Source organism: Roseiflexus sp., assembly GCF_057785375.1.
On sequence record NZ_JBYNRX010000096.1, the window covers coordinates 1 to 45,858 of the forward strand.

General features: G+C 62.4%; 41 protein-coding genes, 2 pseudogenes and 1 riboswitch. Of the genes and pseudogenes, 16 read left to right on the plus strand and 27 right to left on the minus strand.

What is annotated here, in order from left to right; translation table 11 throughout:
* Window positions 1-657: 657 nt before the first annotated feature.
* From AC3EA7_RS18750 to AC3EA7_RS18780, 7 genes are all read left to right on the plus strand, one after another.
* Window positions 658-3,819: a S8 family serine peptidase gene (locus tag AC3EA7_RS18750; RefSeq protein ID WP_488615599.1), complete on the plus strand. Its 3,162-nt coding sequence runs from the start codon at window positions 658-660 to the stop codon at window positions 3,817-3,819.
* Window positions 3,820-4,048: 229 nt separating this feature from the next.
* A complete protein-coding gene (locus tag AC3EA7_RS18755) occupies window positions 4,049-4,738 on the plus strand; it encodes a hypothetical protein (RefSeq protein ID WP_488615600.1) in 690 nt (229 codons plus the stop codon).
* A gap of 349 nt (window positions 4,739-5,087) precedes the next feature.
* Window positions 5,088-5,876 (plus strand): hypothetical protein, encoded by a 789-nt coding sequence (locus tag AC3EA7_RS18760; protein WP_488615601.1) that lies wholly within the window; start codon window positions 5,088-5,090, stop codon window positions 5,874-5,876.
* A 284-nt stretch (window positions 5,877-6,160) separates the two neighbouring features.
* Window positions 6,161-8,749: a helicase gene (locus AC3EA7_RS18765; RefSeq protein ID WP_488615602.1), complete on the plus strand. Its 2,589-nt coding sequence runs from the start codon at window positions 6,161-6,163 to the stop codon at window positions 8,747-8,749.
* Window positions 8,750-9,014: 265 nt separating this feature from the next.
* Window positions 9,015-9,278, plus strand: a complete 264-nt coding sequence (locus tag AC3EA7_RS18770; RefSeq protein ID WP_488615603.1) for a hypothetical protein — start codon at window positions 9,015-9,017, stop codon at window positions 9,276-9,278.
* A complete protein-coding gene (locus AC3EA7_RS18775) occupies window positions 9,275-9,538 on the plus strand; it encodes a hypothetical protein (protein ID WP_488615604.1) in 264 nt (87 codons plus the stop codon). Before AC3EA7_RS18770 ends, AC3EA7_RS18775 begins: the two co-directional genes overlap by 4 nt.
* A 14-nt stretch (window positions 9,539-9,552) precedes the next feature.
* On the plus strand, window positions 9,553-10,725 hold the full coding sequence (locus tag AC3EA7_RS18780; RefSeq protein WP_488615605.1) for a zinc-dependent metalloprotease: 1,173 nt from the start codon (window positions 9,553-9,555) through the stop codon (window positions 10,723-10,725).
* 8 nt (window positions 10,726-10,733) lie between these two features.
* Here the strand turns inward: AC3EA7_RS18780 and AC3EA7_RS18785 are convergent.
* The 4 genes and pseudogenes from AC3EA7_RS18785 to AC3EA7_RS18800 form a co-directional block, all read right to left on the minus strand.
* Window positions 10,734-11,899, minus strand: a pseudogene (locus AC3EA7_RS18785) (cation:proton antiporter).
* 225 nt (window positions 11,900-12,124) lie between these two features.
* Window positions 12,125-14,293, minus strand: a complete 2,169-nt coding sequence (locus tag AC3EA7_RS18790) for a sodium:solute symporter family protein (protein ID WP_488615606.1) — start codon at window positions 14,291-14,293, stop codon at window positions 12,125-12,127.
* Window positions 14,294-14,313: 20 nt separating this feature from the next.
* Complete coding sequence (locus tag AC3EA7_RS18795) at window positions 14,314-14,595, minus strand: DUF4212 domain-containing protein (RefSeq protein WP_488615607.1); 282 nt, start codon at window positions 14,593-14,595, stop codon at window positions 14,314-14,316.
* Window positions 14,596-15,002: 407 nt separating this feature from the next.
* On the minus strand, window positions 15,003-15,812 hold the full coding sequence (locus tag AC3EA7_RS18800; protein ID WP_488615608.1) for a hypothetical protein: 810 nt from the start codon (window positions 15,810-15,812) through the stop codon (window positions 15,003-15,005).
* 27 nt (window positions 15,813-15,839) lie between these two features.
* On the opposite strand from AC3EA7_RS18800, the gene AC3EA7_RS18805 reads away from it, so the two are divergent.
* Entirely contained in the window at window positions 15,840-16,001 is a 162-nt protein-coding gene (locus AC3EA7_RS18805) for a hypothetical protein (protein WP_488615609.1), read from the plus strand.
* A 28-nt stretch (window positions 16,002-16,029) separates the two neighbouring features.
* Here AC3EA7_RS18805 and AC3EA7_RS18810 read toward each other — a convergent pair whose 3' ends face one another.
* The 16 genes from AC3EA7_RS18810 to AC3EA7_RS18885 form a co-directional block, all read right to left on the minus strand.
* Entirely contained in the window at window positions 16,030-17,325 is a 1,296-nt protein-coding gene (locus AC3EA7_RS18810; protein ID WP_488615610.1) for a glycosyltransferase family 4 protein, read from the minus strand.
* Window positions 17,325-18,371 carry a hypothetical protein gene (locus AC3EA7_RS18815; RefSeq protein WP_488615611.1) on the minus strand — a complete coding sequence of 349 codons (1,047 nt, stop codon included), beginning with the start codon at window positions 18,369-18,371 and terminating at the stop codon, window positions 17,325-17,327. The genes AC3EA7_RS18810 and AC3EA7_RS18815 overlap by 1 nt, the downstream gene beginning before the upstream one ends.
* Window positions 18,372-18,373: 2 nt before the next feature.
* Window positions 18,374-19,468 carry a diacylglycerol/lipid kinase family protein gene (locus AC3EA7_RS18820; RefSeq protein WP_488615612.1) on the minus strand — a complete coding sequence of 365 codons (1,095 nt, stop codon included), beginning with the start codon at window positions 19,466-19,468 and terminating at the stop codon, window positions 18,374-18,376.
* Window positions 19,461-20,225 (minus strand): response regulator, encoded by a 765-nt coding sequence (locus tag AC3EA7_RS18825; protein ID WP_488615613.1) that lies wholly within the window; start codon window positions 20,223-20,225, stop codon window positions 19,461-19,463. Before AC3EA7_RS18825 ends, AC3EA7_RS18820 begins: the two co-directional genes overlap by 8 nt.
* Window positions 20,204-20,926 carry a Maf family protein gene (locus AC3EA7_RS18830; RefSeq protein ID WP_488615614.1) on the minus strand — a complete coding sequence of 241 codons (723 nt, stop codon included), beginning with the start codon at window positions 20,924-20,926 and terminating at the stop codon, window positions 20,204-20,206. The genes AC3EA7_RS18825 and AC3EA7_RS18830 overlap by 22 nt, the downstream gene beginning before the upstream one ends.
* Window positions 20,923-21,759 (minus strand): polyphosphate kinase 2 family protein, encoded by an 837-nt coding sequence (locus tag AC3EA7_RS18835; protein ID WP_488615615.1) that lies wholly within the window; start codon window positions 21,757-21,759, stop codon window positions 20,923-20,925. The genes AC3EA7_RS18830 and AC3EA7_RS18835 overlap by 4 nt, the downstream gene beginning before the upstream one ends.
* A gap of 111 nt (window positions 21,760-21,870) precedes the next feature.
* Window positions 21,871-23,100 carry a PSP1 domain-containing protein gene (locus AC3EA7_RS18840; protein ID WP_488615616.1) on the minus strand — a complete coding sequence of 410 codons (1,230 nt, stop codon included), beginning with the start codon at window positions 23,098-23,100 and terminating at the stop codon, window positions 21,871-21,873.
* Between the two features lie 36 nt (window positions 23,101-23,136).
* On the minus strand, window positions 23,137-24,693 hold the full coding sequence (locus AC3EA7_RS18845) for an adenylate/guanylate cyclase domain-containing protein (RefSeq protein ID WP_488615617.1): 1,557 nt from the start codon (window positions 24,691-24,693) through the stop codon (window positions 23,137-23,139).
* 227 nt (window positions 24,694-24,920) lie between these two features.
* On the minus strand, window positions 24,921-25,496 hold the full coding sequence (locus AC3EA7_RS18850) for a DUF7676 family protein (protein ID WP_488615618.1): 576 nt from the start codon (window positions 25,494-25,496) through the stop codon (window positions 24,921-24,923).
* Between the two features lie 65 nt (window positions 25,497-25,561).
* Window positions 25,562-25,924 carry an ABC transporter substrate-binding protein gene (locus AC3EA7_RS18855; RefSeq protein ID WP_488615619.1) on the minus strand — a complete coding sequence of 121 codons (363 nt, stop codon included), beginning with the start codon at window positions 25,922-25,924 and terminating at the stop codon, window positions 25,562-25,564.
* The gene (locus AC3EA7_RS18860; RefSeq protein ID WP_488615620.1) at window positions 25,921-26,121 is read right to left on the minus strand and encodes a hypothetical protein; all 201 of its coding nucleotides are present in this window, start codon (window positions 26,119-26,121) and stop codon (window positions 25,921-25,923) included. The genes AC3EA7_RS18855 and AC3EA7_RS18860 overlap by 4 nt, the downstream gene beginning before the upstream one ends.
* A gap of 23 nt (window positions 26,122-26,144) precedes the next feature.
* Entirely contained in the window at window positions 26,145-27,173 is a 1,029-nt protein-coding gene (locus AC3EA7_RS18865; RefSeq protein WP_488615621.1) for an ABC transporter ATP-binding protein, read from the minus strand.
* A complete protein-coding gene (locus AC3EA7_RS18870; protein ID WP_488615622.1) occupies window positions 27,170-28,270 on the minus strand; it encodes an iron chelate uptake ABC transporter family permease subunit in 1,101 nt (366 codons plus the stop codon). Before AC3EA7_RS18870 ends, AC3EA7_RS18865 begins: the two co-directional genes overlap by 4 nt.
* A 76-nt stretch (window positions 28,271-28,346) precedes the next feature.
* Window positions 28,347-28,682, minus strand: coding sequence for a (2Fe-2S) ferredoxin domain-containing protein (locus AC3EA7_RS18875; RefSeq protein WP_488615623.1), 336 nt, complete (start codon window positions 28,680-28,682; stop codon window positions 28,347-28,349).
* 23 nt (window positions 28,683-28,705) lie between these two features.
* Window positions 28,706-30,010 (minus strand): ABC transporter substrate-binding protein, encoded by a 1,305-nt coding sequence (locus AC3EA7_RS18880; protein ID WP_488615624.1) that lies wholly within the window; start codon window positions 30,008-30,010, stop codon window positions 28,706-28,708.
* A 430-nt stretch (window positions 30,011-30,440) separates the two neighbouring features.
* Window positions 30,441-30,647, minus strand: coding sequence for a hypothetical protein (locus AC3EA7_RS18885; RefSeq protein ID WP_488615625.1), 207 nt, complete (start codon window positions 30,645-30,647; stop codon window positions 30,441-30,443).
* Window positions 30,648-30,832: 185 nt separating this feature from the next.
* Window positions 30,833-30,976: riboswitch (cobalamin riboswitch) on the minus strand.
* A gap of 201 nt (window positions 30,977-31,177) precedes the next feature.
* On the opposite strand from AC3EA7_RS18885, the gene AC3EA7_RS18890 reads away from it, so the two are divergent.
* Window positions 31,178-31,579, plus strand: a complete 402-nt coding sequence (locus AC3EA7_RS18890) for a hypothetical protein (protein WP_488615626.1) — start codon at window positions 31,178-31,180, stop codon at window positions 31,577-31,579.
* Window positions 31,580-31,783: 204 nt separating this feature from the next.
* On the plus strand, window positions 31,784-32,008 hold the full coding sequence (locus AC3EA7_RS18895) for a PIN domain-containing protein (RefSeq protein WP_488615627.1): 225 nt from the start codon (window positions 31,784-31,786) through the stop codon (window positions 32,006-32,008).
* A 40-nt stretch (window positions 32,009-32,048) separates the two neighbouring features.
* Here the strand turns inward: AC3EA7_RS18895 and AC3EA7_RS18900 are convergent, their stop codons facing one another.
* The 7 genes from AC3EA7_RS18900 to AC3EA7_RS18930 form a co-directional block, all read right to left on the minus strand.
* Window positions 32,049-32,927 (minus strand): DUF72 domain-containing protein, encoded by an 879-nt coding sequence (locus tag AC3EA7_RS18900; protein ID WP_488615628.1) that lies wholly within the window; start codon window positions 32,925-32,927, stop codon window positions 32,049-32,051.
* Between the two features lie 3 nt (window positions 32,928-32,930).
* Window positions 32,931-34,322 carry an amidase gene (locus AC3EA7_RS18905; protein WP_488615629.1) on the minus strand — a complete coding sequence of 464 codons (1,392 nt, stop codon included), beginning with the start codon at window positions 34,320-34,322 and terminating at the stop codon, window positions 32,931-32,933.
* Between the two features lie 41 nt (window positions 34,323-34,363).
* Complete coding sequence (locus AC3EA7_RS18910) at window positions 34,364-35,143, minus strand: hypothetical protein (RefSeq protein ID WP_488615630.1); 780 nt, start codon at window positions 35,141-35,143, stop codon at window positions 34,364-34,366.
* Between the two features lie 149 nt (window positions 35,144-35,292).
* A complete protein-coding gene (locus AC3EA7_RS18915) occupies window positions 35,293-37,509 on the minus strand; it encodes a heavy metal translocating P-type ATPase (RefSeq protein WP_488615631.1) in 2,217 nt (738 codons plus the stop codon).
* A 43-nt stretch (window positions 37,510-37,552) separates the two neighbouring features.
* Window positions 37,553-38,764, minus strand: coding sequence for a chromate efflux transporter (chrA, locus tag AC3EA7_RS18920; protein WP_488615632.1), 1,212 nt, complete (start codon window positions 38,762-38,764; stop codon window positions 37,553-37,555).
* A gap of 6 nt (window positions 38,765-38,770) precedes the next feature.
* The gene (locus AC3EA7_RS18925; protein WP_488615633.1) at window positions 38,771-39,379 is read right to left on the minus strand and encodes an SH3 domain-containing protein; all 609 of its coding nucleotides are present in this window, start codon (window positions 39,377-39,379) and stop codon (window positions 38,771-38,773) included.
* A 64-nt stretch (window positions 39,380-39,443) separates the two neighbouring features.
* Window positions 39,444-41,780, minus strand: coding sequence for a xanthine dehydrogenase family protein molybdopterin-binding subunit (locus tag AC3EA7_RS18930; protein ID WP_488615634.1), 2,337 nt, complete (start codon window positions 41,778-41,780; stop codon window positions 39,444-39,446).
* A gap of 474 nt (window positions 41,781-42,254) precedes the next feature.
* Here AC3EA7_RS18930 and AC3EA7_RS18935 point away from each other — a divergent pair, with 474 nt between their 5' ends.
* The 6 genes and pseudogenes from AC3EA7_RS18935 to AC3EA7_RS18960 all read left to right on the plus strand — a co-directional run.
* On the plus strand, window positions 42,255-42,671 hold the full coding sequence (locus AC3EA7_RS18935; RefSeq protein WP_488615635.1) for a hotdog fold thioesterase: 417 nt from the start codon (window positions 42,255-42,257) through the stop codon (window positions 42,669-42,671).
* A gap of 10 nt (window positions 42,672-42,681) precedes the next feature.
* On the plus strand, window positions 42,682-43,152 hold the full coding sequence (gene dtd, locus AC3EA7_RS18940; RefSeq protein WP_488615636.1) for a D-aminoacyl-tRNA deacylase: 471 nt from the start codon (window positions 42,682-42,684) through the stop codon (window positions 43,150-43,152).
* Window positions 43,149-43,394: a hypothetical protein gene (locus AC3EA7_RS18945; protein ID WP_488615637.1), complete on the plus strand. Its 246-nt coding sequence runs from the start codon at window positions 43,149-43,151 to the stop codon at window positions 43,392-43,394. Before dtd ends, AC3EA7_RS18945 begins: the two co-directional genes overlap by 4 nt.
* A 75-nt stretch (window positions 43,395-43,469) precedes the next feature.
* Window positions 43,470-44,234, plus strand: a complete 765-nt coding sequence (locus tag AC3EA7_RS18950; protein ID WP_488615638.1) for a DUF6754 domain-containing protein — start codon at window positions 43,470-43,472, stop codon at window positions 44,232-44,234.
* 14 nt (window positions 44,235-44,248) lie between these two features.
* The gene (locus tag AC3EA7_RS18955; protein WP_488615639.1) at window positions 44,249-44,920 is read left to right on the plus strand and encodes a hypothetical protein; all 672 of its coding nucleotides are present in this window, start codon (window positions 44,249-44,251) and stop codon (window positions 44,918-44,920) included.
* Window positions 44,921-45,004: 84 nt separating this feature from the next.
* Window positions 45,005-45,858 (plus strand): annotated as a pseudogene (locus AC3EA7_RS18960) (hypothetical protein); the annotation flags it as partial.

The following is a 45,858-nucleotide window of genomic DNA, read 5'->3' on the forward strand; positions in this document are numbered from 1 at the left end:
CCCTGGTGACCGTCACATCCGCCAGCGCCGCCCCGCCCGCAAACCACCCACGGGTCGGGGCGGATGACCCGCACACTGCCCAGCGCCCCCTGGTGACGGTCACTTCCGCCCGCAAACCACCGGCGGGTCGGGGCGGATGACCCGCACGCTGCCCGGCGCCCCCTGGTAACGGTCACTTCCGCCCGCAAACCACCGGCGGGTCGGGGCGGATGACCCGTACACTGCCCGGCGCCCCCTGGTGACGGTCACTTCCGCCCGCAAACCACCGGCGGGTCGGGGCGGATGACCCGGGGTGACGGTCACTTCAGGTAACAATCTTTTCATCTCTCCGTTTTCGCACGATCCGCGACTGTCACCATCAGGACGCCATAAAGCCCGGTTTTCCATGCCGGAAGACGTTCCTGGGAGGTCTCGACAAGACAGATATAATGAATGTGCATCACTTAAGACACAAATTATCAATCCGGCACATGGTGCAACTGCTGGCGCATCAAGTTTGTGGTGTGCGCAGGTGTTGCAGTGGAGTATGAGCTGGAAAGGAGGTCGGTTCAGCTCGACACAACAATGTGAGCCTATCGGGATAGGGTCGTTCATCCTTGCAAGCATCAGGCATATCGTTCAGACAATGGTGTCGTTCTGCAACAAGGAAGAGGTGTTATGAGTCGACAAAACCCTTTCCGCGTGCTGGCAGTAGCGCTCGCGCTCTTGCTGGCGTTTGCGTCGGTCGCTCCGGCGACGGCGCAAGTCGCGCCCCCTCAGATCGATCCGGCGCGCATCGAGCAGTTGCGCCTGGATGCTCCGGTCGAAACCACAAATCCGCGTGGTGTGCTCTCTCCCACTCTACAGGACGCCACAGGGCGTCGACAAGTCGTGATTCGCCTGCGCGAAAACCCGGCGGCGATGGTCGAGGAAGGCGCTGCGCAACTGGCGCAGGTTGATCGGGTGCGCGCGCAGCAGGACCGGGTGCTTGCCCGCATTCAGGCAATCGACCCGACAGCAACTGAGTATGCACGCCTGCGCATTGGTCTCAACGCGCTGATCGTCGAGGTTGATGCAGCGGCGCTCCCGGCAATTGCGCGTGATGCCGAGGTGACGCGCATCAATGCAGTCGTCCACTACGAGCGCGACCTGGACGAAACTGTGCCGTACATCGGCGCGTCGCCTGAAGTACAGGACTTAGCGTTCAAAGGCGAAGACGTGCGCGTGGCGGTGCTCGACAGCGGCATCGATTACACCCATATTGCTTTTGATGGTCCCGGCACGCCTGAAGCCTATGCGCTGGCGTACTGCGGTGATGAAACGATCACTCCTGATCCCACGAATCCGGCCTGTCGCGCTGCGGCTGCGGCAGCGCCCGATCCGACGCTGTTTGGTCCCGGCGCGCCGCGTATCAAGGGCGGCTTCGACTTCGTTGGCGAGGTGTGGCCCAACGGTCCGCTGGCGCCTGATCCCAATCCGATCGACTTCGAGGGCCACGGCACGCACGTTGCCGATATTATCGGCGGCAGACAGGGCGTTGCGCCGAAGGTCGATCTCTACGCCGTCAAAGTCTGCTCGGCGGTGTCGTCGTCGTGCAACGGCATTGCGCTGCTGCAGGGCCTGGAGTTCGCGGCGGACCCGAACGGCGACGGGATGACCGATGACCACGTCCATATCGTCAACATGTCGCTCGGCGCGTCGTATGGGCAGAACTACGACGACGATCTCTCCGTGCTGGTTGACGCAATCACGCCAATCGGCATCCTGGTGGTCGCCTCGGCGGGCAACAGCGCCGACCGACCCTACATCTCCGGCACGCCAGCCGCAGCGCGCAGCGCGCTTTCGGTGGCGCAGACAGCCGTGCCGCGCGATAAGGCGTTCCCGATCACCGTCGCAGGTGTGACAGTCTTCGGAATTGCGCAGCCATGGGCGCCTGAGCCGACAACGGCGATCTCTGGCAATCTGGTCTACGGCGCTTCTCTTGGGAATGCGCTGGGGTGCACAGCGTTTCCTGCCGGCTCGCTCACCGGGCAGGTGCTGCTGGTGGATCGTGGCGCGTGTGCCGTGAGCATCAAAGGGAGCAATGGCGCTGCGGCAGGAGCAGTGGCGGTCATCGTAGCGAACAACGCTGCCGGTGTGGCGCCGCCATCGTTTGGGTTCGGCGGCGGTAGTCCGACCGTTCCAACGCTGTCGATTACGCAGGCGGCTGGAACGGCGCTCAAGGCGCGGGTTGGCAATGTCGCCACGGTCGATGGCGCTAATCCGCAGAGTTCGGTGGGCAGCGTAGTTGGCACGTCGTCGCGTGGTCCGGTGATGGGCCAGATGTTCTACGGCAACCAGGTGATGTATGGCCAGATCATCAAACCGGAGATCGGCGCGCCCGGCGCTTCGATCTCGGCGGTAGCCGGCAGCGGTGACGGTGTTGAACCGTTCGGCGGCACCTCCGGCGCGGCGCCGGTTGTTGCCGGCGCGGCAGCGCTGTTGATGAACGCCACCAACTGGCAACTCTCGCCATGGGAACTGAAGGCGCGCCTGATGAACACGGCAGAGACCAGTATTCTGAATGGTCCGCAAGTCTTTGTCGGATCCAGCCTCGCACCGATTACACGCATCGGCGGCGGCGAGGTGCGCATTGATCGCGCCGTGGCGTCGCAGGCGAGCGCCTGGGAGAGCGTGAGCCGCGGCGGGGCGCTGTCGTTCGGCATGGTCGATCTCACCCGCGAGACGACGCTGCGCCGCACGGTGGTGGTGCGCAACTATGGCAATACGCCGCTAACGTACTCCATCAATCCGACTTTCCGGTTTGCCAATGACGCGGCGACCGGCGCGGTCACGCCGGTTGCGCCGTCCACGATTACGGTGCCGCCGCGCAGTCAGCGCTCCTTCCCGATTGCGCTGCGGATCGACCCGACGAAACTGCCGTTCTGGACGCTGAACTCCGGTCTGAACGGCGGCAATGGCGATGTGCTGACGCTCGTCGAGTACGACGGGCACCTGACGCTCGATGCACCGGGGACGGCGAACGACTTGACGATGCCCTGGCAGGTGCTGCCGCGCGCGGCAGGCAATGTGCGCGCTCCGGTCAGCGTGCGGCTACGGGGCGGTTCGGCGACGGCGACGCTCACCAACAACGGCGTTAACCCGGTCGATGTTGAGACCTTCGCACTGATCGGCGAGAACCCCTTCGTGACGACATCGCCGGGCGCAGGGCAGCAGGCGCCGCCGATGGACCTGCGCTATGTGGGGGTGGCGACCTATGGCGTTCCTCCAACCTTCTGCTCTTCATCACTTTTGATCCGGTTCGCTATCAACACTCACCAGCGTATTACGCATTCAAACTACCCGGTTGAGTTCGATCTCCTCTTCGATACCAATCGCGATGGCACACCTGATTACATCGGCTTTACGTCGGAGGTCGGAACGTTCGCCTCGTCCGGACAGAATGCGTTCTTCGTCGGGACGCCTGCGGGTCCTTTCCGGGCTTTCTTTTTCACCGAGCACCCGACAAATAGCGCGAACACGATTGTGACGATCTGCGGCGAGCAGATTGGCGTCATATCGCCGGGCCAGCAGATCAACGTGGATGCGTATGTCTACGACAACTATTTCACAGGGCTCGAGTTGAGCTACATCGATGGCATGAGCACGGTGATCGGAGTGCCGCGGTATGTCGACTCGTTCTATCTGACTTCAGGCGGTGGTACCGTGCCGGCAAGCGGCGGTGCATCGCTGCAAATCTTCTCTACGGGATCGACGGCGACGACGACCGAGTCCGGCATCCTGCTCATGTTCTCCTACGGTCCAGCCGGTAATGAAGCGCGCGCAATCAAGGTGCGGTAGCACTTGCACGCGCTCTTCGCCCCCGATCGCGCATCATTGGCGCGGTCGGGGTTCTTTTTTGATGGAACAAATCGGGAGGGTTCGACGTTGAAGGGATAGACGCATCATCAGAATACATATTCCGCTATGCGACCGCCCGGCGACTGAAATCGCAGGCTGCGGAAAGCAAAACCTGCCTGCGCAGGATCCAGCGGCTTAGTGTCGCAATGACCATACGGGGGAGTGAACCATGCGCACGCTTCTGTTCACCGGCAGTTTAATCCTGTTACTCGCCGCGTGCAGCGCACCCGCCGCCACACGGGGCGACACTCCCGTTCCCCCGGCGGGTGAGCCGTCGCTGCCGTCGGCGACGCCGCTCCCCACCGGGGAACCCGGGCAGAGTCTGGTGACTGAACCGTCAGCCTCACCTGCCGCCGAAACGCCAGCAGCGACGCCGTCCATTGCAGACGCCACGCCGACAACCGCCGCAACGCCGGTTCCGTCTCCTGTGCCGCCATCAACGGCGACCGCTGCGCCGGCGCCATCGCCCGCGCCACAGTCTGCGGCCACCCTTGCGCCTACCATCTCGCTTCCCTCACCGCCGCCGCAGGTCACGGCGCTGGCGTTGCCAACTCCAGAAATGCAACCGCCGGTGAACATTGGAGAGCAAGCAATTCTCCCGGCAGACCTGCTCACACGACTGGTCGGCGATCTGGCGGCGCGCAGCGGGAGTGATCCGTCAGCCATCACGCTGATCGGCGCAGAAGCGGTGGTCTGGAATGACGGATCGCTCGGCTGCCCGCAACCCGGCATGATCTATCCGCAGGTGCAGATCGAGGGGTACCGCGTCGTCCTGCGGATCGGCGACCGCGACTATGATTACCGCGTCGGAAAAGGTGGTTCATTTGTGCTATGTGAGCGGGCGATACGCCAGCCCTGAGGGTCCGGTTGCGAATTGTCAGGCGGCGTCCCACCGCGCTGCCCGACGCGGCGCACTTCGGCTCTTCGGGATCAGGGCGCCGCGTCGGACTGATCGCACGAAGGGCGCTGCCGCGCCCTTGCCCCAGCGTGGACGCACGCATGCCCGGAGCCAGCCCCGCTAACGCGGGGCTTCGTGCGCTCAGCGCGGGCGTTCACGTCCGCGCGGGCGCCGTCCGCGCGGAAGGCAGTGTTTCCTGTCTATTCACGACTGCACCCCAATCCTGAAGCGTCGTTGACAACCGCATGTGACACGCAGTACAATCTCTGCCGATCGGTTCTCGTAGACGCAATTCGCTGAAAAGAGGCGCATGAACCCGCTCTCGTCACAGCGCCCGAGCCTCCAGTTGATCCTGGCGGCGCTGGCGTTTCTCACCGGAGTAATCATTCTGGTCGTGCGTTTTGGCAGCAATCCGTCCACACCGCCAGCGACGGTTGGGCGCGCAACTGAGACCTCGTTGCCCGCGCCCCCGTCCGCCACTCTGACGCCAATGCCCACGAACACGCCAGCAGCAACAATGGCGCCGGCGACTCCATCGCCCACTGCGACGCCTGCGCCGTCCGCCACGTCCACTGCATCGCTGTTCGCTGCAACTGCCACGTCTACCGTGACGCCTGCCGCCGTGGTCACACAACCTGCCATTGCAACAGAGACAGCGGTTGCACTCACTGTGGCGCCGTCTCCACTACCAACGACGCCTGCGCCGTCGCCGACGGTTGTCGTCACAACGACATCCCCGACGCCAACCGCCACCCCGACGGCAATGCCAACTGCCAGTACGACCCCAACCGCCGCCGCTTTGTCGCCAACGCCCGGATTGCGCACATTGACTCTGTTCGTCGAAGGAACACAACCCCGTGTTGAGATCGCGTATGAAATCGGCGACGCCGAGATTGTAGTCGGTAATGCAATTGCCTTGCCCTGGACTCTGACAATCCAGGTGGCGTTCGATCTCGACGTGTGCCTGACCGCCACCGGCGTCGAAGAGTTCGGCGATGTGCGCTGCCAGATCACCGGCGATGCCGTGCCAAATGCCGGTATTGTCGATTACGACCCCAATCCGTATCCCTCGGTCGAGTGTGTTGTCAGCGGACGATAATCGTGCCGTGTGCTAGAATTAGGAGTCAGGAATTAGGAATTAGGAGTTAGGAGCAATACCTTTCAAATAAGGACGACGAGCCATCACCGACGAGGCGAAAGCGCAGAGCCTTTGTGCCTTTGCGCCTTTGTGTGAGCTTATTTCGAAAGGTATTGGAGTGAGGAGTTAGAGATCAGGTTTTCGGTTCTTGGTTCTTGGTTCTTGGTTCTTGGTTCTTGGTTCTTGGTTCTTGGTTCTTGGTTCTTGGTTCTCAGTTCTCGGTTCTCAGTTCTCGGTTCTCACACGTGCAAAGCATCAGCGACATCATTCAGGCAATGGCGCGGCAGCGTGCGCGTGGCGATTCGACCCCGTTGATCATGCTGCGCGCGCTCGACGAAATGCCCGGCGAGCGCGTCAGCCATCTGCCGATCGACCCCCAACTGGCGCAGGCGTGGCTGGCGTACACCGGTGAACCGTTTCGTCCCCACCAGGCGCATGCGCTGGCGGCGCTGCGGCGCGGTGAGCCGGTAGCGCTGCGCGCATCCTCCATCGATGTTGCGGCAACGTTGCAGTTGCTGGCGCGCGCGGCGCTCGCCGAGGCGCCAGACGCAACGGTGTTGATGCTGACCTTTGATGACGACCATGCGCACACCCTGTATGCAGCGTTTGAAGCCGCCAATCAGGCGCTGCCGCGCCACCTTCAGGCGCCGGCGACGATGACCGCTGCGCTGCGCGTCGATCCCTTCGCGCGGCTGATCATCGCCACGCCAGAAGCGCTGCACGGTCGGATGTTGCGACATCACGCGCGCGCCTGGAACGCCTTCTGGAACGGAGTGCGCTTGATCCTGCTTCCAGACGTGTACTACTTTACCGGCGTTGCCGGCGCGCATCTCGCTGAACTGCTCATGCGCACCTATCGGGTTGCGGCAGCACACGGCGCATCACCCGGGTTTCTGGTATCCCTGATTCGTTTGAGTGACCCAACTCCCGCGTTGAGCGCTCTGCTCGGCAGGACCTGGCGTGTGATCGACGCCGACGACGGACCGCGCCTGGCGACAGTTGCGGCGATCTGGCAGGGTGGCGGCGCCTGGCTGCGCGAAACCGCCGAACTAGTGACACTGCTGCGGCGCCAATCGTACCGGGTGCATGTGCTGTGCGATGCGCTCGTGCGCGTGGCGCTCGCGGCTGCCATCGGCGGCTCGGCGGATGTCACGCTCGGTTCTGTCCCCCAACCGGCGCAGGTCCTGGTCTGCGCCGGTTTTCCCGGCTCGATCAGCGCCTTTCGGCGCCTGCTGGCGTCTGGCTACCAGGCGGTGATCGTCGTGCTCGGCGAGTTGCCGCAGGAACAGACGCTGGCACGCCAGGTGACGGTCACGCTCGATGGACCGCTGACTATGTGGGGTCCGCCGCCAGCAAACGTTTACGTTCTGGCGCAGCATGTCGTGTGCGCCGCCAGTGAACTGCCGCTGACCGCTGCGGATGTCGATGCCTGGGGATGCGCCGACGTCGTGGCGCGGATGGCGGCAAACCAGCAGTTGATCGAACTCCCCGACAACGAACCGCTCTGGATTCCAGCAGGCGAACACGACCCATATGCAGAGTTCAGCGTGCTGGCAGCCAGCGGCGGCGCGATCACCGCGCATTCGGAGCACCCGCGCATCCGTGAATGCCTCGACCCGACTCTCTTTGAACGGTGGGCGTTTGCGGGTGCGGCGCTACCGCCTGGCGTCGGCGGGGTACGCGTGGTGATGCGCGATGAAGAAGAGGGTAGCATCTCGGTGCGCCTGGAAACCAGTGGACGGCGCACCTATCCCTTGCGTCGCGGGCAGGTTGTGATCCGCGATGTGCACGAAGAGCGCGAGCTGAACCGCGATCAGCGCATAGCCTGGGGGCGAGTCGTCGCACAGGAGACAATCTACGGCTGGCGTGAGTTGTCACCCGGCGCATCGCCGGTCGACACGGCGCTTACCGCGCCGCTCGAAAGTCGCTGGGTCACGCCTGCCTGCTGGTTCGAATTGCCGATTGCAATCCAGGTTCAGGGACAGTTCATTGGGTGGTGCCTGACGGCTGCGGTCACACTGCGCGCCCTGGCGTCCTTCACCGATCTTGTGCCACTCTATGACCACGAACGGCGGCGGTTGTTCTTCATCGATGCGCAACCGGGAGGGAATGGTCTGGCGCAGTGGCTCTATCAGAACGCCGAAGAGATATTGCCGGCCGCCTACGACGTGGCGCTGGCCAGCCGCGCCGATCCGCTGCTCGAACCGTTGAGCCGTATCGAGCAGGACTGGTTGCTCGCCCTGCTTGGACGGACGCCGGTCGAGACGACGCGCCGCAGCGCACCATCAGCCGCACCCTCGCCGCCATCTGCGCCGGAGCGTGAACGTCATCAACCCGCTGCGTCATCGCATGATTCTCAGTCGTCACCAACACGCCCGGATCGACGTCAACCGTTTATGCCATCCGAAGCGCTGCCGGCGTCGCGCGCTGAAGCGGCGCGCCCCTCAAGTGAAGAAGGCGTATCGGCACAACATAGGGCGCCGTCCGATCCAACAATCAGACCAACAGATACGGACGACGCGCAGAGTGATGAGCGCAGCGCAACGCCTGATGCCGGGGCATTGATCGAACGCTTACGACGGCAACGTGAGCAGCGCGAGCGGGCGAAGGAGCGTGGCGTGCGCGCGGCGCCGACGCGCAGGGCTGATGCACAACCGCGGTTTGCCGCCGGTGACCGCATTTTCTGCCTGCCCTACGGCGACGGTGAGGTGCTCGATAGCCGTATCGAGGATGAGCGTGAGATGCTTGTCGTTCGCTTCCCTGACTATGGTGAACTGACGATTGACCCGGCGCTTAGCCTAGTGCGCAAACTCGAACCGCCGCGTGAGAACTGAGAACCGAGAACCAATCTCCCAACCCCTAACCCCTGACCTCAATCTCTTAACCACATCATAACGCCTTTCTCTTGCTCTCGCCGGATAGACATGCTACAATTCCAGGAAATGCGGTCATATCTCACGCGCCCTGTTTGGTTCAGCCGTACATGGTAGTTGATCGACCTGCCATGGGTGTAGCGCAGTCTACCTGCATATCGTCACCTGCCAGGGTCGGTACGGTGCATCTCGAAAGCGTGCGCACCTGCAAGGAGTGACCACCACGATGCAACACGAACGCATCGACTATCCAGAGTTGCTTCGCTCACTCGGGCAATTCATTCAGCAGCAGCATCTCAACGAAGTCGCTATTCTCGAGTTTGATCGTGGCTGGATCATTTCAGGAGTCACATATCAAAGCACAGCGCAGGGGTTTATTCGGATTGCAGCCGATTTTGTGCTCTCGCACGAGGAGCTGCGCCACATTATCCAGCAGATGCGCGACCAGCGCAAAACAGAGCCGCCGCACAAGGGGAGATGGCTGGGATGAAATTGTTTCGCGGACTGGCAAAAACCGATTACCAGGATGTTCTGCGCGCGATTGGGTTGTTTATCGATGAACACGGATACACAGATGTGCGTATCATCGAGATCGAAGATGGGTTGGTTCTACAAGGGCGCATACGAGAACAAAAGGGAATCGGAACGTCAAGTTACGAGACATTTCTGATCACCGACGAAGACTTGAAGGAAATGGTGCGCACTGCCGCCACACGGCGCGGACAGAAGCCGCCAGCCTTTACTCAGTGATAGGATAGCGAACTGTGCCTTCTGATAACATCCGTATCACGCGCCGGCTCGGCGCTGCCCTGGTTCTCGCTTTTGTCGCCGGCGCAGGCGCGCGGTACCTGGTGAACCGCGCGGCAAGCAGCATGCCGCGACCACAAATGATCGACTGGTTACAGGCGCGCAATGTCGGCGTGGCAGTATCGCAATCATACCTGGAACCGGTGCTCGATCGCGCGGCGCGCCAGGAACAGTACCGCCATATGGTGCGGCGCAGTGAGCCGTTGATCGCCGACTATATGGGAGTGCGACCGCCCCAACCGATCGATCGGGTCTATGTATTTGATCGGGCTGAGTGGATCGAAGCCAATCTCTCCGCGTTCCAATCACTCTTTGTACCATTGGAAGCGTTGTACGATGAGGTCAGCGCGCGGCAGGGCATGGCTGGCATGCTGATCGGACAACTCAACAGCCAGTTGGTCGGCATGCAGATGGGGGCGCTGATCGGCTTTCTGGCACGGCGTGTACTTGGGCAGTACGATCTCGGTCTGCTGTCGCCCGACCCAAACCTGCGCGGCGCGCTCTACTTCGTTGAACCGAACATCGCGCGCATCTGCGCGCAACTCGGTCTTGACGGCGATGACTTCCGCATGTGGATTGCGCTCCACGAAACCACGCACGTGTTTGAGTTCGAGGCGTTCCCCTGGGTGCGCGACTATTTCCAGGACTTGCTGCGCCAGTTTCTTGGCAAGGTGAACGATCAGGCAGCAATGCTCAGCGTCGGCATCGTGCGGTTGATCGAGCGCCTGGTGCAGGGGGAGCCAATTGATCGCCACTGGATCGAGTTGATGCTGACTCCTGAGCAGCAGGCGATCTTCAGCCGCATGCAGGCGCTCATGTCAGTTGTGGAAGGGTACTCCAATCACATTATGAATGTCATCGGCGCACAGTTGCTCCCCAGTTATCAGTACATTGAAGCGCGAGTGCGCCAGCGCCAACTGCGCCGTCCCTTGATCGAAGAGGCGTTCAACCGCATTACCGGGATGGACCTGAAACTGGCGCAGTATCAGCAGGGAGAGGCGTTTATCGACGCAGTCGTGGTTGCGCGCGGCGCAGCGTTCGCCAACCGTATTTGGGAACGCCCAGAAAACCTGCCGACGATGGACGAGATCCGCGCGCCGCACCGCTGGATTGCGCGCATCGGCGGGTGACAGAGGGGTTATTCCGCCGCCTCGATCACGGCGCTGCGATCCTCGGCTGGCGGCGCTTTCCGTTGTGCAAACGCCAGACGCAGCAATGGCGGCGTGATCAGAGTCGTCACCAGCGCCATCACGATCGTCGAGGTGAACAGCGTATCATTGACCAACCCGGCGGCGCGTCCGGCAGCGATCATCACCAGCGCCACTTCGCCGCGCGCCGTCATACCGATGCCGATCTGCAACGCCTCGCGCCACGAGAGGCGCATCGCCAGCGCGCCGACGCCGCAGCCGACGACTTTTCCGGCAATCGCCAGAAGCACCATAATGATGGTGAACAACGGCGCCGCGCCAAGCGTCGTGACGTTGGCTTCCAGCCCGATGTTGACGAAGAACACCGGTACAACGAACGCATACGCGAGCGCCGAACTGCCGTGATGCACCACATGCTCCTCGTCGGTGTAGCGCGCTACGACAATTCCCAACAGATAGGCGCCGGTGATATCGGCCACACTCCCCAATGCTTCGGCAGCCCAGGCGAACAGCATCACCAGCCCTAGCAGGATCGCCAGGACCGTATCCTGCCCGCCGGCCAGGTGCTCAATTTTGCGCAATTGCGGCAGCAGTTTGTCGCCGATGAGCCAGGCTGCCGGGAAGAACACCGCCATCTGACCAACTGCCACGAGGGGGTTGCCTTCGCCCGCCAATCCCAGCACGAGTGAGAGCACCAGAACGCCGAGGACATCGTCAATCACCGCCACTCCGAGAATGGTGGCGCCTACTTTACCGCGCAGATGCCCGAGTTCACGCAGCACCTCCGCCGAAATCGACACCGATGTCGCCGTCAGTACTGCGCCGACGAACAGCGCCGGCAACATCTCTAAGCCAAAGAGTCTGCCAAGCGCAAACCCGCCGCCGAACGGCAGGAGCACGCCGCCAAACGCAACAACGGTGGCAGACAGCCCCACCTGCCGCATCCGCACGAGATCGGTCTCCAGCCCGGCGCGAACATCAGCAGAATGACCCCCACCTCAGCCAGCAGCGCCAGCGGATCGTTGGGGCGGATCAGGTTGAGCAGCGATGGACCAAGCAGCAGCCCGAGCAGCAGTTCGCCAAAGACGGAGGGCAGACCGAGGCGCTGACTCATGCGCCCGGCCAATTTGGCGCCGATCAGGATCGCCGCCAGCATCGGCAATAACTCAACCGGCGAATGATGTTCTTCCGTGCTGGTCCTTTCCCGCTTCAGGAAACCCCAACGGCTTCACTGCCCGGCGGTCGTGTGTATGCCCTGCGGATGATGCTGAAACGGTGAATAGTATAGCAGAACGTTGAGCGATTATTTTCCTCAGCGACTGAATTGCTCCCCTCTCCCGCGACGCGGGAGAGGGGTCGGAGATGAGGATGAAGACGCGCCTCAGCGTGCGCCAGCCGCCTGCTTGCCGCTTGCGATGTTGGTCATCAACTCATCGTCGAGTTCCGGGCTGCGCAGATGATCGACCAGGTCCTGCACCTCCTGCGACGGCGCCGCCGTCAGTTTGCTGACGATGTAGCAGAGCAGGAAGTTGATCGGCATGCCGAAGATGCCCGCTGCCAGGTGGGTAATGCCCAGCACGTTGAACGACGGATCGAGGTAGTTGTTGTACATGTAGAAGAGGGTCACCGACAGACCGCCGATCATGCCCGCGATCGCGCCAGGACCGTTGCAGCGCTTCCAGAAGATGCCGAGCAGCACCACCGGGAAGAATGACGATGCCGCCATCGAGAATGCCCACGCCACCATCTGCGCGATCAGCGCCAGGCGCGGCAGCGCGAGCAGTGCGGCGATCACGGCTGCCACCACGAGCATCGTCTTGCCAAGCCAGATGCGCGTATTCATGCTGGCTTTCGGGTTGAGAATGCGGTAGTAGAAGTCGTGCGCAATGGCGGACGAGATCACCACCAGCAGACCGTCGGCAGTGGAGAGCGCCGCTGCCAGACCGCCAGCCGCGATCAGCGCCGCGACGGTGTACGGCAGACCAGCGATTTCCGGCGTTGCAAGGACGATGGTATCCGCGTCGATGTTCAGTTCACCGAACTGCAAAATGCCGTCGGTGCTAGTCTTGGTAATGGCTGTGCCCGACAGTTCGCCGAACGTGCCGACCTTCTTGCCATCGACTTCGGTCTCGCTGAACGTCGCGCCTGCCAGGTCGATCTTGCCGTTGCCGTTCGCGTCGGTGATCACCAGCGCGCCGCTCTTCACCTGAGGCGCAGCCCAGGATGGAAGCTTATCAACCGGCTTTCCCTCGAGCGTCGTATAGTCGCGCTGCGTGATCAAGCCCAGTTTGCTCCAGTTCTGCGTCCACTCCGGCAATGCGCTGATCTCCTTGCCAACCACATTCTGCAGGATTTCCCACCGCGCAAACGCCGCATACGCAGGCGCCGTGAAGTAGAGCAGGAAGATGAAGAACAGCGCCCAACCGACGCTCACGCGGCTCTCGCGCACACTTGGCACCGTGTAGAAGCGGATCAGAATATGCGGCAGACCGGCGGTGCCGACCATGAGACAGAAGGTGAGCGCCAGGAAGTTCCACGGCGTCCCGCGCCAGTCAGTCTGGATTTCGTCGGCTGGCTTGCTGGTGTTGGGGATCGACTTTGCTGGCGGCGGAGTGATGTTCACGCCAAAGTAGGTGTTGATCTGACCGATCGCCGTCACTGCTGCGGCATTGCTCAGTCCTTCATTGTACGCTGGAACGTACCCCTGTTGGATGATACGCCCTGTTCCATCGCGCGCTGGCGCTTCGGTCGAGATCTTCAACTCCTTTTCGATGGTGGTGATGTTCTGCAACGCCTGCCCGTAGCTCAACTGCGGCATGGGGAAGCCAGTCAGTTTGAGCGACAGGAAGATCACCGGGATCATGTAGGCGATGATCAGAATGATATACTGCGCCACCTGCGTCCAGGTCACCGCCTTCATCCCGCCCAGGAACGAGCAGACGAGCACGCCGGCGAGACCGATCACCACGCCCCACTCATACGGCACGCCGATGAAGCGCGACATGATGATGCCGACACCGACCACCTGCGCCGTCACATACGTCAGGCTGACGATAATCGCCGAGATTGCCGCCACCAGGCGGGGCCAGCGCCCGCCATAGCGTGTGCCGACGAAGTCGGGAATGGTGTACTGGCCAAACTTGCGGATATACGGCGCAAAGAGGAGCGCCAGCAGCACATAGCCGCCCGTCCACCCCATGATGTACGCCAGACCGTCGTAACCGAGCGCATAGAGCGTGCCAGCCATCGAGATGAACGACGCCGCGCTCATCCAATCGGCGCCGGTCGCCATCCCATTGAAAATTGCAGGCACATTGCGCCCGGCGACATAGTACTCATCGAGGATCTTGGTGCGGCTCATGATGCCGATGAAGGCGTACATGCCCATCGTCAATACCAGGAACGTCCAGCCGATCCAGGCTTTCTCCATGCCAGCGACAAGTTCCAGCGCGCCCATGATCAGGCTGAAAACGATCAGACCGATGGTGAACATGCCGTAGTACTGCGCCAGACGGTTGTTGCGCAGTTTGACTGCTTCGTTGACTGCCATAGTAGTCGCTCCCTCCGCTGTTACTTATCCTGGTCTTTCAGGTGGTACTTTGTATCCAGTTTGTTCATCGCGTAGGCATAATAGAAGATAAGGACGACGAACACGACCAGAGAGATCTGGCTGCCGAAATAGTAGCCAAGCGGGAAGCCAGCAATCACGATGGTGTTCAATTGATTGACGAACAGCGGCGGAATATAAGCGACGGAGAACCAGATGACCAGCAGGATTGCGATCAGCCGGTTGTTTTCTTTCCAGTACGCATTGATCCGTTCCTGACGGCTCATTTTCTCGATGTCAGACATACTGCCTCCTTGCGCTGCACTCAGGCGTCGTTGCTGCTATGCCGAACGGATTGTCGCCTTTATTGCGGATAAACCACGGGTTGTCGCCTTTATTGCGGATAAACCGTAGGCGCGGGCAGACTACGAGCGCATTCACCTCCTTTCCCGACAGATGAGGAAGCAATTGCATTGGACAGACGGGCATGCTGCACAACATCGCGGAATGGGCAGCATATGATAATCCGCAGTCGGGGCGGATGCCCGGCTGCCAATACAACAATTGCGGCAAACAGACACTGTTTGCGCTGCGGAGATCTTCCTCAGATCCGGTTATCTGGCGGTATTCAGGAATGGTGTGGCAATCATACGCAGTCTTTTTCAGCGTATGATAAATCTTGTGTAAAGTTTCTGTAAAATATGCACGTTTTCTATGGCTCCACGTCCGATACGCGCAGCAGCCGCGCGGCTTCGTGCGCCAGCACAACGTCGCTCGCCACCGCGATGGCAAGCGGGTCTGCCAGGAGATACTGAAGGACGGTGGCATCGAAGATGGGGTTGCCGGAGGCGCGGAAAAACTGAACGACCGGTCGGCGACTCCAGGCTTCGAGCCACGCCGCCAGTGCAGACGCGCCGGATTCGCGGAGCGTGCGCATCGCATCCTGTGCGTCGATGCGGGTGGCGGGCGCCGGAAGCAGGAGTGGGACCAGACGGCCCGCCACGCGCAGCGCTGTCAACGCCAGGTGCGCGCTATCGGGCGCAATGGCGGGTGGAAGCGGAATGGCATTGATAAGCGGTTCGGGCTGTGGCGCGGCTCCGGCGGGTTCCGTCGCGGCGGAAGCGGGAGGAGTGGACGCCGGAGGATCAGTGCGGTCTGGCGGGGGAAGAACCTCGATGTGGATCGATGTGCGGGTTCGTTCTTCAACAAGGCGACGGCGGCGCACCACCAGTGCAGCAAGCCGGCTGGCAGCCGCCGCGCGCTGCAGATCGGCGTCGGAAGCGCGCCGGGCAAGCGGCGCTGCATCTGCTGGCGCCTGAACCCAGGCAGCAAGCCGTTCGATGACCGACGAATCGGACGGCTCAGTGTCGGTGGCAGTCGACGGCAGCGTTGAGTCAACACTGATCGCTGGCGGTTCAGCCTGCGCGAAGAGGGCGTACAGATCGTCGGGACGCTCATAGGTGGCCGCTTCACCGGCTGAAGCGCGACGTGATCGGATGGTGCGAAGTTTGACCGGTGCCATGATTGTCATCCCGACGTGAGGTTCCGCATGGGAATCGCTGGCGCCACGCCGGAAGTTGCGCGACCGCCGGTCGTATTCTACCCTGCGCCAACTTCGGCAGAGTGCGGACATGATTTGTCAGAAACCACCGCGCTGCGCCTGCCGCTTGGCGTGGCGGCGTCCCTGGCAGGCGTGCGCGCGCGGACGTGAACATCCGCGCTGCGTGCAGCCCGACGGTTCAGCGTCGGGCGGTGCGGCAGGCTGCCGTCTGACAATTTGCGCCTGCGCCAGCTTCGGCATAAACTGCCCGCGCCCGCGCATAGACCCGATCCCACGTCAGATCGCGCAGGGTTTTGGCGCGCCCGGCTGCGCCCAGCCGCTGCGCCAGCGCACGGTCGTCAATCAGACGCCGGATCGCCTGCGCCAGCCCGGCAACATCGCCAAATCGCACCAGCAGACCGTCCTGCCCATCAGTGATGACATCGGGAATGCCGCCAGCGCGCGCGCCGATCACCGGCACGCCATAGCACCAGGCTTCCAAAAACACGATGCCGAATGAGTCGGTGCGTGATGGGAGCGCAAAAACATCCGCCGCCGCCAGTGCGTCGCGCTTGATTGCATCAGGAGCGTAGGGCAGCAGGCGGGTACGTGCCCGGTCTGCTGCTGAAAGACGCGCATAGAATGCGTCGAAGTGCGCCAGCGGCGCGCCAATGAGCGCCAGCGTCGCCGTATGCCCGTCGCGCCACAGGCGCTGCATCGCCTGGATGAGGTGAATGGCGCCTTTGTCATATGCCAGTGCGCCAATGAAGAGCACCAGCGGTCCGTCGATGCGCTGATCGCTGCGAAACCGCTCGCCGTCACCGCCCCCTATCTCTTCCGGCGACACCCCCACGCCAACCACGCGCAACCGTTCGTGCGGCACGCCGTGGCTTGCCAGAAAGTCGCGCTCCAGTCCGGTCATCACGATGACCCGCTCGCTCCGGCGCAACAGGTCGATCTGATGACGCATGCTGTAGTAGCGCACGATCGTGCGACTTCCAGGTTCTCCCAGATGGACGAATGGCGTGCAGATGAATGGAACGCCGTGTCGCTGCGCATACGCGAACACCGGCAGAATGGCGAAGTCGAGCGTGATATTCGTCGCATGCACCAGGTCGAACGGTCCATACTGCGTGAAGAACGCCTCGACGCCAGGCCACTGCGGCGTCCACAGCGCAAGGCGACGGAGCAGCGACGCCGTGCCGGGCAGGCGCGACATCTCGGTCATCAGGCGGCGCAGCGCCGGGTAGAGAATCGGCGGTCCCGGACGGCGGCGAATTGGCAGGCGCACAATCTGCACGCCGTTGAACGTTTCGAGCGGCGTCTCGATACGGCGGCGTCCTGGCATCCAGATGTGTTCGAGGTCACAGGCATCGGTGGCGAGGACGGTCACGCGCTGCCCTTCTGCCACGAGTCGCTCGCCGATCTCGCGGAAGTAGCGCGCCGCGCCGCTTGCAACGGGATGGTACAGTTGCACAACGTGGAGGATGCGCACTACCTGCCCCAACTCAATCCAGAGTCGGCGTCGGCGCGCAACCCGATGCTGATCTGTCGTGGCGCGGATGCCTGGAGGCTATTGCCGATCACGCGCAGATCGGCGACCCACAGATCGAACCCGATCTCACCAGGAGCAACCGCCAGAAACGCGATCATCCGACCATCGGGCGAGAACGCGGGCGCGCGCGCCGTACCGATACTCGTCAGACGCACGATGGTTCCGCCCGCTGCCGGCACAGCAAAAATGTCGGTGCGGTCGCCATCGCGCCCGGCGAACGCCAGCCAGCGTCCATCGGGCGAGAATGCCGGATCATAACTCTGCGGCGGAACGCCGGGCAGCGGGGTCGTCGCGCCGGTTGCGCGGTCGTAGCGCAGCAGCTGCGCTGCGCCGTCGGCGGTTGCCGGTTCGAGCACGAACACCATCGCCGAACCGTCGGGTGCATACGTCACCCGCCCGACATGCCCCGCGTCATCGGCATAGATCAACTGACGCGCGCTGCCCGCCTGCGCCGGCATGCTGAACAGCGCCAGATGGTACTCTGTTGCAGGCGAACCGGAAGGCGGCGCGTACTGCGATGCGAAGGCGATGGTCTGTCCATCGGGCGCAAAAGAGGGATAAAATGCCCAGACACTCTCGCGGATGCGCTCAAAACTGTTGCGCGGATGGTCGGACCCGTTATCGGTCAGGCGCAACGGCGCGCCGCCGTCCAGCGGCAACGTCATCAGGTTGCTGAAACTCTGGTCGCGCTGCACAAAGACAATCCGGGCGCCATCGGGAGACCAGGCAGGGTGCAGCGCTGCGCCATCGCCGGTCAACGGGCGACCGATCTGATCCTGCCACAGCCAGACATTCCCGTCGCGCACGAAGAGCAGACGACCGGGCAGCCGTGCACCGGCTGCGATGATCGTTGGTTGGAGGGCGCCGGGTTGCGCCGATAGTGGCGTGACCGGCAGCAGCGCCGCTGACGTGGGAGTGGCGTCAGGCGCTGGCGCTCCACAGGCAGCCAGGAGAACCAGGAGCAGAGAGATCAGAGTGCGGCGCATGGTCATAGGTGATGGGAAGCGGCAGGCGCGCCGCGCCGCCCCGGATCATCGGGCAACGCAGCGCGTCGAACAATCCAGCCGAGCATGCGCTGCCACATCCGGCGTTGGCGGGGCGGCGCGGCGCGCAGCAGGTCATCGGCAAGCGGCGTGTGCGGCAGGAGCGCATATAACGCTCCGGGGGCGACCGTAAACGTCATTGGGGTGAAACCGGATTGATCGCCATCGACCTGCACCGGCAGCGCGCCACGGGTGGCGATATGGATGGTGCGCGCGCGATGATATTCGATGCGCGGGTCGAGATTGTAGCGCTGGCGCAGGATAGAGAGCAAGCGCAACGGCGCTTCGGCGAGGTTGTCGCCTTTGATGACACACACATCGAGCAACCCATCGTCGATGCAGGCGCGCGCCGTAATCTTGAAGACACCGCCGTACAACTGGCTGTTCCCAATTACCACCAGTAGCACTCGCCCGCGGATCACGCGCCCATCGAGCGCTATGCGCGCCCGTCGTCCGCGGTAGCGCAACGCCAGGGCGAACGCGCGCACCACATATGCCAGCGCCCCCAGGCGGCGTTTTTCATCGCTGCGCACTTCATTCACAACCGCAGCATCAAAGCCGATGCCCGCCATGAGCAGGAAGTAGCGATCACCAGCGCGCCCCAGATCGATGCGTCGCCGTCGCGCCTGGAGCAACACTTCGGCGGCGGCGCGCGGTTCGAGCGGCAAGCCGAGTTCACGCACCCAGACATTGACGGTGCCAACCGGCAGCGCCGCCAGTGCTGTGCGCGTTCCTGCCAGACCATTGATCACCTCATTGATCGTACCGTCGCCGCCGGCCGCCGCCACAACATCATACCCGCGCAGCGCCGCTTCGCGCGCCAGTCGTGCGCCGTCGCCAGCCTGATGGGTCGTTTCGACATCGACCGTCCATCCGTGCGCCAGCCAGACGTCACGCGCAGATTCGACATTCTGCCGCAGCGCAGCAGCCTGCCCGGCGAACGGATTCAGCACAATCAACGCGCGCGCGTCGTGAGGCAGCGTCTCGCGCTCAGCGGTGGACGATCCGCTATACAGTGTGACAACGGTTTGATCACTCATCCTCATCATCCCCGGCGTCGGATGATGGCGGTTCGCTGCGGAACGTGCCGGGCGCTTCGATCCAGCCGCGGCGCAGTGCGTAGAGCACCGCCTGGGTTCGGTCGTTGAGCGAAAGTTTGCGCAGGATCGACGAAATATGGTTCTTGACCGTCTGCGTACTGATGTGGAGCGCTTCGGCAATATCACGGTTACTGCCGCCAGCCGCAATGCGTTCGAGCACTTCGATCTCGCGGTCGCTCAATGGTGTGAAGAGCGGGAACTCTATCTCGGGCAGATTGGTGACATCCTGGGGAAGATTGCGGAATTGCGATAGAACCCGGCCAGCGACTTTTGGATCATCGAGCACCACGTCATTGATGACATACTCGCCGCGCGCAACGCGGCGGAGGACGTTGGCCAGTTCGTCGGGGTGCACGTCCTTCGAGCGGTAAGCCGACGCGCCGGCGCGCAGCGCGTTGAACGCCTGCTCATCACTTTCGTACACACTCAGCACAACAATACCGGCGCCAGGGTAATTGAGGCGCAGCTGGCGGGTGAGTTCCAGCCCGTTCATCCCCGGCAGGTTCAAATCGACCACCACGGCGTTAGGCTCCAGGTTGGGCGGCGCGTTGTTCATCCACTCCAGCGCCTCTTCTCCAGATGACGCCTCGCCGACCACAACAATATCGCGGCAGATGGAGAGCGCCGCACGCACGCCCTGACGAAAGAGCGGATGGTCGTCGACGATCAGCAGTTTTACGGCAGGGTTGGCGGACACAGCGGTATCTCCTTTCCCAGGTCGAGCAACCAGCGCCGATACCCCTCTGCCGGATCGTGCAATCCTCTGATTCCAGCGGCGCGAAGGAGGCGCCAGGTCTCAACCAGCGGCAGCCCGACGACGCAGGTGTAACTGCCGACGACTGAGCGCACCAGCCGGCCTCCCAATCCCTGAATACCGTAGGAACCGGCTTTATCGAGCGGCTCGCCGGTGGCGACATAGGCATCGATGTCGGCATCGCTCAGCACGGCGACGGTCACATGACTGGCGACGAGATCGAAGAGCGGCGGCGCGTGCGCCTGTCGAGCGTCGATGACTGCCAGACCAGTATACACGGTATGTGTCTTTCCCGAAAGGCGGCGCAGCATACGGCGCGCGTCGTCGGGATCGACCGGTTTATTCAACACATCCCCTTCCAGTGTGACGATGGTATCGGCGCCGATGATAACACTGTCGGGCGCGGATGCGCAAGCGGCGCTGGCTTTGCGCCAGGCGCGCAGCGTCGGGTGGTCGAACAACGGCAACGCCAGCGGCGGCAGCGCGGCGACGATCTCCGGCGGCGGGGGATGATCGCGCTCCTCGGCGTCAGTGGCGATGACCCGGAATGGGATGCCGAGATATGCCAGCAATTCACGCCGTCGCGGCGAGGCGGATGCCAGCGCCAGCGGCGGGGAAAGGGGGGTGTCTTGATCAGTGCTCATTGCGCTTTGCGTTGTTCGGCGCGAAATGCGTCCAATTCGGCGCGCCGCACGCGGCTCATGGCGTCCAGGGCGCGGCGCCAGTCATCACGGTAGGGGCGTAGCGTTTCGACCAGCGCCTCGCTGATCGCCAGATCGCGGTACCATTTTCGGTTTGCCGGTATGATGTACCAGGGCGCATAATCGGTGCTGCAACGAGTCAACGCCTCTTCATACGCCGCCATGTAGTCGCTCCAGCGTTCGCGTTCGCGCCAGTCGCCCGCCGACAGTTTCCAGGCTTTCGCAACGTCCTTCTCCCGCGCCAGCAATCGTTGTTCCTGCTCCTCTTTGCTGATGTGCAAAAAACATTTGACGATGATTGTACCGGTATCGGCGAGCAGCCGCTCGAAGGCGTTGATCTGATCGTAGCGCGCCCGCCAGACCGGTTCGGGAACGAGCGAGTGGACGCGCACCACCAGCACATCTTCGTAGTGTGAGCGATTGAAGACGCCAACCATGCCTTTGCGTGGAACAACCTTATGCACCCGCCAGAGAAAGTCGTGCGCCAGTTCCTCTTCGGTCGGAACTTTGAACGACTCGACGCGACAACCCTGCGGGTTGAGATTGAGCATGACATTGCGGATCGCACCATCCTTGCCCGCCGTATCCATGCCCTGGAGGATGAGGAGTAGCGCGTGGGTCCCGGCGGCGTACAACTCCTCCTGCATCACGTCGAGTTCGGCGTTGAGTTCGGCGAAACGCGCCCGTCCTTCTTCCTTCGTCAGCCCGCCGCTGGCATCAGGATCGACGTCGTGCAGCCGGACACGCAAACCAGGTGTGACTTTGTGCGCATACATGAACCATCTCCTTCAGCGTGCCTGCGCGCTATGCCAGATCCGGTCGCACCATCGGAACGCCAGGGTTTGCCGGCGCCGGTGATGCTCGATACCCGAAGTGCTCCTATGACATCAGGTATTGCGGTGACGGCGACGGCGACGCGGCCGCTGCGGCGCGGCGGGCGCCGGTGAAACGGATGATCGGGGCGTTCCCTCGCCGAGGAATGCGGCAAGGTCATGACTGCGGTCAGGCGGTTGCTTTGCCTTCGGTGCAGGAGTCGATCGATCCGATGACGCGCGCGCGTCCGGTTTTTCGGCAGACAGCAGATCAAGGTCTTCCTCGTTGAGCAGTTCGAGCGGCACGTCCTCGACGCTTTCTTCGAGCCATGCCAGCGTTTCGAGCACATCAGGATTGTTGATCGAGTCGCGCAGCAGTCGTTTTTCGCTCTGGCGGCCCGAACCCTGGTCAGCGCGGCGTTCCTGGCGCTCGGAACGCATTCTGGCGACCGGCGTGATTCCTTCGGCGTTACGACTGCGCGCAACTTCACCGACCTGCCGGGTCGCCTCCTGGATCTGCGCCGGCAGGAACTCTTCCTGCAAACCGGTGCTGGCAAGCGCGACAATCACCGTCTCACGCAGGACATTGACCCCAACCACCTCACCCGGTCCGTCGGGGGTCTGCACCCATGTTCCCTTGCGCGGCATCCGGCTCTTGACGTTGACATACTGTTCGTGTTCATAAGAGAGGCAGCAGAGCAGGCGACCGCACACCCCGCTGATCTTGGTCGGGTTAAGCGGCAGGTCCTGGTCTTTTGCCATCTTGATCGAAACCCGCGCGTAATCGGGGAGGAATGTCGCGCAGCAGAGCAGGCGACCACAGGGACCAATGCCGCCGAGGAGTTTTGCTTCGTCGCGTGGTCCGATCTGACGCAGTTCGATGCGGGTGCGGAAGGTGCGCGCCAGATCGCGCACGAGGGCGCGGAAGTCCACCCGTTTTTCAGCGGTGAAGTAGAACGTCAGCCGCGAGCCGTCGAACGAATACTCCGCCTTCACCAGGCGCATCGGCAGACCGTGCTCCTGGATCTTTTCGGCGCAGCGCGCCAGCAGTTCATCCTGCCGGCTATTCAACCGGTTCAGGCGTTCGAAGTCAGTCGGTTCTGCGCGGCGTAATACCGGCTTCAGTTCGCCAACGATCTCTTCGGGATCGACCAGACGCGGCGAATAAGCAACCTTTGCCAGTTCCGGCCCGCGCACGGTTTCGACGATCACGTGATCGCCCTGCGCCAACGCCTCGATACCGTTCGGATCAAAATAATAGGTCTTGCCTGAGTCCTTGAATCGAATGCCAACCACAAGGGGCATACCAACCTCATCATCTATGACCATCAGCGGGACGCTTCAGGGCGTGTGGAACACTCCTGTCTCGTGGACGCGGCGATGGGCGGCGCGTCCGATCACCTTGTAGGTATGGACGAGTTGGGCTTTGCCTTTCAACTGGTAATCGCCCATTTCCTGCACCACGAACGCATCGCCGATAGCATTGCGGGTCGCTTCGGAAATCAGCGCCGAGTTCAGATCGGCGCGGCTCTCAAGGCGCGCAGCGGTATTGACCGTATCGCCGATCACGGTATACTCCAGGCGCTGTCGCGTCCCAAAGAATCCGGCGTACACCGGACCGGTGTTGATCCCGATGCGAAAATCGAACGCCTTGGATGGATCGAGTTTCTCGATCAGGCGGCGATGCGCCGCGATCATATCGAGTGCGGCGTCAACCGCTTCGATAGCGGTGGTGCGATAATCCTGATGTTCATTGACCTGCGGCGCGCCAAAAACCGCCATAATGCCGTCGCCGATGTACTTATCGAGCGTGCCGTTGTGCCGGAAGATCGCCTCGGTCATTTCGTGGAGGTACTCATTGAGCAAGTCCTGCACGTCACGCGGCGAGAGGCGTTCGGAAAGCGACGAGAACCCCTTCACATCGGCAAACAGGACGGTAACGACCAGTTCCTGCGGCTCGCGCAGGCGGCCATGCTCGGAGAAGTAACTGGCCACATCGCGCGCAACACTGGGTGAGACAAAGCGCTCGAACAACTGGCGACTCGCCTCCTGTTTCCGCAATTCTTCGGTCAGTTGTGCGCGTTCGATGGTGATCGCCGCCTGACTTGCAATCGCCGCCAGCAGGTCGCGTTCACGGGGACCAAACCGGTCGCGCCCTGGCGAGTCGAGGTAAATCAAGCCGATCGATCCGTGCTCGGCGAGCAGCGGGGCGCAGAGCGCCGAGCGAATGTTGGCGCTGATGATACTCTCGGTGCCGCCGATTTCGATGCACGCATCGCGCGTGAGCACCACTTCGCCCGCATCGAGCGCTTTGCGGGCAATGGTCGAACTGATGATCACATCCTGCTGTGCGGGCGGATAGATCACGCGCGGCACCAGTTCATTGTCGCGTTTCAGGAGGAGTAACGCGCGTTGCGCCGGGATCAGCCGCAAGACCTCTTCGATCACGGCGTCGAGCAATTCGTTCATTGCAATGATCAGGCTCAGACGCCGGGAAATGCGGAAGAACTCGTGCAAATCGAACGCCAGTTCAGGCACATCGCCGGTCGAAACGCCGCGCGCCTCGGCAGCGACCGGAAAGTAACGGCTGTCGTCGAGCACTACATTCTGTGCCGCGCGCTCGTCGAAATGAAGTTCGAACGGACCGATCTGAACAACGTCGCCATCGCGCAGTTGCTCTTCGCGGACGCGCAGCCGGTTGACGAAGATGCCGTTCCGACTATTGGTATCGCGCACCCAGACATCGCGCCCGTTGAGAAAGATTTCGGCATGGTAACGCGAGACGGTCGCGTGATTGAGCACGATATCGTTCTCCAACGCCCGCCCAATGCGCAACCCCCGCGCCTCGACCGGATACGTTTTGCGTTCGCCGTTGATGTCAAGGGTGATCAGCGCCATCGGTGCGATCTCCGGCATCGCGCGCGATGCAGACCTTATCTGGTGAGCGTACTTTCGTTCCGTTTAGTATAGCAGACGCTATAGCAGGCGGCAACCTGCGATGGCGGGTAGTAGCGTGGCAGCGGAGATAAAAGCCTGTCCGAACAATCGCCGCATGACGCCCGGCCAGGCGGGCGAAGGCAACACGCCTGACCGGCGCAGAAACCAGCGTCAGTCGGACAACGCGATCATCCGTGAAACATCGTCTTGCCGCTCCGGTCTTTCGGATCGGGTGGGAGACCCAGATACCGCTGACGCAGGTCGTCCCACAGCGCCAGGCGCGACCAGTCGGGCTGTTTGAGGAAACGCATATCATCGGATAGAAAGGGGTTCGGCAGGAAGATATAAATCTGGTTTTCGTCTTTGCCGTTGAACATGCGAAACCCCCAGCTACCGACGGCGCCATCGGGGTTGAGGCGGCGATAGAACTCGGCGCGCGCCGTGCGCCGATGACGGGCTAACGCAGGATCGACAGGTCGGTTTTTGCTTCCCCGGTGTTCGCCGATGCAGATGTGGAAATGCCATGTGCCAAAATCAACGGTCAGGTAGCCGTCGAGCATGCCGATGTTCTTCGGCGGTTCAGTCACCTTGATCTCGAAGACCGATCCTTGAATGAGCGGTCCGAAATGGATTTTGTCCCAGTGATCGCGGAAGAACTCGGTCATCAGCGCAACCAGGGTTTCCTCCTTTGGTTCGAGCGAAAAGATTTCGAGTGTGCCATTTCCGGGCTCGTCAACAATTCGTGGTTCAAGTGCAGGCGTCATAGGGGTCTTCCTTTTCTTCTCACACCACCGGCTTCGACAATCGAGATCTTCTTCGCGGCATCAGCCTAGTCATCCCACGTCCAGTTTTCGTCCGGGTAGGGAACGCCTGCTTCATCAAAGAAATCCTTGTTGTAGTAGAGCAGACGCAAGTCGAGGTCGCGCTGCAACCCATAGATTCCGCCATTGACCGTCGCGCGCTCGATCAGGGTGGGCCAATAGTCGTTCAGATCGTACCCGCTGCGCTCAATCCACGGCGTCAGATTTTCCAGCACCCCCTCGCTGGCATACTGGTTGAAGTCCTGTCCGAGAAACATCACATCAGGCAAAGCCGTGAGGTCGCCGCTGGCGACGATGGTTTTGAGTTTGGTATGGTAGCCATCCCACGGCGTGTGCTCAATGACGATTTTAATCGAAGGATTGTCCTTCATGTAGGCGTCGGCGACTGCCTGGTGACTCGCCAGTTCTTCCGGACTGCCCCAGACTGACCAGCGAAGGGTGACGGTCTGCTGGGCGCGGCATCCGGGGTGCTCCCGCCGCCGACCTGTGGCGGTGCAGCCGGCGCACCGCCACAGGCCGCCAGAAGAACCACAAGGACGATGAGCAGTGTGTGCTTGAGTTGGTTCATGGAGAGACTCCTTTGTGCTTCAGTCATCTGTGTACCTGGCTCTGCTGCACCAGCATCGCAACCTCACGCAGCGATCCAACCCGCTGCGGCGTGGCGCTGTCGATGTGCACCTCCCAACATGGATGACGGGTATCACCGTCAACGACTACCCGCAGCGACGCCGGTTCGTCGCTGCTGACGACCAGACACCCGGCGCGCTCCAGGGCGCGGGAGGTCCACGCGCCGACCAGTCCGTCGCCGACCAGCGCCACACGATGGCGGGCTGGCGGATGAATGTGGAATTGTCCCTGGTGGCGGTCAAACGTAATCCCCTCGCCAGCGAAGGCGGTCTCGAAGGCGCCGCCAAGCACGAGGTCCTCCGGCGCGCCTGTGTGCATCACCCCGCCCGGCGCCATGAGCCAGATCGCGTCGGCGCTGCGCAGCGCCAGGTCCAGGTCGTGGGTCGAAAGCAGCAGCGCGCGGTTGGTCTCGCGCGCCAGGCGGCGCAGCAGGCGCATCATCTCCACCCGGCGCGGCAGGTCGAGGAAAGCGGTCGGCTCGTCGAGGATCATTACCAGCGGCTCCTGCGCCAGCGCCCGCGCCACCATCACCCGCTGGCGCTCGCCATCGCTCAGTTCATGCACCAGCCGCGACGCTAAGTTCACTGCGTCCACCGCTTCCAGCGCCCAACGCACCACCTCCTCGTCACGCGGCGTCAGCCGTCCGGTCCAGTCGGTATGGGGATGACGCCCTAACGCCACGAGAGCATAGGCGGTCAGTTGCCCCACCTCGATCCGTTCCGTCAGCACGACGCTGAGACGCCGGGCGACTTCCCGCGCGCTGAGGGTAGCGAGGTCGACGCCGTCGAGAAATACGCGCCCGGCCAGCGGCGGCTGCATGCCCACCAGCGTGCGCAGCAGGGTGGACTTGCCGACGCCATTTGGTCCCAGCAGGCACACCACCTCTCCAGCGTGAAGCGCCAGGTTCAAATCGGCGGCAATGACCCGTCGTGGACCACGCCGGGGCGCATAGCCAATGCTCAGATTCCCGGTTGCCAGCACAATCGCACTCATACGCCGAACGTCCCTCGCCCAACCCCGCGACGCAGGATGATCCAGACCACGGTTGGCGCGCCGATCAGCGCCGTGATGGCATTCAGCGGCAGCACCACATTCGTGCCAGGCGCCTGAGCCGCCAGGTCGGCCAAGAGAGCGGCAGCGGCGCCAACCAGGGCGCACGCAGGGATGAGGACGCGGTGATCGGCGCTGCGCAGCAATGCCCGGCAGAGATGTGGAATGGCGATGCCCAGGAAGGCAATCGGCCCGCAGAAAGCCGTCACTGCCCCGGCGAGCACGGCGTCGCTGGCGACAATCCCCACCCGCGCCCGGCGGATGTCCAGTCCCATACTGCGGGCATAGGCTTCGCCCAGCAGCAGCGCGTTGAGCGCCTTGGTCAACACCAGCGCCAGCAGCAGGCCGGCAAGGATCGTTGGCGCCAGCACACGCATCTGGGTCCAGGTCACCCCGCCGAAACTGCCGAAACTCCACGCAACATACGCATGAATGCGCTCGGCAATGCTGAAGTAAAGCAGCAGACTGACGACCGCACTGGTCAGGTAGCCGATCATCAACCCGAGAATAAGCAACGTCACGCTACTCTGCACCCGCCGGGCAAGCGTGAGCACCAGGATGAGGACGGCGCCAGCGCCGAGGCTGGCAGCCACGACCAGGCTCAGATTGCCGAGCAGACCAGCGACGGCAAGCAGGGTGTTGTTGGCAGCGCCCACGCTCAGCACCACCAGGGCGACTCCCAGGCTGGCGCCTGAACTGACGCCAAGCACAAAGGGGTCGGCCAGCGGATTGCGGAAGAGGGTCTGCATCTGCAAGCCGCTGACTCCCAAAGCGGCGCCGGCCAGCGTGGCGGTCAGCGCCTTTGGAAGCCGGAAGTCGACAATGATCGTTCTCCACGTCGCGCGTTCCGCCTCACCGCCGAGCAGGATCGTCAGCACCTGCTCCAGGGGGATGCGGACCGACCCGAAACTCAGGCTGAGCAGAAAGGCGCCGGCGACCACGCCGAACATCACGACCAGCGCCAGGGGGCGCAGCCCTAGACGCGGCCATGGGGAGACGGCTGCGGTTGATTCGACGATTGGTTGGGTTGTTTCTGCCATGAGCAACTCCTCGGTTATATGCACGTTATGGTCAGATTGGGGCGCCACATGAGGCGCACCTACGGCGCTGATGTCGTCAGCCGCGCATATGACCGTCTTCTTCACTCTGCAAGCGGTGAAACATGTGCTCTGCCACCGGGCGGTTCTGTCCAAGATGCTCGCGCACAATGCGTTCGAGCACCGCTTCATCCACATGGTGGTACCAGACGCCGTCGGGGTACACCACCACAATCGGACCGCCGACGCACACTCCCAGGCACGGCGTCGTTCCCCGTTTGACCCGCCGGGGATTGTCGTAATTGCCCAGCATGCCAAGCAGGCGCGCCAGGCGAGCGTACAGATGCGCCGCTTTCCCTGACGGGTCGCAATACTGCCCGGTGCAGATAAAGATATGGCGCGCGTAGGGATTCATATGAGGCTTGTGCATAGTCTCCCCTACGGCTCGAGTTTCTGGTAGAAATACAACTCGTGATCGGGCAGCAATTCGGGGTGAAAAATCTTGATCAGGTCCGCCAGCACGAGATGCGGATTCGTCACGCCGCTCTCCCAGTAGTCGTTGCCGCCGTTCTCGTTCAAACGCTTGTTGTTATTGAACACGTTCCCTTTCTGGAACGCGGCAAACTGCGTGAACCGCTCGTCTTCCGCCTTGCCATCGGCGAGGCTCTGCCACATCCCAGGGTTGAGCCAGAAATCGGCGTCGCGGGCGCGCTCGAAGACCTCCTCGAAACTCAACGCCAGGCTGCCGGTCGACGTATCGTCCGCCCAGAGATACGTCGCGCCGGCATCCGCCAGTAGTTGCGCAACATAACTCTTGCCGCCCGATACGTACCACGTCCCACGGAACGGCGTTCCGCCGAAGACGGTCGGCTTATTGGCAACATTGCGCGCTTTCGCAGCCATCTCCTTGTACCGGCGCGCAATCGTGTCATACACCTCGGTCGCCTTTGCTTCGCGGTTGAAGAACGCTCCGGTGAACTTGATCCACTCGGCGCGCCCAAGCGGCAAGGTCTCCATGTACTCGCTATTCAACACCACCTTCAGACCGGCTTCGAGCAGTTTGGGATGCGCGTCGAATTCCGGGTTGCCGACGCCGTAGGTCATAATCAGGTCGGGCTGGAGATCGAGCGCCTGCTCGACATTCACTTGACCGCCGCCGCCGATCTCGACCAGTTCGCCGGCATCGATCTTCTTGCGCACGTCGGGGTTGTTAATGTACAGGAAACTATCGACACCAACCAGTTTGTCGAGGAGTCCGAGTTCACTCAGGTGCGGCAACTGAGTGGTGGACATGGCAACAATGCTTTTCACCGGCACTTCAATCACCAGCGCATCGCCGACATCGTCCGGCGGCGGCGTGCCGCACTGCACCAGCACATAGCGAAATTGCGCATCGGCATCGCGCCACGGGTTGAGCACCGTAATCACTTTGTAGTTGTTGAAATACTCGATGGTCCAGCCGACCGAGTCGCTCAACGAGACTTTTTCGGGGAAGTAATCAATCTCCGGATCGTAGTCGGTGACGCACCCTTCCGCCAGATTGACGGTCGGAACCTCAAGAACCGCGACCGTCGGCGCAATGGTCGGCTCAACCGTGGGCACAGCGGTTGGCGCCGCAGTTGGCGCAACCGTCGGCGCTGCCGGAACACCGGCGGGTGACGGCGCTGCGGTTTGCGGGCTACCACACGCGATCAGCGCGATTGTCAGCAGCAACAGCGTTATCCAGCGGAGCAATCGTGGCATGTTCATCCTCCTGGTGTTCAGAGCATCTTCGTATCGGCGCAGAAATGGCATTGACGACGTGGGCGCAATTCAGGGACAGTTCGCACATGCCGGCTTTGCATCCCACAGCCCGCAATCGACGCTGCCAGGCGTGGCAGCCATTCCATGGCCGAGATCGACGTGCATGGCAGCAGGCTGTCAGCGTTATCCTAACTTGCGGTCAGTCAGACCAGATGTTCGAGCGCCCGGTTCGCAAGGCGTAACGATCCACAACGCGCTTTGGCGGTCATGGACGCATGACTGCGCCCTGGCGTCAGCAGCCCCAACGGGGCTTGCACGTGCGGTGCGCGCCGTCGAACCGCGTGCAGTGAGCATGGTCGAACTGCGTCCTCAGCGAGGGCTTTTGCCCGCAGCGCCCCGGCAGTATGGTACGAATGACCGCGCGTGAGTATTAGTCCTGCGATTCACGGATACCTGGCGTCGGCTGGCTCAAGAGACGGCAAAGCCAGTTCAGCCGGGCATACTCGCGGCTCAACCGTTCCACCAGGCTCCAGCCATACGATGTAGGCAACCAGGCCAGCAGCTCGATCTCGTGCTCGATCTGAAGCAGGCGCTCCTGACATAGCGCCAGTTCGCGGTACAGGTCATCGTCATTCATATGCGTCGAGACCTCCGCCGCTCGTCTGCCAATGGTCTGAACGCAGGCGAGAGCGCATCGGTCGCCGGTGCATCGTCCAACAACGAATAACTCCGGTCTCTTCCGAGAACCGGGGTAACATGACCTGCCCAGGACGTGAAAAGGGGGTATCAGACATGTTCTCCTCCCTGACTCGAGAAGGGTCGAACACATTCAGCATCGCGGCAGGCATCCTGGCTTCCGGCAATGATCGCCGGTTACAGTTGCGGCACAGCGCTGGACTTGCACCAGCTTCCACCTTTACGCCCTGGCATCCGGGCCTGCGGGTCACCGCGATGGTATTCACTTGTGAAGCCTTGAAAACTGTCATGATGATAGCACATCTTCAGCAAAGGTGCAAGCAAGGTGAAGGGGGCGTCGATCATCGATGCTGCCGATCTCCCCTCTCCTGCCTGACGACGAGAGGCGTGAATGATTTGAACGGCGCAGTAGCCGCCTTTCTCCCCTCCTCTATGCTATCATGGCGCCATGATTATCGGGAGGATCAGAGCATGCCGCGAACCATTGAAGTCATTGTGCACGCCGATGGACGGATCGAACCGCTTGAGCCGATTGTTGTCAGCGAGGAGCGACGCGGGTTGTTGACAATTCTGGAAACGCCTTCGGAAGCGACGGAAGCGACGCAGAGCATCACATTAGCGGCACTGTTTGCCCAACTGCAATCTGAAGGACTCCTTGCTTCGCCGAAACCTGGCGCTGCTCAGACCCCGCTCATTGATGATGCAACGCTCGATGCGCTGCTGCTCACTGCAGGACTTCAGGAGACGCCTGAAGACATTCCAGAGTCACTGGAGCCGCTCTCAGAAGTTGCCCTCGATGCGCTATGGAGGCGCATTCCTGATGGCACACCGCTTTCGCAGATCGTGATCGAGGATCGTGAGGAGCGTTTCTAGTGGCGATTTTCTACGCTGATAGCAGTGTTCTGGTTAAGCGCCATATTCAGGAACAAGGCTCAGTATGGTTTCGGTATCTGACCGCATCTCGTGCAGGCAATCGAATTGAGACGGCGCGCTTGAGCATGATTGAAGTGATCAGTGCGCTGAGTCGGTGGGTGCGGGAAGGAACGTTGCCACCGACAGTCTATGCCGCTGTGCGCGATGATTTTCTGGCTTGCTGTCGACGCCGCTATCGAAATCGTGCCGATGACGGGTGATGTGCTCCGCCGGGCGCAATACCTTCTCGAACACCATCCTCTGCGCGCTTATGATGCGCTCCATCTGGCTTCGGCGCTGGAGGTGCACATCCGCCTTACGAGCGCCGGACTGCCGCCACTCACCTTTCTGGCTGCCGATGACGGCTTGCTCGGCGCTGCAACGGCTTAAGGCTTGCCCGTTGATAATCCAAATCGCTATCCCATCGGGTTCAAAACAGCGTCAGTTGCTCGCCCGCATCGACGGCGCTCTCCCACGGCAGCGGCGGCACGCCGGGCGTCCCGTCGAGACGGCGTTGCAGCGCCCGACAGAGCAGCGGCGACTCACGCTCTACCGGGCAGTGCATAAAGAAAAACACTGTCGTGTCGTCGGCAATCCATGCGCGCACACGTGTTGCCCATTCGTCGAGCAGCGGGTCGTTCCGCGCCACGTCCGGGTGGCCAATGTACCGCACCAGCGCGAAGGAGGCGCTGCGCAGCGGATGAAGCGGCACATCAGGCTTGTTGTCGCGCGCGCGACGCAGGTCCTCCTCCGCACCCGGCAGTGGTCCCAAGTCGAGCGGACGCACATCCATCAGCACCCGCCCGACGCCATACCGTTCCAGCAGCGCCATCAACGCCGCTTCTTCCTGGGACGCGTACCAGCCCGAATGGCGCACTTCGACCGCCAGACGATGCGTGGGGTTCCACGCCGCCAGCCACACAGCAAGGTCGTCCATCTGATGAGGTGAATACCCTGGCGGCAACTGGAGAAAGAATGGACCCAACCGTTCGCCGAGTGGCGCCACACGCTGCACAAAGGCTTCGGTCTCGCGCAGCCGCACCGCCAGTGATCCCTGATGGCTGATGTCTCGCGGGAGTTTGAAGCAGAAGCGGAACGATGAGGGCGTTTCGTCCGCCCATCGTTGCACCGTCTCAGCCGACGGGATGGCGTAAAAGGTCGTGTTGCCCTCAACCGTCGTCAGACGGCGGCTGTAGAGGCGCAGGTAATCGGCGCTGCGGCTGCCGCGCGGGAAGAGAACGCCAGACCAGGAAGGATGCGCCCAGACAGCGCAGCCGAGGTAGAAACGCGGCTGACTCGCGGAGGTCATGGCTCAACATCCTGGCGGCGTCTGGCGATGCCACAACGTTGCGCGCTCAAACGCCCTGCCGGCGCGCAGCGCGCGTCCTTCGCGCCACGGCGCCGCCACGATCTGCAACCCGATCGGCAACCCGGCGGCGTTCATGCCACACGGCAGTGAAAGCGCCGGCAGTCCGGCAAGGTTGAACGGCGCGGTGCAGCGGGTCAGTTGGCGCGCCGCCTCGATAGCATCCATCCCCTCAATGACCGGCGCTGTGATCGGCGTTGCAGGGGTCAACAACAGGTCGAATCGCTCGAAGAGGCGCTCCAGTTGACGCCGCCACTCGCTCTGAAAGCGACGCGCCAGGATGTACTCAGTGGACGTAAACGCCGCGCCGCGTTCCAGGCGCGTCCGCACGTCGGCGCCGAACTTCTCCGGGTTGTTCCACAGCCGGTCGCGGTGGAACGCAGCGGCGTCGCTGGTCGTCATCAGAGCGTTCATCTGCGCCGCCTCCTGACCGCGTCCGAGATCGATGCGTTCAATACGCGCCCCCAATTCCTCGAACACCAGAGCAGCCTGGCGCACTGCCGAGAGAACTTCCGGGTCAGCCTGACCAAAGTGGGCATCGTCCGCCAGCGCGATGCGCCATCCCGCCACCCCCGCGTCGATGTCGGCGAGCAGATCGTCAACCGGCGCCGCGACGCTCACCGGATCGTCCGGGTCGTACCCGGCGATTGCCTGCAACAGCAGCGCCGTGTCGGTCACGGTGCGCGCCATGGGACCGGCATGGTCGAGGTTCCAGCTCAGCGGAACGACCCCTTGCAGGCTGACCCGCCCAAACGTTGGTTTGAAGCCGACAATGCCGCAGAGAGACGCCGGGATGCGAATGCTGCCGCCGGTATCGCTCCCCAGCGCTCCTATACAGAGACCCGCCGCCAGCGCCGCCGCTGCGCCGCCGGAGGAGCCGCCGGTGATGCGCGTCGTATCCCAGGGGTTGCGGGAAGGGCCGTAGTGCGGGTTGATGTTGGTGACGCCCAGCGCCCATTCATGCATGTTCAGTTTGCCGATCAACACGGCGCCTGCCTGGTAGAGAAGCGTCACTGCGCGTGCATCCGCATCCGGCACACGGTCGGCAAAGAAGGTCGAACCGGCAGTGGTGCGGATGCCGGCGGTATCATACAGGTCTTTCAGCGCAATCGGAATGCCGTGCAGGGAACCGCGACGCACGCCGCGCGCCAGTTCGTCGTCAGCGGCGCGCGCCTGCGCCAGCGCATGGTCAGCGGAGACTGTGATGAAGCTGTTGAAATGGGCGTCATGAGCGTTGATACGGCTCAGATGCGCTTCAGTCAGCTCGACCGCCGAAATGTCGCGGCGCGCCAGAAGATTGGCGGCGTCAACAATGGTGAGCCGGAAAAGGTCGGACATCTCTGGTCTCCCTATTTATTCTCAATGCGCGAAACGCATGATCATCGCCTCGGACACAACCGCATCCAGACGCCACTTCCCAGCAATGCTGCCGCCAGTGCCGCCAATGCGCCCCACGGAACGCCAGCGCCGCCGGTGCGCGGCAGTGCCGCCGGGATGTCAGCGCCGCCGGTCGATGTGCCCGTTCCACCAGTCCCGGTCCCCCCAGTCTGTGCGGGCGGCGCCGCCGCAACCGCCGGATTGAAGGGATCGCGGCGCGAACCGCGCAGCAACATATGGACGCGACGCTCCTCTTCGAGTTCAGCGCGCAGGCGTGCAAGTTCGGCAGCGACATCGTCTTCTGCGAGGCGCGCCGTGGCATACGCCGTAGCAGGCGGCGCCGACACTTCTTGCAGCAACGTCGTCTCCGGCGCTACCTGCATGCTGACAGGTTCCTGTTCTGGATGATGCGATGCGCTTTTCAGTCGTTCAATCTCTGCAAGATTGGACCGCCGCACCGTCTCGAGTCCAGCAATGCGCTCTTCGCGTTCACTCAGTTGCTGGCGAACCTGCGCCAGTTCAGCGCGTGCGTTATCGAGCGCCGCCTGCAGGATCGCAACCTCACTTGCGCGTTGCTGCGCCAGGGTTGCCGTCGCCGTCAGATCGTTCTGGAGGCGTGCTGTTTCGGTGCGACACTGTTCGAGGTCGCTGCGCAACGCTGCGCTTTCGCCCGTCGCAGCGTGGATGATGCGCGTCCGCCTGCGCCAATAGTTCCAGTCGATAATCCACTCCGCCACCCAACCAGCGATGAACCCCAGCAGAACGCCTGTCCAGAAACTCATACCCCTTCTCCTTTCTGCTCAGGAGCAAGAGAACCAGCGCCAGCGCAGCATATGAGCCTATCAAAGCCGCCGGCAAGATCGGGTTCATATCCACACAACAAGGCGCGTGGTTGGTAGCAGACGGGTTGGCGCTATTGTTCAGGAAGACGCTATGTCTTGGGACGAAATCCAAGCAACCGCAGACCGTTCAACGTCACGAGGAGCGACGTTCCCATATCGGCGAACACCGCCATCCACATGGTGCTCCATCCTGCTGCGACAATCGCCAGAAACACCACTTTCACGGCGATGCTGAAGGCAACATTGAGCATAATGGTTCGTCGCGCGGCGCGCGCCAGTGCGAAGACGAACGGCAAACGGCGCAGGTCACTGCTCATCAGCGTCACATCGGCGGTTTCCATTGCCTGATTTGCGCCGCCATGCGCCGCCCCCACGGCAATGCCGACGGTCGCCGATGCGAGAGCCGGCGTATCATTGATGCCATCACCGACCATTGCCACTGCGCCATAGGTGTTGCGAAGACCTTCGACCGCCTGCGCCTTTTGTTCAGGCAGCACTTCCGCGCGTACATCGTCGATGCCAACGTCGGCAGCGATGGCATACGCCGCCTCCCGGCGGTCGCCGGTCAGCATAATGACATGTCTGATGCCCGCCTTACGGAGTTGCGCGACCGCCTCGCGGCTCTCAGGACGCACGGCGTCAGCGACGCTCAGCATACCGGCAAACACTCCATCGACACTGACCATCAACGGCGTTCGTCCGGCGTTTGCGTCCTGTTCTGCGCGGCGACAGAAGGCAGGGGGATGGGGTGCTATTTCATCGAAGTAGCGGTGGCTGCCGATCACAACCGTGCGTCCTTCGACCTTGCCGGCAATGCCATGCCCTGGCAGAGCGGTGACTGCCGCCGCAGCCGGCGCAGTCTGAGCGAGACCCCACGCGCGCGCTGCGTCAACGATGGCATGCGCCAGAGGGTGCTCGGAACGCCGCTCGACGGCGCAGGCGAGTTCGAGCAGCGTGTCGCATGCATCACACCTGACGGAGTCGCTCTGTTCCGCTTCACGGCAATCGACCGAGCGCACTCTCACGAGGGTTGGTTTGCCGGTGGTCAGGGTGCCGGTTTTATCGAATGCAACGGCACGTATCGCGCCAAGCGCTTCAAGCGCCGCGCCGCCTTTGATCAGCACACCGGCGCGCGCAGCGGCGCTCAACGCACTGACCACGCTGACCGGCGTGCTGATGACCAGCGCACAGGGGCAGGCGACCACCAGGAGCGCCAGACTGCGGTAGAACCAGCCGGTCTCGTCCGGCGACGGGTTCCAGAATGGTTGACCAAACAGAAGCGGCGGAACAGCGGCAGTCAGCGCCGCAATACCAACAACCGCAGGCGTATACCAGCCCGCAAAGCGGTCGATCAGGCGCTGAACAGGCGCACGACGATCCTGCGCTTGCTGCACCAGACGAATCATGCGGCTGATAGTATTTTCACTTGCCAGATGCGTCACAACCACCTCGATCGCGCCTTCGCCATTGATGCTGCCGGCATACACCTCCGCGCCCGGCGTTTTGGCGACCGGGACGCTCTCGCCGGTGATCGGCGCCTGGTTGACGTGGGTGGCGCCGCTGCGCACCACGCCATCCATCGGCATGCGCTCACCTGGACGCACAACGATCACATCTCCGACCGCCAGTTCAGCAACCGGTACACGCGTCTCATACCCATCACGCAGGCGCAGCGCCGTTTCGGGAACCAGGGTCATGAGCGAGTGAATAGCATCCCGTGCGCGCGATGCGGTGAACCCTTCGATTGCTTCGCCAATCGCAAACAGGACCATGACCAGCGCCGCCTCGACATGCGCGCCGATGATGACGGCGCCGGCCGCAGCGATGGTCATCAGGGCATTGATCGAGATCGTTCGGCTGACCGTAAGCGAGCGCCAGGCGCTGCGTGCGATTGGCAAACCGGCGGCGATCAGTGCGGCAAACGCAAGTGCATCAATCCAGATCGCGCGCCAGCCAAGGAGTTCATGCAGCACGACGACTGGAGCAATCAGGACAGCGCCGATCAATGCCAGACGTGTATCGAGGCGTTGCCACAGGAACCGGACGAACGACACCGACGCGCCGGGAGTCGTCGGTTTTGCGCCGGCGTCCTCCAGCAGCATCGTCTCATACCCCATCGAGCGCACATACGCGATGATCACGTCGGGTTCAATAGCGCCGCGCACGCGGAGCCGACCGGTCGTGGCGTTCAGTTCACACGCCTCGACGCCATCGAGCCGGGCGACGCTCACTTCGATAGTCTGCGCACAATGAGCGCAATCAATGCCGTGAACAGTGAAGATGTGATCGCGTGTCTGCGTCTGCATTGGTTCCCGGTTCTCAGTTCTCGTAACCTCTACCCTCTACCCTCTACCCTCTACCCTCTACCCCCCAACCAACCCCCGCAGCAACAACGACGACCAGCCAGGGCGGCCATTTCCACACGACGAGCATGCCAAAGCATCCCAGCGCGAGGGCAACGTCGAGCGGCGTCATGATAGCACTGGTCATGACCGGCGTGTAGAGGGTGGCAAGAAGGATGCCAACCACCGCAGCATTGATGCCGCGCAGCGCCGCCTGCGCTTCTTCCCGGCTCCGCAACCAGTTCCAGAACGGGAGCGCGCCGATCACCAGCAACCAGGCCGGCAGAAAGATCGCCAGCAGCCCCAGCATTCCTCCAACCCATCCGTTGGGCGTTGGCGTTTGAACAGCCCCCAGATATGCCGCAAATGTGAATAGTGGACCAGGGACAGCCTGCGCCATGCCATAGCCAGCAACGAACTGCGCATCGCTGACCCATCCGGGCGGCGTGACCTCGGCGTGAAGCAGCGGCAGAACGACATGCCCGCCGCCGAAGACCAGCGCGCCAGCACGGTAGAAACTGTCGAAGAGTTCGAGCGCATGGAACGGGAATGCCGTGCGCGCCAGCGGCAGCGCAATGAGCAGTCCAAAGAACGCGATCCAGCACCCGACAGCCAGGCGGCGATCAAATGACGCCAACGGAGCTGGCGCTGCCGCTGGCGCGCCGCTGCGCAACACCCGCCAGCCGATCATTCCGCCAGCGACAATAATCACGATCTGCGCCAGCGCATTGCTCCAGACCAGCAACGCCACCGCCGCAAGAATCGCGATCGTTGCACGTTCGCGGTCGGGGCAGAGCGCGCGCGCCATGCCCCACACCGCCTGCGCCACGACCGCCACAGCAACGACCTTCAGACCGTGTAGCGCCGCTGTGTCTGCGCCGAGTGATGCAACGCCGTATGCCGCCACAATCATCAGCAGCGCCGACGGGAGGGTAAACCCAAGCCAGGCCGCCAGGGACCCTGGCAGACCGGCGCGCATCACGCCGAGCGCGATGCCCGTCTGGCTGCTCGCCGGACCGGGGAGAAACTGGCAAAGCGCCACCAGATCGGCGTAGGTGCGATCATCGAGCCAGCGCCGCCGAACGACGAACTCTTCGCGAAAATATCCCAGATGCGCGATCGGTCCACCGAACGATGTCAATCCCAGGCGCGTGAACGCTGCCAGCACCTCGATGATCGATCCCTGCGGCGCTGTGACTGGCTGTACCGTCTCTTTCACAACATGTCATTCAGGAGCGGTCACCAGTTCTTCACCAGCCACCCATCCCTCACGACCATCGGCGGCGCGGATGCGCCACCAGTGATAGCCGTCGGCGGCGACCGGTCCTTCGAGCAGGGTCAGTTGCGTGCCCGGCGCCAGACCATCGTGCACCTGTGAGTTGAGACCGGGGGCGCTGCGGCGCCGCAGATTCTTGCCGCCCGCCTTCTGCACCCAGGCAGTGGCGCCGACAGCCAGACCCGGCTTGCCGCCCGCCAGTTCTGCAATGGCAGCGCCTGCGCTCTTCGCCTGCTCTTCCATCGCAGCCTTTTCCTTCGCCAGTTGCCCGATCTGCGCTTCAAGTTCACGGACACGCGCATTTGCATCTTTCAGTGCATCCTGAGTGGCAGAAAGCGCAAGTTGTTCTGCGCTTGCAGCGCCTTTCGCAGCATCCGCCTGCTTCTGAGCCTCAGCCAGTTGCATCGTCAACTGATCGATTTCGGAAGTGCGCTGGTTCAGTTGCTTCTGAAGCTCGTATATGCGATCGCTGAGGTTCTTGATCGTCTCGCCGAGTTTGTGCTGCTCTGACTTCTCCTCGTCCTTCTTGTCCTTGCCGAACAATTGACCGAGACCCATGAGGGCGCTCCTTTCATTGGCGCTGGCGTCACAAGGCGCCAGCTAGCAGATGTGCGAGTCGCGCTTACGCTCCGCCTCGAGCCTGATTGCAGGCGCGCCAAACTTTTTCAGGGCGCAGCGGCATGTCGATGTGCCGTACCCCGAGATGTTTGAGCGCATCAACGACTGCATTGACAATGGCCGGCGTCGAGCCGATCGTCGCGGCTTCACCGATCCCCTTCGCACCCAGCGGGTTGTGCGGCGTTGGCGTGACCGTCTGCTCGACGACAAACGCAGGCAGATCATCGGCGCGGGGAAGAGTATAGTCCATAAGTGACCCACTGAGCAACTGTCCATTTTCGTCGTACACGACTTCCTCGAACAGCGCCTGTGCGATGCCCTGCGCCAGACCGCCATGCACCTGACCGGCGACAATCAGCGGGCTGATGCGCGGACCGCAATCATCGACGCTTACGTAGTCGCGGACGGTCACAATGCCGGTGTCGGGATCGACTTCCACAACCGCCAGATGTGCGCCGAAGGGATAGATCAATGCTGGCGGCTTGAAGAAATCGGTCGCTTCCAGTCCCGGATCAATATCATCAGGCAGATCATCGGAATAGGCGCGTTCGGCGATCTGCGCCAGTGTCAGACTGCTGTCGGGCGCGCCTTTGACGTGATAGCGCCCCTCGTCGAACACCACATCATCGAGCGCCGCTTCGAGCATATGCGCAGCGATCCGGCGCGCCTTCTCGCGGACCTGCGCAATCGCGCGCACAAGCGAACCGCCGCCAACCGCCAGGCTGCGGCTGCCCATCGTCCCATTGCCCATCGGCGTTGTCGCTGTATCGCCGCTGCGCACAATGACCTTCTCGAAATCAGCGCCGAGTTGGTCCGCAACGATCTGTGCAAAGGTCGTTGCAGTCCCCTGACCATGTGGCGAAATGCCGGTCATGACGGTGACCGTCCCCGAAGGTTCGACACGCACATGCGCGCTTTCATACGGACCGAAGCCGCACATCTCGACGTAACAGGCGATGCCGATGCCCAGCAACGGCACACGCTCACCAGCAGCGCGCGCGGCAAGGCGTCGCTGCTGTTCGGCGCGCAGGTCGGCATAGCGGCCCACTTCCAGCGCCTTGCTCAACGCCTTGTCGTAGTCGCCGCTGTCGTAGGTCGGACCGACGGGCGTTTTGTAGGGGAACGCATCGGGTGGAATGAAATTGCGCCGGCGCACCTCGACGGGATCAAGACCCAATTCGAGCGCAATCGCGTCCATCAAACGCTCGATATAGTACGCGGCTTCTGGGCGACCCGCGCCACGGTAGGCGGCAACCGGCGTGGTGTTGGTGTAAACGCAGGTAATTTCGTAATCGACAGCAGGAATGCGGTACACCCCCACAGCCATCTGTCCTGTCAGATTCGGGATGCCTGCCGACACCGGGTACGCGCCGAGGTCGGCAACAACGCGAGCACGCAGCGCCGTAATGACGCCATCAGCAGTCACCGCCGCTTCATACTCCGCAACCTGCGCCCGCCCGTGAGTCGTCGCCTGCATGTGCTCCAGGCGCGTTTCGACCCAGCGCAGCGGCATGCCCAGGCGCCGGGTGAGCGCCGCCAGCGCCGCCTCTTCGGGATAGACGCCGATCTTGACGCCAAACCCGCCGCCAACATCGGGAGCGATCACACGGATCTGATTTTCCGCCATGCCCAACATCTTTGCCAGGTCGCGCCGGATCCAGTGCGCCGCCTGTGTGCTGGTCCAGACGGTCAACCCCTCCGTCATCGGATCGAGCGCCGTCAGTACGGCGCGCCCTTCCATCGGCACACCCGACAGACGCTGGCTGACCATGCGCAACATCACAACTCGATGCGCGCAGGCGAATGCCGTTTCGACATCGCCACGCTTACGACGCCACACATGGTCGATATTGCTCTGCGATCCCTCAAACAGCAGCGGCGCATCAGGACGGAGCGCCTGTTCCATGCTGGCAACCGCCGGAAGCGGCTGCCAGTCGACCACAACCGCCGCCGCGCCATCCTCTGCCGCCGCCGGGCTGACGGCGATGACCGCTGCGACAATTTCACCCACATGTCGCACCTTGCCGACCGAGATGGGATAGTGTGAGTATTTCGGCGGCGCCTCTCCCGCCACATCTGCTCCTTCGCCGCCTTCGAACAGCATCTCGGTGTATGCACCTCGCAGGTCCTCGCCGGTCACAACCGTCGTGACGCCCGGGAGACGCAGCGCCGCCGACGGGTCGATAGCGCCAATCCGGGCATGCGGGTACGGACTGCGGACAAATGCGACATGCTGCATACCAGGCAGCGACATATCGCCAACGTAGCGTCCCGCGCCGGAAATCAGGCGCGGATCCTCCCTGCGACGCACCTCCGCGCCGATCAGTGATGCGTAAGCCATAAGACCCTCAGTTCTGGAACTCGGAGAGCGGATCGTTCATATACAGTATAGCAAAAGTGGCAGGATGGCAATTATGATACAATTGTTTGGAAGGGAGACGCACGGCGATAAGCAAGAGAGTGATAGGCGGAAGGTTGTGCGTTGCACGTTGAATGTTGAACGTGGGACGTGAAACGGCAACGAGTGGAGAGGGTGCAGGCGGTAAGGCGAACCCGATCCGGTTCCTGGTTCTCAGTTCTCGGTTCTCATACTACCTTGCGGTCAGTCAGACAGGATATTCGAGCGCCCGGTTCGCAAGACGTACCGATCCACAACGCGCGTTGGCGGTCATGGACGCATAACCACGTAATGGCATCAGCAGCCCCAGTGGGGCTTTCACTTGCCTCAGCGAGGGCTTTCGCCCGCAGCGCCCCGGCAGTATGGCACGAATGATCGCACATGAGTATCAGTTCTTGGTTCTCAGTTCTCGGTTCTATGACAACACCAGATTTATCTCAACTCACACACGGCGGTCTGGCAGACCGGCTCGGCATTCAGATAGCGGAATTGACGCCACAGCGAGTCATCGCCACCATGCCGGTGACGCCCGACCATCATCAACCGCTCGGGTATCTCCACGGCGGCGCGTCGGTTGCGCTCGCCGAAACCGTTGCCAGCATCGGCGCATTTTTCAATTGCCCGCCGGGAAAGGCGACGTTCGGACTTGAGATCAACGCCAATCACATTCGCCCGAAGCGCGACGGCGTCGTGACGGCGATCGGTGCACCGCTGCACATCGGCAAATCGACGCAGGTGTGGGAGGTCCGCATCGTCGATGAGCAGGAACGCCTGATCTGCATTTCCCGCTGCACGATTGCGGTGGTTGACCTGACGCAAGCCATGGAACGGTGATCCACAGGTTATGAGGGCAGTTATCCAACGTGTCAGTGAAGCCTCCGTCACCGTTGAGGGCAGGGTCGTCGGCGCAATCGGACGCGGGCTGCTAATCCTGCTCGGCGTCGGCATCGGTGACAGCGAGGCGGAAGCGAAACTGCTGGCAGAGAAGAGCGCCAATCTGCGCATTTTCGCCGATGACGAAGGGCGTTTCAATCGTTCATTGCTCGACATTGGCGGCGAGGCGCTGGTCGTCTCGCAATTTACACTCTACGCCGACACCCGGCGCGGACGCCGCCCTGGTTTTTCCGACGCTGCGCCGCCGGAGATCGCCGTACCACTCGTCGAAGCCTTTACCAGCGAACTTCGGCGCCTGGGAATTGCTGTCAGCACCGGACAGTTCGGCGCAATGATGCAGGTCGCACTGGTGAACGACGGCCCGGTGACTATTCTGCTCGACAGCGCCATTTTCCGTAAACCGCGCAACCGGCACGAATGATGAATCCATCCCCTGACGACGAACCGCTCGAGCAACTCGCCAATGCCCTGGTGCAACGCGGACTGGCAGCGCCAGCCCGTATCCTCCTCGATGTTCTTGCACCGCTTGGATTCCTCGCCAGCCAGATGACGCTCTTCGTCCGTCCATTCGTTCCAGGAGACCGCTGGACGCGCTATGTTGACGCCTTATCCGACACACGCGGATGGGAGCAGTTGCGCGATATTCTGAACCGTGACTGTTGACAAACGATTTGATTTGAATTACACTCAAAGCCAGCACAGCGCACGACTGTGTAAAGAATTGTGCGGAGGCGGTTCGTGGATCTCCCCCTTCAGACGCTTGCCCTGTTGCTCATCGTTTTTATTGTCATTATTCTGACACTCCTCTACCACGCACGCGCGCTCGACCGGCGGCGCACCTTCGGTCGTCGTCCGCTGCCCGCGTTCGAGGCGTTGCGGCGCGGGTTGGGGAGTGGCGCCGAAACCGGTCGCGCGCTTCATCTCTCGCCAGGGAGTGGCGCCATTGGCTCGCGCGCGACAACAGCGGAAACGATCGCGGGGTTGCTTGCTGCAGAGCGCACTGCTACTGAGGCTGCTCTTAGCGGCATCCCGATCATCGCCAGTTCTGGCGACGCCGTGGCTCATCTCGCGCTGCGCGGCACGTTGCGCCAAGCATATCAGCGCGCCGGCCTCGGTCAGGATTACGACGCCGGGAACGTGCAATTGCTGGCGCAGCAAGACCCGATGGCATATGCTTCGGGGGTCGTCACGCTGTACGGGAGACAACGCTTCGAAGCCAGCCAGCTGATCGGCAGTTTCGGGTATGAAGCGCTGCTGGCGACTGAGACGGGAGCGCAATCCGGCATCCCGCAAGTTGCCGGCGCTACCACATCGACTGCGCTGCCGCTTATCTACCTGTCTGCTGACGGAACGCTGATCGGCGAGGAGATCTACGCTGCCGAAGCCTATCTCTCACGCGCACCCGAAGCGCAGGGACGTCTGCTAACCCACGATGCGCTGCGCACGGTCGCAATCGTCGCTATCATCGTGCTGGCGCTCTGGCAATCGCTGATTGGCTTGTGAAGCGGGAAGGATCGATGACCTTTCTACGCGATCCAAAACGTCTGATCGCCACCCTGATCGCCGGAGTGGCCGGGTTGCTGGTGTTGATCGACTTCGCCGGACCTCTGCCGGTCGTCAGTTCTCTCGCGCAGATAACGCTCGATTGGGCTGCGTTGATTGCTGCACTGGCGTTGGTGATCGGGTTGGTGAATGTGACCGGCAACCACATTGGGCGCGTCGTACGACGCAGCGCCGACTGGAGGTATAGCCTGGTATTGCTTGCGGCAATGGCGACTGTCATTTTTGCGGGAACGCTCTTTCCATTGCAAAACCCGGATGGCAGTCTGACCGTTCCGTCGAGCCTGATTGAGCAACCGGTGCGACTGGTGTTCAGCGCGGTCTATACGCCGCTCGCCAGTTCGTTGCTCGCGTTGCTGACATTCTTCAGCCTGAGCGCAGCACTGCGCGCCGTTCGCCGCCGCACAGCGGATGCGCTGGTCATTGTTGCCGTGGCGCTAGTGGCGTTGCTTGCCGCCTCGTTGCCGCAACTGGAACGCGCGCCGGCGGTTGCCGACGGGGTGCGCTGGTTTTCAGATTATGTCGTGCTTGCCGGTGCGCGCGGTTTGCTGATCGGGGCGGCCATTGGCGCGCTGGTCGCAGGAGTACGGGTATTGCTCGGGTTCGACCAACCATATCTGGATCGATGAGGGGATGGACGCACTCTCATCAGTGATGATCTCGATCGTGGCGGTTCATCATCGCAAGACATGCTGGCGTCCAGGGAGCAGGTGTTGAGCCGGTCAAGTCGTAATCCACATTTGCCGCCATGGCTCCAGGATGTACCGCTGCCGCCAAAGCCGCTGGAGCCGGGACAGGACACAGGCGATACGCCGTTATTCTCCGGCTTGCCGGAGTGGCTGCGTGATGAAGACGAGACGGAACAGGCGACCACACCTTCGTGGTTACGTCCGGCGCCAGACATCATGCCAGAAGACAATGCTTCGGCGCCTCCCTGGACGCCCATTTCCGATCAAACTCCAACAGCGCCTTTCGATGCTTCTGCGTCGCCTGAGGAGTCGCCACCCTCCTGGCTCCAATCGCTGCGCGAATCCATCACAATGCCGGACACGCCCGAATCCGAAGAGACTGCTTCGGAACCAGCGCCGTTGACCGGAGTATCGGATGTTGGACTCGAGTCTCGATTGTCTGCCAGCAGCGGTGAGATGGACACACCTCCGTGGCTGGCAGATGAACGTCTTGAACAGCACATCGACGAGTCGCCTGCTGGTCGCGCTGAAGCGCATACCAGCGGTGATCTTCCGTCCTGGTCTGGCGGTATCGTCGATGAGTCGAGTGAAGCGGTTGATCTCCCGGCGTGGCTACGGGAATTGCCGGTTACTGATAGTACGTTGCAGATGCCTCCATCTGCTTCCGCTGCGCCCCCGTCCGGGCGACCCGCCGGGGCGCCCCTGCCGCCCGCCGCGCCTGCCGCGCCCGAACCGCCCGCCGCCGATCTGCCCGATTGGTTGCGCGACATCGCCGCCGAACCGCCCGCCGCCCCGTCCGGGCGACCCGCCGGGGCGCCCCTACCGCCGCCTGCCGCGCCCGAACCGCCCGCCGCCGATCTGCCCGATTGGTTGCGCGA

Coding starts and splice junctions, on each gene's coding strand:
- AC3EA7_RS18905 (WP_488615629.1), bottom strand. CDS start 34,322: ATGTCCGACCTTTTCCGGCTCACCATTGTTGACGCCGCCAATCTTCTG.
- AC3EA7_RS18790 (WP_488615606.1), bottom strand. CDS start 14,293: ATGGCAGTCAACGAAGCAGTCAAACTGCGCAACAACCGTCTGGCGCAG.
- AC3EA7_RS18935 (WP_488615635.1), top strand. CDS start 42,255: ATGACAACACCAGATTTATCTCAACTCACACACGGCGGTCTGGCAGAC.
- AC3EA7_RS18840 (WP_488615616.1), bottom strand. CDS start 23,100: ATGCCCCTTGTGGTTGGCATTCGATTCAAGGACTCAGGCAAGACCTAT.
- AC3EA7_RS18755 (WP_488615600.1), top strand. CDS start 4,049: ATGCGCACGCTTCTGTTCACCGGCAGTTTAATCCTGTTACTCGCCGCG.
- AC3EA7_RS18845 (WP_488615617.1), bottom strand. CDS start 24,693: ATGGCGCTGATCACCCTTGACATCAACGGCGAACGCAAAACGTATCCG.
- AC3EA7_RS18955 (WP_488615639.1), top strand. CDS start 44,249: ATGACCTTTCTACGCGATCCAAAACGTCTGATCGCCACCCTGATCGCC.
- AC3EA7_RS18895 (WP_488615627.1), top strand. CDS start 31,784: ATGATTTTCTGGCTTGCTGTCGACGCCGCTATCGAAATCGTGCCGATG.
- AC3EA7_RS18770 (WP_488615603.1), top strand. CDS start 9,015: ATGCAACACGAACGCATCGACTATCCAGAGTTGCTTCGCTCACTCGGG.
- AC3EA7_RS18915 (WP_488615631.1), bottom strand. CDS start 37,509: ATGCAGACGCAGACACGCGATCACATCTTCACTGTTCACGGCATTGAT.
- AC3EA7_RS18865 (WP_488615621.1), bottom strand. CDS start 27,173: ATGAGTGCGATTGTGCTGGCAACCGGGAATCTGAGCATTGGCTATGCG.
- AC3EA7_RS18885 (WP_488615625.1), bottom strand. CDS start 30,647: ATGAATGACGATGACCTGTACCGCGAACTGGCGCTATGTCAGGAGCGC.
- AC3EA7_RS18855 (WP_488615619.1), bottom strand. CDS start 25,924: ATGAAGGACAATCCTTCGATTAAAATCGTCATTGAGCACACGCCGTGG.
- AC3EA7_RS18795 (WP_488615607.1), bottom strand. CDS start 14,595: ATGTCTGACATCGAGAAAATGAGCCGTCAGGAACGGATCAATGCGTAC.
- AC3EA7_RS18775 (WP_488615604.1), top strand. CDS start 9,275: ATGAAATTGTTTCGCGGACTGGCAAAAACCGATTACCAGGATGTTCTG.
- AC3EA7_RS18875 (WP_488615623.1), bottom strand. CDS start 28,682: ATGAATCCCTACGCGCGCCATATCTTTATCTGCACCGGGCAGTATTGC.
- AC3EA7_RS18880 (WP_488615624.1), bottom strand. CDS start 30,010: ATGCCACGATTGCTCCGCTGGATAACGCTGTTGCTGCTGACAATCGCG.
- dtd (WP_488615636.1), top strand. CDS start 42,682: ATGAGGGCAGTTATCCAACGTGTCAGTGAAGCCTCCGTCACCGTTGAG.
- AC3EA7_RS18760 (WP_488615601.1), top strand. CDS start 5,088: ATGAACCCGCTCTCGTCACAGCGCCCGAGCCTCCAGTTGATCCTGGCG.
- AC3EA7_RS18815 (WP_488615611.1), bottom strand. CDS start 18,371: ATGCGCCGCACTCTGATCTCTCTGCTCCTGGTTCTCCTGGCTGCCTGT.
- AC3EA7_RS18890 (WP_488615626.1), top strand. CDS start 31,178: ATGCCGCGAACCATTGAAGTCATTGTGCACGCCGATGGACGGATCGAA.
- AC3EA7_RS18870 (WP_488615622.1), bottom strand. CDS start 28,270: ATGGCAGAAACAACCCAACCAATCGTCGAATCAACCGCAGCCGTCTCC.
- AC3EA7_RS18820 (WP_488615612.1), bottom strand. CDS start 19,468: ATGAGTGATCAAACCGTTGTCACACTGTATAGCGGATCGTCCACCGCT.
- AC3EA7_RS18945 (WP_488615637.1), top strand. CDS start 43,149: ATGATGAATCCATCCCCTGACGACGAACCGCTCGAGCAACTCGCCAAT.
- AC3EA7_RS18800 (WP_488615608.1), bottom strand. CDS start 15,812: ATGGCACCGGTCAAACTTCGCACCATCCGATCACGTCGCGCTTCAGCC.
- AC3EA7_RS18835 (WP_488615615.1), bottom strand. CDS start 21,759: ATGTATGCGCACAAAGTCACACCTGGTTTGCGTGTCCGGCTGCACGAC.
- AC3EA7_RS18925 (WP_488615633.1), bottom strand. CDS start 39,379: ATGGGTCTCGGTCAATTGTTCGGCAAGGACAAGAAGGACGAGGAGAAG.
- AC3EA7_RS18805 (WP_488615609.1), top strand. CDS start 15,840: ATGGGAATCGCTGGCGCCACGCCGGAAGTTGCGCGACCGCCGGTCGTA.
- AC3EA7_RS18750 (WP_488615599.1), top strand. CDS start 658: ATGAGTCGACAAAACCCTTTCCGCGTGCTGGCAGTAGCGCTCGCGCTC.
- AC3EA7_RS18830 (WP_488615614.1), bottom strand. CDS start 20,926: ATGAGCACTGATCAAGACACCCCCCTTTCCCCGCCGCTGGCGCTGGCA.
- AC3EA7_RS18930 (WP_488615634.1), bottom strand. CDS start 41,780: ATGGCTTACGCATCACTGATCGGCGCGGAGGTGCGTCGCAGGGAGGAT.
- AC3EA7_RS18860 (WP_488615620.1), bottom strand. CDS start 26,121: ATGAACCAACTCAAGCACACACTGCTCATCGTCCTTGTGGTTCTTCTG.
- AC3EA7_RS18900 (WP_488615628.1), bottom strand. CDS start 32,927: ATGACCTCCGCGAGTCAGCCGCGTTTCTACCTCGGCTGCGCTGTCTGG.
- AC3EA7_RS18850 (WP_488615618.1), bottom strand. CDS start 25,496: ATGACGCCTGCACTTGAACCACGAATTGTTGACGAGCCCGGAAATGGC.
- AC3EA7_RS18910 (WP_488615630.1), bottom strand. CDS start 35,143: ATGAGTTTCTGGACAGGCGTTCTGCTGGGGTTCATCGCTGGTTGGGTG.